At 69.7% G+C, this 57,671-nt stretch carries 43 protein-coding genes and 1 tRNA gene (2 of these 44 only partly in view); 33 read left to right on the top strand and 11 right to left on the bottom strand.

Annotated features, from left to right (window positions below):
• Positions 1-1,042 carry the 5' portion of a tRNA (N(6)-L-threonylcarbamoyladenosine(37)-C(2))-methylthiotransferase MtaB gene (gene mtaB / locus V5F66_RS15425; protein ID WP_394052678.1) on the bottom strand. It extends 272 nt beyond the left edge of the window, so the window shows 1,042 of its 1,314 coding nt (coding positions 1-1,042); the start codon lies at positions 1,040-1,042; its stop codon lies off the left edge, out of view.
• Positions 1,042-1,899: a diaminopimelate epimerase gene (gene dapF / locus V5F66_RS15420; protein ID WP_394052680.1), complete on the bottom strand. Its 858-nt coding sequence runs from the start codon at positions 1,897-1,899 to the stop codon at positions 1,042-1,044. Before dapF ends, mtaB begins: the two co-directional genes overlap by 1 nt.
• A gap of 338 nt (positions 1,900-2,237) precedes the next feature.
• Between dapF and V5F66_RS15415 the strand changes: the two genes are divergently transcribed.
• The 4 genes from V5F66_RS15415 to V5F66_RS15400 all read left to right on the top strand — a co-directional run bounded on the left by V5F66_RS15415 (position 2,238) and on the right by V5F66_RS15400 (position 5,676).
• Entirely contained in the window at positions 2,238-2,849 is a 612-nt protein-coding gene (locus V5F66_RS15415) for a GyrI-like domain-containing protein (RefSeq protein WP_394008400.1), read from the top strand.
• Positions 2,850-3,001: 152 nt separating this feature from the next.
• Entirely contained in the window at positions 3,002-4,495 is a 1,494-nt protein-coding gene (locus V5F66_RS15410) for a DUF3300 domain-containing protein (RefSeq protein ID WP_394094182.1), read from the top strand.
• 209 nt (positions 4,496-4,704) lie between these two features.
• A complete protein-coding gene (thpR, locus tag V5F66_RS15405) occupies positions 4,705-5,235 on the top strand; it encodes an RNA 2',3'-cyclic phosphodiesterase (RefSeq protein ID WP_011996066.1) in 531 nt (176 codons plus the stop codon).
• 45 nt (positions 5,236-5,280) lie between these two features.
• Positions 5,281-5,676, top strand: a complete 396-nt coding sequence (locus tag V5F66_RS15400; protein WP_394052684.1) for a YkvA family protein — start codon at positions 5,281-5,283, stop codon at positions 5,674-5,676.
• A gap of 34 nt (positions 5,677-5,710) precedes the next feature.
• Here the strand turns inward: V5F66_RS15400 and V5F66_RS15395 are convergent, their stop codons facing one another.
• Positions 5,711-6,691, bottom strand: coding sequence for an NADPH:quinone oxidoreductase family protein (locus V5F66_RS15395; protein WP_394094181.1), 981 nt, complete (start codon positions 6,689-6,691; stop codon positions 5,711-5,713).
• 477 nt (positions 6,692-7,168) lie between these two features.
• On the opposite strand from V5F66_RS15395, the gene V5F66_RS15390 reads away from it, so the two are divergent.
• The 4 genes from V5F66_RS15390 to V5F66_RS15375 all read left to right on the top strand — a co-directional run bounded on the left by V5F66_RS15390 (position 7,169) and on the right by V5F66_RS15375 (position 9,956).
• The gene (locus V5F66_RS15390) at positions 7,169-7,705 is read left to right on the top strand and encodes an invasion associated locus B family protein (protein WP_011996063.1); all 537 of its coding nucleotides are present in this window, start codon (positions 7,169-7,171) and stop codon (positions 7,703-7,705) included.
• 201 nt (positions 7,706-7,906) lie between these two features.
• Complete coding sequence (gene mnmA / locus V5F66_RS15385; protein ID WP_393999663.1) at positions 7,907-9,076, top strand: tRNA 2-thiouridine(34) synthase MnmA; 1,170 nt, start codon at positions 7,907-7,909, stop codon at positions 9,074-9,076.
• 43 nt (positions 9,077-9,119) lie between these two features.
• Positions 9,120-9,764, top strand: a complete 645-nt coding sequence (locus V5F66_RS15380; protein ID WP_011996061.1) for a class I SAM-dependent methyltransferase — start codon at positions 9,120-9,122, stop codon at positions 9,762-9,764.
• A gap of 115 nt (positions 9,765-9,879) precedes the next feature.
• Positions 9,880-9,956: transfer RNA gene (locus V5F66_RS15375), tRNA-Met, on the top strand.
• Between the two features lie 200 nt (positions 9,957-10,156).
• Here V5F66_RS15375 and V5F66_RS15370 read toward each other — a convergent pair.
• Positions 10,157-12,757: a CHASE domain-containing protein gene (locus tag V5F66_RS15370; RefSeq protein WP_394094180.1), complete on the bottom strand. Its 2,601-nt coding sequence runs from the start codon at positions 12,755-12,757 to the stop codon at positions 10,157-10,159.
• A 260-nt stretch (positions 12,758-13,017) separates the two neighbouring features.
• On the opposite strand from V5F66_RS15370, the gene V5F66_RS15365 reads away from it, so the two are divergent.
• The 12 genes from V5F66_RS15365 (at position 13,018) to V5F66_RS15310 (ending at position 27,141) form a co-directional block, all read left to right on the top strand.
• Positions 13,018-14,205 (top strand): pyridoxal phosphate-dependent aminotransferase, encoded by a 1,188-nt coding sequence (locus tag V5F66_RS15365; RefSeq protein ID WP_394094179.1) that lies wholly within the window; start codon positions 13,018-13,020, stop codon positions 14,203-14,205.
• A 216-nt stretch (positions 14,206-14,421) separates the two neighbouring features.
• A complete protein-coding gene (locus V5F66_RS15360; RefSeq protein ID WP_394094178.1) occupies positions 14,422-14,937 on the top strand; it encodes a lysozyme inhibitor LprI family protein in 516 nt (171 codons plus the stop codon).
• A gap of 140 nt (positions 14,938-15,077) precedes the next feature.
• Positions 15,078-16,010 (top strand): sugar kinase, encoded by a 933-nt coding sequence (locus V5F66_RS15355; protein ID WP_394094177.1) that lies wholly within the window; start codon positions 15,078-15,080, stop codon positions 16,008-16,010.
• Positions 16,011-16,124: 114 nt separating this feature from the next.
• Positions 16,125-17,369, top strand: coding sequence for a 23S rRNA (adenine(2503)-C(2))-methyltransferase RlmN (gene rlmN, locus V5F66_RS15350; RefSeq protein WP_393999667.1), 1,245 nt, complete (start codon positions 16,125-16,127; stop codon positions 17,367-17,369).
• Positions 17,370-17,446: 77 nt separating this feature from the next.
• Positions 17,447-17,824: a VOC family protein gene (locus V5F66_RS15345; RefSeq protein WP_011996055.1), complete on the top strand. Its 378-nt coding sequence runs from the start codon at positions 17,447-17,449 to the stop codon at positions 17,822-17,824.
• Positions 17,825-17,834: 10 nt separating this feature from the next.
• Positions 17,835-18,353, top strand: coding sequence for a hypothetical protein (locus V5F66_RS15340; RefSeq protein WP_011996054.1), 519 nt, complete (start codon positions 17,835-17,837; stop codon positions 18,351-18,353).
• A 93-nt stretch (positions 18,354-18,446) separates the two neighbouring features.
• A complete protein-coding gene (locus V5F66_RS15335; RefSeq protein WP_011996053.1) occupies positions 18,447-19,292 on the top strand; it encodes a chorismate mutase in 846 nt (281 codons plus the stop codon).
• A 159-nt stretch (positions 19,293-19,451) separates the two neighbouring features.
• Positions 19,452-20,630: a histidinol-phosphate transaminase gene (gene hisC / locus V5F66_RS15330; protein ID WP_394052704.1), complete on the top strand. Its 1,179-nt coding sequence runs from the start codon at positions 19,452-19,454 to the stop codon at positions 20,628-20,630.
• On the top strand, positions 20,627-21,568 hold the full coding sequence (locus V5F66_RS15325) for a prephenate/arogenate dehydrogenase family protein (protein WP_394094176.1): 942 nt from the start codon (positions 20,627-20,629) through the stop codon (positions 21,566-21,568). The genes hisC and V5F66_RS15325 overlap by 4 nt, the downstream gene beginning before the upstream one ends.
• A gap of 199 nt (positions 21,569-21,767) precedes the next feature.
• Positions 21,768-22,418 carry a DUF1007 family protein gene (locus V5F66_RS15320; RefSeq protein WP_394008385.1) on the top strand — a complete coding sequence of 217 codons (651 nt, stop codon included), beginning with the start codon at positions 21,768-21,770 and terminating at the stop codon, positions 22,416-22,418.
• A gap of 5 nt (positions 22,419-22,423) precedes the next feature.
• Positions 22,424-23,452: a nickel/cobalt transporter gene (locus tag V5F66_RS15315; RefSeq protein WP_011996049.1), complete on the top strand. Its 1,029-nt coding sequence runs from the start codon at positions 22,424-22,426 to the stop codon at positions 23,450-23,452.
• A 209-nt stretch (positions 23,453-23,661) separates the two neighbouring features.
• Complete coding sequence (locus V5F66_RS15310; protein ID WP_394094175.1) at positions 23,662-27,141, top strand: indolepyruvate ferredoxin oxidoreductase family protein; 3,480 nt, start codon at positions 23,662-23,664, stop codon at positions 27,139-27,141.
• 49 nt (positions 27,142-27,190) lie between these two features.
• Here V5F66_RS15310 and galU read toward each other — a convergent pair whose 3' ends face one another.
• Positions 27,191-28,090, bottom strand: coding sequence for a UTP--glucose-1-phosphate uridylyltransferase GalU (gene galU, locus V5F66_RS15305; RefSeq protein WP_011996047.1), 900 nt, complete (start codon positions 28,088-28,090; stop codon positions 27,191-27,193).
• A gap of 402 nt (positions 28,091-28,492) precedes the next feature.
• Here galU and V5F66_RS15300 point away from each other — a divergent pair, with 402 nt between their 5' ends.
• On the top strand, positions 28,493-29,824 hold the full coding sequence (locus tag V5F66_RS15300) for a lytic murein transglycosylase (protein WP_394094174.1): 1,332 nt from the start codon (positions 28,493-28,495) through the stop codon (positions 29,822-29,824).
• 77 nt (positions 29,825-29,901) lie between these two features.
• Here the strand turns inward: V5F66_RS15300 and V5F66_RS15295 are convergent, their stop codons facing one another.
• The 3 genes from V5F66_RS15295 to V5F66_RS15285 all read right to left on the bottom strand — a co-directional run bounded on the left by V5F66_RS15295 (position 29,902) and on the right by V5F66_RS15285 (position 34,240).
• On the bottom strand, positions 29,902-31,185 hold the full coding sequence (locus V5F66_RS15295; RefSeq protein ID WP_393999672.1) for a cytochrome P450: 1,284 nt from the start codon (positions 31,183-31,185) through the stop codon (positions 29,902-29,904).
• The gene (locus V5F66_RS15290; RefSeq protein WP_394094173.1) at positions 31,169-32,911 is read right to left on the bottom strand and encodes a di-heme-cytochrome C peroxidase; all 1,743 of its coding nucleotides are present in this window, start codon (positions 32,909-32,911) and stop codon (positions 31,169-31,171) included. Before V5F66_RS15290 ends, V5F66_RS15295 begins: the two co-directional genes overlap by 17 nt.
• Before the next feature lie 192 nt (positions 32,912-33,103).
• A complete protein-coding gene (locus tag V5F66_RS15285; protein WP_011996043.1) occupies positions 33,104-34,240 on the bottom strand; it encodes a helix-turn-helix transcriptional regulator in 1,137 nt (378 codons plus the stop codon).
• Between the two features lie 362 nt (positions 34,241-34,602).
• Between V5F66_RS15285 and V5F66_RS15280 the strand changes: the two genes are divergently transcribed.
• From V5F66_RS15280 to V5F66_RS15260, 5 genes are all read left to right on the top strand, one after another.
• Positions 34,603-36,108, top strand: a complete 1,506-nt coding sequence (locus V5F66_RS15280) for a peroxidase family protein (protein WP_394094172.1) — start codon at positions 34,603-34,605, stop codon at positions 36,106-36,108.
• Positions 36,109-36,481: 373 nt separating this feature from the next.
• Positions 36,482-45,718 carry an SDR family NAD(P)-dependent oxidoreductase gene (locus V5F66_RS15275; protein ID WP_394094171.1) on the top strand — a complete coding sequence of 3,079 codons (9,237 nt, stop codon included), beginning with the start codon at positions 36,482-36,484 and terminating at the stop codon, positions 45,716-45,718.
• 55 nt (positions 45,719-45,773) lie between these two features.
• Complete coding sequence (locus tag V5F66_RS15270) at positions 45,774-46,964, top strand: efflux RND transporter periplasmic adaptor subunit (RefSeq protein WP_394094170.1); 1,191 nt, start codon at positions 45,774-45,776, stop codon at positions 46,962-46,964.
• Between the two features lie 37 nt (positions 46,965-47,001).
• Positions 47,002-48,147: an ABC transporter permease gene (locus V5F66_RS15265; RefSeq protein WP_011996039.1), complete on the top strand. Its 1,146-nt coding sequence runs from the start codon at positions 47,002-47,004 to the stop codon at positions 48,145-48,147.
• Positions 48,144-48,884, top strand: coding sequence for an ABC transporter ATP-binding protein (locus V5F66_RS15260; RefSeq protein ID WP_011996038.1), 741 nt, complete (start codon positions 48,144-48,146; stop codon positions 48,882-48,884). The genes V5F66_RS15265 and V5F66_RS15260 overlap by 4 nt, the downstream gene beginning before the upstream one ends.
• Before the next feature lie 142 nt (positions 48,885-49,026).
• Here the strand turns inward: V5F66_RS15260 and V5F66_RS15255 are convergent, their stop codons facing one another.
• Positions 49,027-49,614 carry a MarR family winged helix-turn-helix transcriptional regulator gene (locus V5F66_RS15255; RefSeq protein ID WP_011996037.1) on the bottom strand — a complete coding sequence of 196 codons (588 nt, stop codon included), beginning with the start codon at positions 49,612-49,614 and terminating at the stop codon, positions 49,027-49,029.
• Positions 49,615-49,796: 182 nt separating this feature from the next.
• On the opposite strand from V5F66_RS15255, the gene V5F66_RS15250 reads away from it, so the two are divergent.
• The 4 genes from V5F66_RS15250 to V5F66_RS15235 are packed head-to-tail and all read left to right on the top strand — an operon-like array spanning position 49,797 to position 53,597.
• A complete protein-coding gene (locus tag V5F66_RS15250) occupies positions 49,797-50,303 on the top strand; it encodes a flavin reductase family protein (RefSeq protein ID WP_011996036.1) in 507 nt (168 codons plus the stop codon).
• A 23-nt stretch (positions 50,304-50,326) separates the two neighbouring features.
• Entirely contained in the window at positions 50,327-51,811 is a 1,485-nt protein-coding gene (locus V5F66_RS15245; RefSeq protein WP_394094169.1) for a 4-hydroxyphenylacetate 3-hydroxylase family protein, read from the top strand.
• A gap of 26 nt (positions 51,812-51,837) precedes the next feature.
• Entirely contained in the window at positions 51,838-52,218 is a 381-nt protein-coding gene (locus V5F66_RS15240; RefSeq protein ID WP_011996034.1) for a cupin domain-containing protein, read from the top strand.
• Between the two features lie 35 nt (positions 52,219-52,253).
• Complete coding sequence (locus V5F66_RS15235; RefSeq protein ID WP_394094168.1) at positions 52,254-53,597, top strand: amidase; 1,344 nt, start codon at positions 52,254-52,256, stop codon at positions 53,595-53,597.
• Here V5F66_RS15235 and V5F66_RS15230 read toward each other — a convergent pair.
• A complete protein-coding gene (locus V5F66_RS15230; RefSeq protein ID WP_394094167.1) occupies positions 53,546-54,946 on the bottom strand; it encodes a sensor histidine kinase in 1,401 nt (466 codons plus the stop codon). The two genes, V5F66_RS15235 and V5F66_RS15230, sit on opposite strands and share 52 nt — an antisense overlap.
• A gap of 34 nt (positions 54,947-54,980) precedes the next feature.
• A complete protein-coding gene (locus V5F66_RS15225) occupies positions 54,981-55,697 on the bottom strand; it encodes a response regulator (RefSeq protein ID WP_011996031.1) in 717 nt (238 codons plus the stop codon).
• 160 nt (positions 55,698-55,857) lie between these two features.
• Here V5F66_RS15225 and V5F66_RS15220 point away from each other — a divergent pair, with 160 nt between their 5' ends.
• The 3 genes from V5F66_RS15220 to V5F66_RS15210 form a co-directional block, all read left to right on the top strand.
• Positions 55,858-56,166, top strand: a complete 309-nt coding sequence (locus tag V5F66_RS15220; RefSeq protein WP_394052724.1) for a hypothetical protein — start codon at positions 55,858-55,860, stop codon at positions 56,164-56,166.
• Between the two features lie 170 nt (positions 56,167-56,336).
• Positions 56,337-57,176 (top strand): sterol desaturase family protein, encoded by an 840-nt coding sequence (locus V5F66_RS15215; protein WP_393999680.1) that lies wholly within the window; start codon positions 56,337-56,339, stop codon positions 57,174-57,176.
• Between the two features lie 151 nt (positions 57,177-57,327).
• Positions 57,328-57,671: the 5' portion of a hypothetical protein gene (locus tag V5F66_RS15210; RefSeq protein WP_011996028.1), read on the top strand. 31 nt of this gene lie beyond the right edge of the window; 344 of the gene's 375 nt are visible here — the first part of the coding sequence; the start codon lies at positions 57,328-57,330; its stop codon lies beyond the right edge, outside the window.

Genomic DNA, 57,671 nt, shown 5'->3' with positions numbered 1-57,671 from the left:
CCGAGAACGGGAAGACATGGACGAAGGCGAGGCCCGCCTCGTCGAGGAAGGCGCGGGTGGCGCGGGCCTGCTCGTCGGTCTCGGTGGGAAAGCCGGCGATGATGTCGGCGCCCAGCACCACATCCGGACGCGCCCGGCGCAGGGCGGAGATGAAGTCCAGCGCCTGCGCACGGGAATGCCGGCGCTTCATGCGCTTCAGGATGAGGTCGTCGCCGGCCTGCAGCGAGAGGTGGAGATGCGGCATCAGCCGCTCTTCCTCAGCCAGCGCCCGCATCAGCTCGTCGTCGGCCTCCACCGCGTCGATGGAGGAGAGGCGCAGGCGGGGAAGGTCCGGCACGCCGGTGAGCACCGCGCGCACCAGCCGGCCCAGGGTGGGCGCGCCGGGCAGGTCGGCACCGTAGGCGGTGAGGTCGACGCCGGTGAGCACCACCTCGCGGTGGCCGTTCGCCACCAGCCGCCGCACCTGATCCACCACCGCGCCCATGGCCACGGAACGAGAGGGGCCACGACCGAACGGGATGATGCAGAAGGTGCAGCGGTGGTCGCAGCCGTTCTGCACCTCCACGAAGGCGCGGGTGTGCCCCTCGAACCGGTCGGCGAGATGGGGGGTGGCCGCGCGCACCGCCGAGATATCCTGCACCTGCACCTTCTGCTCGGCGCCGATGCCGAAATCGAGGGCGGCACGGGTCGTGGCCCACGCGGCGGGAAGGGTCTTGTCGGCATTGCCCAGCACGAGGTCCACCTCGTCCATGCGGGCGAAGGCCTGCGGGTCGGTCTGGGCGGCGCAGCCGGTGACGATGACGCGCAGGTCGGGATCCTCCCGCCGCGCCCGGCGGATGGCCTGCCGCGCCTGCCGCACCGCCTCACCCGTGACGGCGCAGGTGTTGACCACGAGGGTGCGCTCCAGCCCCTGGGCGGTAGCTGCGCGGGCGATACCGTCGCCTTCCAGCGCATTGAGCCGGCAGCCGAAGGAGACGACACGCACGGCCGTGCCCGGCGCTGCGGGCGCCGAGGAAGCGGCCGGAACCGAAGAAGCCGCCATCAGGCGGCCTCCTCCAGCATGGCCGGGGAGAGAGTGCCGGAGAATTCGTGCTCCACCGGGCCGGTCATCAGCACGTGGCCGTCGGCTTCGCGCCAGGAAATCTCAAGGTCGCCGCCGGGCAGCGTCACGGTCACGGAACGCCCGGTCCGCCCGGTGCGGGCGGCGGAAACGCCGGTGGCGCAGGCGGCGGTGCCGCAGGCACGGGTCCGTCCGGCACCCCGCTCCCACACATGCAGCAGGATCCGGTCAGGCGCGGTGAGGCTGGCGAAGGAGATGTTGGCGCGCTCAGGAAACAGCGGATGATGCTCCAGCGCGGCGCCGAGCCTCTCCACATCCACCGAATTCGCGTCGGGCACGAAGAACACGGCGTGGGGATTGCCCATGCTGACAAGGCTCGCCGGCCCGAGCGCCTCGAAGCCCGGGACGATCACCTGCGCCGTCTCCCCCACGTCACGGGACAGCGGGATGTCGCGCCAGTCGAAGCGCGGCGCGCCCATGTCCACCTCCACCTGCCCGTCCGGGCGCACGTGGCAGTCCAGAAGGCCGGCCTCGCTCTCGAACAGGGCATGGGGGGCGCCGGTGCGCTCAGCCTCCAGCGCGGCGATGCAGCGGGTGCCATTGCCACAGGCGGCGGAAAAAGACCCATCGGAATTCAGGATGCGCACGAAGGCCGCCGTGCCCTCCCGCCGAGGCGGATAAAGCACCATCGCCTGGTCGAACGGCAGCACAGAGGGACGTGCCAGCGCGCGCGCCGCGGCGGCGGGCACCTCCACGGGATCGGCGCGCAGGTCCAGCACGAGGATCTCGTTGCCGAGGCCGTTCATCTTGACGAAGGGGCGGTTAGCGAGCGGGTTCACGGCGGGTCGAGCCACAAAGCATGGATCGAGCGGGTCACTCGATACAGAAGGTTAGCCAATCGTATCGGGTGACCCACTCGGGTTGAAACTGCCGTCCTATATGGCCCCGATCCGCTGGCGACACCACCCCTCGCGTGCCCCGGCTGCAGAAGCGTCGGTTGCAGGCCCCAGGGCCGCCGCAAAGCCGCCGAAGTGCGGCCTCGCCGCCGCCCGAGAACATGCTAGAAACGGTGCTCCACTGCTTCGGCGGGGCGGGAGAAAGATCAATGGCCGGATTGCGTTGGGTCAGCCTCGACAGGATGAGGAGGGCCGCGGCAGGCGCCCTCCTGAGCGCCGTTTTGAGCGCCCTCCCGGCGCTGGCTCCCCTGCCCGCCGCGGCGCAGAGCGCGGCCCCCGCCGCCCAGCCCGGCGCGGGCGGGGCATTGACGCCGCCGCCGGTGGTGGACCCCAAGAAGGTGGAGACCACTCCCGTCGCACCCGCCGGGCGCAGCTTCGCGCCGCAGGAGATCACCCTTTCCCCGGTGCCGGTGCTGACGCTCACGGGCTCGGCCACCTGGGAAGAGGCATTCGAGAAGCTGGTGGCCAGCGTGAAGCAGGCGGACGCCGAGCTGAAGCGCCTCGGGCTCACCCGCGCGGGCGACACCTTCGTCGTTTACACCTCGAGCGACGACCTGAGCTTCGAATATGAGATCCAGGTGCCATTCTCCGGCACCACCACCCAGAAGCCCGGCGACGGCATGAAGCTCGGCGGCTCCCACGCGGGCAAGGTGTTGAAATTCACCCATACCGGCTCCTTCGCCGACATGGACAATACCTACGAGCAAATCGCCAATTATCTCGACGAGAAGAACGTCGAGCAGACCGACATGTATATCGAGCAGTACCGGACCGACATCGTCAGCGGCTCCCCCGAAGCCCTGGAAATCGATATTCTGGTACCAGTTCCGTAACGTTTGTTTGATCGCAGCCGACCACCGTTTCGCGCTCCAAGTCCGTTACTACCCGAGCATGGAGCGGGCGCCGCGGCGTGTGCTGCCTGCAACTCGGAACACATCAAGGGCAAGAACGGCAGGGGCCAGAACCCCTGCGTGAGGAGTAGTGAATGCCACCATTATCCGTCAGAACGTGCGTGAAAGGCCGCGCCGGCAACTGGTCCCGTGTCGCCGTGGCGGCCGTGTTCGGCTGGTCGACGGCGGTCTATCCCGTCCTGGCCCAGACCCCGCCGGCTGACCCGCAGACCCAGCCCGTGCCGCAGTCCCAGCCGGTGCCCCCGGCTCCGCCGGCGCCCGAGGTGCAGGCCGCCCCGCCTCCACCTGCCGCGGCACAGGCGCCGCTTCCGACCGCGCCGACCCAGCCGGCCAATGCCGCGCCGATCTATTCGATCTCGGACCTCGAATATCTTCTCGGCCCGGTGGCGCTCTATCCCGACCCGCTGCTGGCGATCCTGTTCCCGGCCACCCTGTTCCCCGAGCAGATCGTGGACGCCTACAACTGGATCGAGGCCAATCCGCGCCGGGTGCAGGCCCGCAACTTCGCGGCCATCGATGCCAAGGACTGGGACAGCTCGGTCAAGGCGCTGATCCGCTTCCCCGATGTGATCCGCCAGCTCCACGACCATATGGAATGGACCGAATCCCTCGGCCTTGCCTTCTCCACCCAGCCCCAGGACGTGTCCAACACCATCCAGATGCTGCGGGCCAAGGCGCAGAGCGTCGGCAACCTGAAGACCACGCCCCAGCAGGTGGTCACCACCCGCGAGGACGGCGGCCAGCGCACCATCTATATCCAGCCGGCCAATCCCGAGCGGATCTACGTGCCGGTCTATGACAGCTCGGCCGCCTTCACCACCTTCGCCACCGGCGCCCTGCTGTTCGGCACCGGCGTGCTGGTGGGGTCGTCGTGGAACAATCGCTGGGGCTGGAACAACCGCGGCTGGAACACCGTGTGGGTGACCCCGCCCGGCTGGCACCAGCCGCCGCATTGGGGGCCGGGTTGGGGTGGTGGCGGACGCCCGCCGGCCTGGGGTCCGGGCCCGTGGCGTCCCGGCCGTCCGCCGGGCTGGCAGCCCGGCCAGCCCGACAGGCCGGTGGTCGGCCCCGGTCGGCCCGGCGGCCCCAACCGCCCCGGCTTTCCGGATCGACCCGGCGCGGGTCCCAACCGGCCCGGCGTCCCGGATCGGCCCGGCGCGGGTCCCAACCGCCCTGATCGTCCTGACCGTCCCGGCGCAGGTCCCAACCGGCCTGATCGCCCCGACCGTCCCGGTGCGGGTCCCAACCGGCCTGCTCGTCCTGACCGGCCCGGCGCAGGTCCCAACCGGCCCGATCGTCCCGGTGCGGGGCAGAACCGCCCGCAGCAGCGGCCGAACGCGCATCGGCCAAGCCAGAGGCCGAACGCGGGACAGAACCGTCCTCAGCAGAGCCGGCCGCAACACAATGCCCGGCCCCGGCCGCAGCACAATGCCCGCCCCCCGCAGCAGCGTGCCCGGCCCCAGCACAATGCCCGGCCGCAGCATAATGCGAGGCCGCAGCACAACGCCCGGCCGCCGCAGCAGCATCGGCCTCGCCCTCAGGGCGGTGGCGGCGAACGGCGGCGTTGAGGCGCGCAGTCTTCGGGACTGCGGAAAAAACAGGTGCATCGCGCACCCCACGACACAGCGGAGGCGGCCTCATGGGGCCGCCTCTCTTTTCTTCCCGGCGCGAATCTTCTTCACTTGGGGCATCGTCGCTCCACCGGGCGGTCCCGCCCCGGCGCCGGCGCTGTCTGAGCCGACCCGTGGCCACGGGCCGGCCGATCGCGGAGGGTTCCATGCCGCGACTGTTCACCGCCATCGAGATCCCCCCCGAGGTCGGGCTGGGCCTGTCGCTGCTGCGCGGCGGACTTTCCGGTGCCCGCTGGATCGATCCCGAGAACTACCACGTCACCCTGCGCTTCGTGGGCGACGTGGATGACGCCACCGCCCGCGACATCATGCTGATGCTGGGCCAGGTACGCCGGCCCGCCTTCGACCTGACGCTGGACGGCATCGACCAGTTCGGCGGCCACAAGCCCCGCGCTGTGTTCGCGGCGGTGAAGGCCAATGCCGCCCTCATGGAGTTGCAGGCCGAGCAGGAGCGCATCATGCAGCGCCTCGGCCTCGGCGCGGAACGCAATTTCAAGCCCCACGTCACCCTGGCCCGGCTGCGGGACGCCTCCTCGCGGCAGGTGGCTGATTATCTCGCCATGCGCGGCCCCTATCGCAGCCCGACGTTCCACGTGCCGCGCTTCGTGCTGTTCTCCTCGCGCGATTCGGTGGGCGGCGGCCCCTATCTGGTGGAGGCAGCCTACCCGCTGCTCTGACGCAGGGTCGCCTGGAGGCCTTGCGGGCGGGCGAAGCCTTCCCAAATGTTGGACATGACCAGCACCATTCTGGATGACGACGGCCTGTCCCCCGATGAACGGGAAAAGGCGGCGCGCGATGAAGAGCGCGTGCGCCGCGGCTTCTGGGCCAAGATCAAGGCCACCGCAGCCCGGATCCCCTTCGCGGAAGATGCCGTCGCGAGCTATTTTGCCGCCTTCGACCGCAACACGCCGCTCCGGGTGCGCGCGACGCTGATGGCGGCGCTGGCCTATTTCATCCTGCCGCTCGACGTGATGCCGGACATATTCCCCATCATAGGTTTCACCGACGATGCTGCGGTGCTGATGGCCGCGCTGAAGCTGCTGTCGGGCCATGTGACGCCCGAGCACTATACCGCCGCCCGTGACGCCCTGGGGCGCCTGAAAGACGAGACGGCCTGAACCGTCCCGGCGCCCGCATCCCGGCGTCGAGCCGTCAGCGGCCGGTGGTGAGCACCACCTTGCCCTTGACGCGACGCCCGGCGATCTCCGCCAGCGCATCGACGCAGCGCTCCAGCGGGAAGGTCTTGTCCACATGGGCGGAGATGCGGCCTGTGCGCGCATGCTCCATCAGTTCGGCCACCACGCCGGCAAGCCACGCCGGATCACTGCGCGCCACCGTGCCGAAGGCCACGCCGCGCGCGTCGCAATTCTTCAGCAGCAACAGGTTGAGCGGGATCTTCGGGATTTCGCCGGCGGCGAACCCCACCACCAGGAAACGGCCGAGGGAACCGAGCGCCCGCAGCGCCTGCTCGGCCATGTCGCCGCCCACCGGATCATAGACCATGTCGAGACCCTTGGGCCCGCCGAACGCCTTGAGCGCGCCCTTGAGGTCGCCCTGGGCATAGTCGAAGCCCTCGTCCGCCCCGTGGGCCTTGGCGAAGGCCACCTTCTCGGCGGACGAGGCGCAGGCGAGGATGCGCGCGCCCATGATGCGCCCGAGCTCCACCGCCGCCAGCCCGACCCCGCCCGAGGCGCCGAGGACGGCGAGGCTCTCGCCCGCCTTCAGGTTGCCGCGCTCGCGCAGGGCATAGAGCGAGGTGCCGTAGGTGACGATGAGGCCGGCGGCCTTCACCAGGTCGAGGTCGTCCGGCACCCGCGCCAGGAAGCGGGCCTCCACCACCACCTTCTCGCGCGCGGCGCCGTGGGTGACATAGCCGCACACCCGCTCGCCCACGGCAAAGCCGGTGACGCCCGCGCCCAGCGCCGCCACATGGCCGGCGAACTCGGCGCCCGGCGAGAACGGCAGGGCCGGCTTGACCTGGTAGAGATCGCGGATGATCAGCGTGTCGAAGAAATTGAGCCCGATCGCCGAGACCTCGACCACCACCTCCCCCGGCCCCGGCACGGGATCAGGCAGATCCTGGATTTCGAGGGCGTCGGGGGGACCATGGCGCACGCAGACGACCGCTTTCATGGGCTCACCTTCTGTCACGGTGGATCGGGCGACGGGTTACCAAAATTTAACCCCGAGGCGCAAAAGCTCCGGATACATATCCATTCCCCAGCGGCATACCCATGTCTTCCAGCACGGCCCCCGCTGCGGGATTGCCGGCGGGCTTTCGGCGCAAAGCCGCATGCCGCTTCGAATCATCGCGCGGCAGAACGGTCGCCTCAGGCGGAGCGGAGCCTCTGGTTTATGAAAACGCAAGACGTAGCTGCCATTTTTCGACCGCCACGTTTTTGACCGCCTGCGCCGCTACCCGATAGCGGCCACGCCTCGGGAGCCGGATGTGTCTGGACGGAAACGCCTTGCGCTTTCGCCTGAACACGCCATCCGTCTCTCTTCACAGAGTGAGAGGGCGATTTGCCGATGAGATGGAACCGTTTCGATCTCGCCGGATCGCGCTCTCGTCCGGCTCGCCTGAAGGGCCTTGGTGAAATAGGAGAAGCCATGACGCTTCCTCGTGTCCATCCGACTCCTGTCCATCCGACTCTCCTGGGCGTGTTCCTCGCCTGCGCGCTTGCGGCACCCGCCGCTGCGCAGGGGCAGCCCCAGTCCAAGTCCGTGGCGCAGTTCGGGGATTGGAGCGTCTACGTCTCCACCGTCAGCCCGAAGGTGTGCTACGCCATCTCCCAGCCCAAGACCCGCGCGCCGGAAGGCCTGAAGCGCGACCCGGCCTTCTTCTTCGTGTCCACCCGCCCGAGCGAGAACGTGAAGAACGAGGTGACCGTCACCATGGGCTTCCCGCTGAAGGAAGGCTCGGACGCGACGCTGACCATCGGCGCCATGAAGCTCCAGCTCTACACGAAGAACGAGGGCGCCTGGGTGCGCAACGTGGCCGACGAGGCCAAGCTCGTGGACGCTATGCGCCGCGGCAAGGACCTGACCGTCGTGTCCACGTCCCTGCGCGGCAACCCCACCACGGACAAATATTCCATGACCGGCCTCGGCCAGGCCCTCGACCGGGCCGCGCAGGAGTGCAAGTGACGCAGGGATAAGTGACGCTGCGACAAGTAACGCCGGTGCAAGGGTGTCACGGCAGCACATATGACGGGGCCGGACGCGATCGAACCGCGCCCGGCCCCGATTTCGCCTTGCTCCCGTGGCCTGAAGGATGCAAGCCATTTGCACCTTCATCCCGCGCAGCCTAACCTGCGGCAGCCGCAGCCGGGCGAGCATCACACGACCATGACCGACCTTCCCCTTCTCGACACCGACGGCGACCCCGCCTCCACCCGCGTGGTGGTGGCCATGTCGGGCGGGGTGGATTCGTCCGTGGTCGCCGGCCTCTATGCCCGCGCCGGCTATGACGTGGTGGGCGTCACCCTCCAGCTCTACGACCATGGCGAGGCCGCCCACCGGCGCGGCGCCTGCTGCGCGGGGCAGGACATCTACGACGCCAGCGAGGTCGCCCGCACGCTGGGCATTCCCCACTACGTGCTGGACTACGAAAGCCGCTTCAAGGAAGAGGTGATCGACCGCTTCGCCGCCAGCTACGCCTCGGGCGTCACCCCCATCCCGTGCGTGGACTGCAACCGCACGGTGAAGTTCCGCGACCTCCTCGCCACGGCCGAGGAGCTGGGCGCGCGCTATCTCGCCACCGGCCATTATGTGGCCAGCCGCGCGCTGCCGGACGGCCGGCGCGGCCTCTACCGCGCAGCGGAAGAGGCGCGCGACCAGTCCTATTTCCTCTATGCCACCACCGCCGCCCAATTGGAGCGCCTGCGTTTTCCCCTGGGCGAGATGCGGAAGGCGGACGTGCGGGCGCTGGCGGCCGAGTTCGGCCTGCCGGTGGCGGACAAGCCCGACAGCCAGGACATCTGCTTCGTGCCCGGCGGCGACTACGCCCAGGTGGTGCAGCGCCTGCGGCCCGAGGCCGCCGAGCCGGGCGACATCGTGCATCTGGACGGCCGCGTGCTCGGCCGCCATCGCGGCGTCATGCACTACACCATCGGTCAAAGGAAGGGCCTCGGCATCGCCACGCCGGAGCCGCTCTATGTCATCGCCATCGATGCGGCGCGGCAGCAGGTGCGGGTCGGCCCGCGCGCGGCGCTCAGCGTGAGCGCCATCACCATCGACGACGTGAACTGGCTGGGCGACATCCCCTTCACTGATGCGCTGGCGCGGCAGGCGGACGTGTATGTGAAGGTGCGCTCCACCCGTCCGCCGGTGCCGGCGCATCTTGCACGCGCGGCGGACGGCACGCCGGCAGTGCATCTGGCGGTAGGCGAAGAGGGCGTTGCGCCAGGGCAGGCCTGCGTGCTCTACGATGACGCCGGCGCCGCTGCGCGCCTTCTGGGCGGCGGCACCATCATGCGGGCGGAACGGGTGGCGAAGAGCGTCGCCGAAGTGGCCTGAGGCAAGCGCCGAAAGGCGGTCTTGAGGCCGGGAGAGACTGAGAATGGCGGTTCAGTACGATCTTGAGGGACAGAAGCGCGCCTACGCCAAGTGGGCGCCCATCTATGACAAGGTCTATGTGAAGCTGCTGGCGGACGCCCAGCGCAAGGCCGCCACCGCCGCCGCCGCCTGCGGCCCCCGCATCCTTGAGGTGGGCGTGGGCACCGGGCTGGTGCTGCCCTATTACCCAAAGGGCACGCAGGTGACCGGCATCGACCTGTCGTTCCACATGCTGCAGAAGGCGGTGGACAAGAAGGTGGAGCGGTCCCTGTCGCAGGTCGGCCTGCTGGCCGCCATGGACGCCTGCAACCTGGGCTTTGCCGACGAGAGCTTCAACGCCGTCACCGTGCCCTTCGTCATCACCCTGGTTCCGGACCCGGAAGGCGCCCTCGACGAGATGTACCGGGTACTGAAACCCGGCGGCGAGATCGTGATCGCCTCCAAGCTCGGGGCGGACGAGGGCGCCACCATGCATATCGAGGCGGCGCTGGCCCCGCTGGTGAAGAAGGTGGGCTGGAGCATCGCCTTCAAGGCGAGCCGTTTGCGCAACTGGGCGGCGCGCTATCCCGACATGGAAGTGATCGAGATTTCGCCGGTGTTCCCGGTAGGCTTCTTCAAGCTGGTGCGCATCAAGAAGCGGGCGCGCTGATAGAGCCCCGTCGCGCGCGGGCGAGCGGTGGAAATCGGGTGCGGAGCATCGTTCCGCGCCCTCGGCTTTCTTGACACCCGCGCCGCGCCGCCCCTATATGCGCGTCTCTCCGCGTGGCAGCGTAGCTCAGTTGGTGAGAGCGCCGGATTCATAACCCGGAGGTCGGCGGTTCAAATCCGCCCGCTGCTACCACATACCTCTATTTTCCCCTCACGATCCGCCTAGACCTGCGCTCGTGCGAGCGCCCGCGTGCCTGAGGCGCCCCCGTGCCTGAAGCGGCCGGGTGCGACGGCAGCGAAGACGGCAGTTGCGCGGGCGCCACACGTTTCAAGGCCCGATCCGGCGCGCATGCGATGCGCAGGGGTCAACGCCTTTACCCGTGACGGGATTCCTCACTCCGCCGAATGCAGGGGCGACAGGTCCGGCCGCCCCGCCGCATCGGGCGCGGCGGGGCTCCCCACCACCTGGTCGCGCCCCAGCGCCTTGGCGCGGTAGAGGGCTGCGTCGGCGGCGACGATCAGGTCGTCCGGCCGGCTGACGTGATCGGGGAAAGTCGCCACGCCGATGGACGCGGTGATGCCTTCCAGCACCCCGCCCGACCACAGCACCCGCAGGCTGCGGATCGCCTGGAGCAGGTGGTTCGCCACCGCCAGCGCCCCGTCCGGCGCGGTATTGGGCAGCAGCAGCAGGAACTCCTCGCCGCCGTAGCGGGCGATGATGTCGCCCTTGCGGATATTGGCACGCAACACGTCGCCGATGGCGCGCAACACTGCGTCCCCCGCCTCGTGGCTGTGGGTGTCGTTGACCTGCTTGAAATGGTCGAGGTCGAGGAGCGCCACCGACAGCGACCGCCCATCCCCCGTGACACCGGCGATCTGGAGCGCCAGCGCATCTTCCACAAAGCGCCGGTTGCCGAGGCCGGTGAGGGGGTCGCGCAGGGCCTGACCGCGCAATTGCTCGCGCAGGTCGATATTGGCGAGGGCGAGGGACACCTGCTCGGCCAGCATGGTGGCAAGCTGGAGGGCCGAGGCGCTGGCCCCCTCCACCGCCGGCTCGCGATAGAACAAGCCCAGCAGGCGGTTGCGCGCGATCAGCGGCTGGCACACATGGTCAGGCACGCCGGCATCGCCGACGGCGCCCGCCACATGATCGCAGACGAGACCCCGGCTCGCCTCGGAGACCGGGAAGGCCTGCCCTCGGCGCAGCGCCCAGCAGGCGTCCGGGGTGAAGGAGGCCACATCGGCCTTCGGCGCGCCCCAGCGGCCGCCGCGCACCACCTGCGCCCGCTTGCGATTGAGCACGTAGAGGGCGCCCGCCTCGCCCGGAAACAGCCGCGACGCATAGGCCTGGACCGAGGCGAAGACCTCGTCCGTGGACTGGCAGGATTGCAGGAGGGAGCTCAGCTCAGCGAGAAGGGTGATCTCGCGGGTGCGGGCCTCGGCGGCATCGACCAGCCGGGTGAGATCGGCATTGGCCTCGCGCAGCGCGCGCTCGTGGCTGCGCCGTTCGACCTCAACGGCGAGCGCGTCGGTCTTGTCCTGCATCACCCACAGCACGTTCCCGTCGCCCCGTCGCCCCTGGAGGAACAGGGGACGCCCGAAGGCATCCACCACCACGGGCGGGCGATCGGGACAATCGAGGTGCAGCTCGAGCGCCGCGGTTCCGCCGGCGGCGATGGCGGCCAGCGCCGCCTCGAAGGCGGCAACATCCTCCGGCCGCGCCGCGAGATCGGCGAGGTCGAGGCCGGCCAGGGCCTCCGGTGGGCGGCCGCACAGCTCCCCCATGCGGTGATTGCCGCGCAACACCGCGCGCCCGTGGGTGAACAGGATGCCGGCCAGTGGATTTTCCACCAGCGCCCGCTGCTCGGCATCGAGCGTGCCGAGGCTGCGGGACAGCCGGCCCGCGCGCATCAGCGACAAGGCCATGCCCGCCAGCAGCAGGCTGATGACCGAGCCGCTGGCCAGCACCACGGCGGGAATGGTCTGGTCGGCCTCGTAGCTCGACCCCGCCCGCGCGGCGAAATGGAGCAGCCACAGCCGGTCGCCCACCACCAGAGATCGCTCGGCGGCGATGCCGATGGGCACCTCCGCCACCGGCGTCACCACCTGGAGGTTCGGCTCGCGGCTGTCGAACAGCAGCACGGCGGCGGCCGCCGGGTCCGCCGGCACGGCGGTGACCGCCCCCTCCGCTGACACCCGGGCATAGCCGCGATCGAGCAGCCGCACGTTCATCTGCTGGAGGGTGCGGGCGTCGAGCACGCCTCGCATGAGGTCGTTGGCGCGATAGACGGCGGCGGCAAAGCCCAGCAGGGCAGCGCGGCGCTGCTCCACGGTGGCGGTCAGCTCCCCCGCCTTGTAGAGCGGCGCGCGCAGGATGAAGCCGAGCCCGCCACTTTCATCCTGGATCAGCTTGACCGGGGGCGTGGCGACGATGCGCCCTGTGTCGCCGCCGCGCACCAGGCTGTCGAGCTGCGCCGGGTTCGAGCCCACGTCGAAGCCCAACACCCGCTCGTTGCCCCGCATGGGCTCCACGAACTGGATTACGTTGTAGACCGGGCGCGGCCCGGCCGGATGGACGGTGAAATTGGGCTGGCCGCGCGGATCGACGCTGGTATCGGCGCGCACCTCTGCGAGGAAGGCGTCGAGGCCGTCCGGGGTCACATGGCGCAGCACCTGGAGCGCCTCGAAGCCCGGATAGCGCCGTACCAGATCTAGCACGTCCACGTAGCGCTGGAACTGGGCGCGATCGATGCGCCCCACCGAGGCATAGAGCCCCTGCATGCTCACCAGCACTTCGGCATGGGCGCGCACCCGCTCGCCCACTGCGGCGGCCATCTCGGCGGTATCGGCGGAAAACCGGCTCTGGGTGTTCGAGAAGATGATGTGCCGCGCCAGCGCCCCGGCCGCCCACGTCGCCGCAAGGCCCGCTGCGAAGATGGCGGCCGCCACCGCGCCCGCCCGCCAGTTCAGCAGCTTCCGGTCCAGAGGTCCCATGGCGCCCGCTTATCCCCCGGAATGGCGCGGCTGCGGCGCAAACGGAAGCCTGCATATAAACCAGAAGGCCGCACCGTGCACAATTACCGCTATCGCACCGCAGCATGAGGCCGGAATGCCCGCAGAGCGGGAGCCGGGGCGCCGGGGCCGGGCCGGTTATGCCACTCCCCTCCCCCTCCCATCTTTGCTATCCAGTGCCTCCCCCGCCGAGCGGCGCTCAAGACGCCGGACGTGGGGCGGTTATCCCAAGGAGCCCCGCCATGCTGATCACCACCGCCCCCTTCGACCGCATCGGCGAGGAGAACGCCTTCGCCGTGCTGGCGCGCGCCACGGCACTGGCCGGGCAAGGGCGGTCCATCCTCAACCTGGGCATCGGCCAGCCGGATTTCCGCACCCCGGACCATATCGTCGAGGCCGCGGTGAAAGCGCTGCGCGACGGCCAGCACGGCTACACCCCCTCGGTGGGCATCCTGCCGCTGCGCGAGGCGGTGGCCGCCGACCTCAACCGCCGCTACGGCGTGGAGGTGGACCCGGACCTGGTGATGATCATGCCCGGCGGCAAGGTCACCATGTATGCGGCCATCCGCCTGTTCGGCGAGCCGGGGGCGGAGATCCTCTATCCGGACCCCGGCTTCCCCATCTACCGCTCCATGATCGAGCACACCGGCGCCACCCCTGTCCCGGTGCCGATCCGCGAGGAGAACGGCTTCGCCTTCTCGGCGGAGGAGACGCTGGCGCTGATCACGCCGAAGACGCGCCTTCTCATCATCAACTCGCCGGCCAATCCCACCGGGGGCGTCACGCCGGCAGCCGAGATCGACAAGCTGGTGGAGGGCCTCGCCGCCCACCCCCATGTGGCGCTGATGTCGGATGAGATCTACGACCGCTTCCTGTTCGACGGCGAGGAACACCGCACCCTCCTGGCCTATCCGCAGATCCGTGACCGGCTGATCCTGCTCAACGGCTGGTCCAAGACCTATGCCATGACCGGCTGGCGCCTGGGCTATTCCATCTGGCCGAAGGACCTCTACGACAAGGTGCGCAAGCTGGCGGTGAATTGCTGGAGCTGCGTGAACGCTGCCACCCAATATGCCGGCATCGCTGCCCTGGAAGGCCCGCAGGATGCGGTGGACGCGATGACCGCCGAGTTCGACGCCCGCCGCCGCATCGTGGTGGACGGGCTGAACGCCCTGCCCGGCGTGCGCTGCGCCACCCCGAAGGGCGCCTTCTACGCCTTCCCCAACGTCTCCGGCACCGGCTGGAGCGAGGCCAAGAAGCTTGCCTCCGCCCTTCTGGAGGAGGCGGGCGTCGCGGTCATCGGCGGGCCGGATTTCGGCGTTTATGGCGAAGGCTATCTCCGGCTGTCCTACGCCACCTCGCGGGAGAATATCGCGGCGGCGCTGGCGCGCATGGGCGACTTCCTCGCCGCCAACCGCAAGGTGGCCTGAGGCGTGGCGGCGCGCACCGCGCGGGGGCGATGGCTTGGCTTGGCCGTCCTCGCGCTCGCGGTGAGTCCGCTGATCATGCTCGCCATCGCCCCACCGCCGGATCCCCCCGTCCCGCCCGGACTGTCGCAGCCGGCGCCGCTTGACGCGCCGGCCGAGGCCCCGCTCCCGACCTCTGAGTCAGGGCCTGAGGCGGACGACGCCGCGCATGAAGTCCCGGTGGCGCCCAAGGCGGCAGCGGATCCGGTGCGTGCTGCCGACCCGGTCCGGCGCGGGACCCCGACCGGCCCCGAGCGTTGGGCGGGAACCCCGGCCTGCCCCAAGGACAGGATTTCCGGCGGGCAATATAATCGCTGCCTGTTCGAGGCCACCCGCACCTCGGAGCAGGCGTTGGAAGTGGAGCTGTCCAACGCCTTCGCCGTCATCGAGGGGCGGACCGATCTGCAGGGCGTCCAGCGGGCGCGGTGGAAGACCATGCTGGACGAAGCCCAGTCCCGCTTCCTGCTCTACCGCAACTTCGACTGCCAGAGCGTCGCCCCGTTCGAAGGGCCGCGCGGCATCGGCAATTTCGAGCAGCGTGCCCTGTGCCTCATCGAGGCCAACACCCGCCGCGCCGGCGAGCTGCGCGCCCGCTACGTGGCGTCCGCGCCAGCGGCGCCCGGTCCCGCCCGCCCCGGCGGACCGGAGGATCGCCCGGGGACCTGGACCCACCCGGTTCCCCCCGCCGCCGACTGAGGCGTCATCGCGCTTTCCGCACCCGAAGGGACCGGCAGAAGGGCCGCCATCCGGTCTGAAAATACAATAAAAACCGATTGATCGCCGCTCAGGTGTTGCTACGGTCGCGCCAACAGGCGGGAGAGGAAGCGGAGGCGCTCGTGTCCAAGGTGGTGTGCGTGGGTGAGGTCATGGTGGAACTGGCCCGCGGTTCGGACGGCCGGTTCGGCCTCGCCTATGGCGGCGACACGTTCAACACGGCGGTCTACCTCGCCCGGGCCGGCATTGACGTGGCCTATGCCACCGCGCTGGGCGACGACGCCTTCTCCGACGACATCCTCGCCCTCGGTAGCGCGGAGGGGGTGGACATGAGCCTCGTGCCGCGCCTCAAGGGCCGGGCGCCGGGCCTCTATCTCATCAGCACCGATGCGAGCGGCGAGCGCAGCTTCAACTACTGGCGCGACACCTCCCCCGCCCGTACCCTTTTCGAGGCCGAAGGCTGGCAGGAGGTGGCGGCAGCGCTGGTGGAGGCGCGCGCCGTCTATTTCTCCGGCATCACCCTGTCGCTCTATTCCAACCAGGGCCTCGGCCGTTTCCTCGCGGCACTGGAGATGGCGGGAACGAGCGGGCAGGAGCGGACGCCCACCGTGTTCGACGGCAATTTCCGCCCGCGCAACTGGGGCGGCGACCTCAACCGGGCGCGCACCGTGTTCGCCGAGGCGCTGAAGCGCGCCTCCATGGCGCTGCCCACCTTCGAGGACGAGGTGGCCCTGTGGGGCGATGCCTCGCCCGCCGCCACCATCGAGCGCATGACCACCTTCGGCCTGACCGAGGTGGTGGTGAAGAACGGCGCGGCCGGCGCCCTCGTTCATGCGAACGGGCGCACGGTGGAGGTGCCGGTGGAGCGCGCGGTCTCGCCCCTCGACACCACCGGCGCCGGCGACAGCTTCAACGCCGGCTATCTCGCCGCCCGGCTTCAGGGCGCCGGGCCAGAGGACGCCGCCCGCGCCGGCCATCGTCTCGCAGCGGAGGTGATCATGCACCGGGGCGCCATCATTCCCCGCACCGCGCAGGAGGGCGTGCGGGCCCATTGAGGCCCTGCCCCCCGCCGGACAGCAGGCTCCCCGCTCGAATCCTTGACCAGCCCTGCAATCTCCAGATGGAACTCCAAGTGGAAAGCGCGGGCCGAAGGCATTATGTGTGACGCCATGATGTCCACACCCGAAACCGCGACCGAAGCCACCGCGCCCGAAGCTGCGCCCGCCCCGTCCCTTGGCGCGGACGCCCCCGCTCCCCTGCCGTCCCTCATCGGCCTCGACCGGGACAAGCTGGGCGCGGCGCTCGACGCCATCGGCGTGCGCGGCTCCGACCGGCGCATGCGGGTGAACCAGCTCTGGCACTGGATCTACCTGCGCGGCGCCACCGATTTCGCGGAGATGACCAACGTCTCCAAGCACCTGCGCGCCGACCTTGCCGCCGCCTATTCGCTGGCGCGGCCTGAGATCGTGATGGAGCAGGTGTCCCAGGACGGCACCCGCAAGTGGCTGCTGCGCTTCCCGGCCGACCATCCCGGCGAGCGGCCCCACGACATCGAGACCGTCTATATCCCCGAGAGCGACCGGGGCACGCTGTGCGTCTCCAGCCAGGTGGGCTGCACGCTCAACTGCTCGTTCTGCCACACCGGCACCCAGCGACTGGTCCGCAACCTCACCGCCGCCGAGATCGTGGCCCAGGTGATGGTGGCCCGCGACCGCCTCGGCGACTATCCCGGCCGCGAGCGCGCGACAGGTCCCGGCCTGCCCACCGAGGGCGACCGGCTTGTCACCAACATCGTCTTCATGGGCATGGGCGAGCCGCTCTATGCCTATGACAGCGTCAAGGAAGCCATCGAGACCCTCTCGGACGGCGATGGCCTCGGCCTCGGCAAGCGGCGGATCACTGTCTCCACCTCCGGCGTGGTGCCGGAGATCGAGCGGCTGGGCGCCGAAGTCGGCCCCATGCTCGCCATCTCGCTCCATGCGGTGCGGGACAAACTGCGCGACGAACTGGTGCCCATCAACAAGAAGTACCCCATCGCCGAACTGATGGAGGCGTGCCGCACCTATCCCGCCGCCTCCAACGCCAAGCGCATCACCTTCGAATACGTGATGCTGAAGGGCGTGAACGACAGCCCCGCCGACGCCAGGGCGCTGGTGAAGCTGCTGGAAGGGGTGCCGGCCAAGATCAACCTGATCCCCTTCAACCCCTGGCCGGGCACGCAGTACGAATGCTCCGACTGGGAGACCATCGAGCGCTTCTCGGACATCGTGTTCCGCGCCGGCTATGCGAGCCCGGTGCGCACGCCGCGCGGCCGCGACATCCTCGCCGCCTGCGGGCAATTGAAGAGCGAGAGCGAGAAGCTCTCCGCCCGCGAGCGCCTCGCCCTGCGCGCCATGATGGCGCAGGACGAGTAGGCCGGCCCGTCGGGACCCTGTCGTGCGACGCTGATAGGCTCGCACGCCGGCGGGGCAAACAGGCTGAGGAGGCCACCATGCTGGACCATATGGGCGTTTCCGTGCGCGATGTGGAGCGCTCGCGCGCCTTCTACCTCGCCGCCCTCGCGCCGCTCGGCTACGGCATCGTCATGGAGTCGAACCCGCCCGGCGGGCATCGCTACATCGGCTTCGGCGCCGGCAAGCCGGAATTCTGGATCGGCGACGCCCCCACCGCCACCGGGCATCTGCACGTGGCGTTTTCCGCCACCAGCCGGGCGGCGGTGGATGCCTTTTACGCGGCGGCGCTGGCCGCCGGCGGGCGCGACAATGGCGCGCCGGGGCTGCGGCCCCACTATCACCCGCATTATTACGGCGCCTTCGTCTTCGATCCCGACGGCCTCAACGTCGAAGCCGTCTGCCACCTTGCGGAATGACGGAACCTGAATGGACAATCTCGCCCGCCTGCTGCTGCGCTTCGTCCTGGTCCCCCTCGGCTATTTCGCCGCCGTGGTGGCGGCCGCCGCTGTCATCGTGGTGGGCGAATGGCGGATCGGAACCCTGTTCGACACGACCCAGCCGGGCGAGGCCGCCCTTGGCCTGGTCATCGCCGTCATCTCGTCCGTCGCCTTCCTGATGATGCTGCTCTCCCTCATGTGGCTGGTGGCGGCGGTGGGGATCCTGTTCTCCGAGGCGTTCGCGGTGCGCTCGTGGATCTTCCATGTAGCCAATGGCGTCGTCTCCGCCTGGATCGGCGCCCAGCTGTTCGCGCCGCCGCCGGACGCGAGCGTCGTCGCCGACCCGTTCTACATCGTGGCCGCCGGCCTTGCTGCGGGGCTTGCCTACTGGCTGGTGGCCGGCTCCACCGCCGGTTTCTTCAAGCCGATCCTGCGGTCGCCGGCCGAGCGCGCGGGACGGCTTCCGCCCCCGCCACCCCAGCCCGAACTGCCACCCCCGGCGGCATGAAGCGGCGCACCGGCGGGGCGGCCGGCCAACAATCCTTTGATTCCGCGCCCCGTTCCGGCTAAGGCTCCCCCTCCCAGCCGCGCGAACGCCAAGATGCAAACTCAGACCCCGCTTTCGCTCGCCGACCTGCGCTCCGAGATCGACCGCATCGACGAGGCCATGCACCGCCTCCTCATGGAGCGCAGCGCGATCATCGACCGCCTGGTGCAGGTGAAGCGCACCGCGGGCGCGGAAAGCGGCTCCGCCTTCCGCCCGGCCCGCGAGGCCGACATGATGCGCCGGCTGGTGGAGCGCCACGACGGCCTCCTGCCCCTCGACACGGTGGAGAGCATCTGGCGCGTCATCATCGCCACCTTCACCTATGTGCAGGCGCCTTATTCGGTCCATGCCGACCTTGCGGTGGGCGAGCCGGCCATGCGCGACAGCGCGCGCTTCCATTTCGGCTTCACCGTTCCGTTCGTGCCCCACATGGGCGCGCGGGGAGTGATCGATGCGGTGAAGGGCTCCAAGGGTGACCTCGGCCTCATCGCCGCCGTCGCCCCCGGCTCCGGCGACCCGTGGTGGACCGCGCTGGAGGCCGAGGGCGCTCCCAAGATCATCGCCCGCCTGCCGTTCGTGGAGCGGGCGGACCATCCCGCCGGGCTGCCGGTGTTCGTGGTCTCCCACCCCATCGACGATGCCGCCGTGCGCGAGGTCCGCGTCTATTCGCTGCGCGTCACGGGATGGAGCGCGGCGGCGGGCCGTGGCATACCCGCCTTCGCCGAGGTGGTGGTGGCGCCCGATGACGCCCTCGACGGCGCGGCACTCCTCGCCTCCCTGCCCCCCGGCCATGCGGTGGACGAGGTGATCGCAGCCCTCACCGAGGCCGGCGCCGGCGTCCGCGCGGTCGCCGAGGTGGGCAGCCATGCCGCCATCCACAAGGTGGGGGCGGAGACTTAGTGCCGTCGACCCCGGTCTTCGACCGGTGTCGGTTAAGCCCGCTCAGGCGCCGCGCGGGCTTAGTGGGCTCGCTCAGGTGCCGCGCGGGCTTAAGACCTAAGGGCTGAAAGCCAAGGGCCGCCGGGCGGCCCGATCCGTCAGGTTCTGGAGTATGTTGAGATGTCCGCCGTGCTGAAAGACCCGATCCCCGCTCCCGGCCGCCCCGAGTCCACGCGACCCGAGCCGCGGCCCGGTGTGCTCGCCATCGAGGCCTATGTGCCCGGCAAGAGCCACGCCCCCGGGGTGGAGAAGGTCTTCAAGCTCTCCTCCAACGAGACCCCGCTCGGCCCGAGCGAGAAGGCGGTGGCCGCCTTCGCCGAGGCCGGCCGCAAGCTGGAGGACTATCCCGACGGCTCCGCCACCGTGCTGCGGCAGGCCATCGCCACGGCCTATGGTCTCGATCCCGCGCGCATCATCTGCGGCGCCGGCTCGGACGAGATCCTGAACCTCGTGGCCCACACCTATGTGGGACCGGGCGACGAGGTGATCTTCAGCGAGCACGGCTTCCTCGTCTACAAGATCGCGACGCTGGCCTCCGGCGGCACCCCGGTGGTGGCCAGGGAACGCGACCTGACCGCCGACGTGGACGCCATCCTCGCGCTGGTGACGCCGCGGACACGGCTCGTCTTCCTTGCGAATCCGAATAATCCCACCGGCACCTACCTTCCGTTCGACGAGGTGCGCCGCCTGCATGCCGGCCTGCCCGCCAACGTGCTGCTGGTGCTGGACGCGGCCTATGCGGAATATGTCCGCCGCAACGATTACGAGACCGGGCTGGAACTGGCACTCACCGCCGACAATGTGCTGATGAGCCGGACCTTCTCCAAGATCCACGGCCTTGCCGCCCTGCGTATCGGCTGGGCGGTGGGCCCGGCCCATGTGATCGACGCCATGAACCGGGTGCGCGGCCCGTTCAACATGAACACCCCGGCCCTGCTCGCCGGCGCCGCCGCCATCGCGGATGCCGCCCATGTGGAAAAGGCGGTGGCGCACAACGCGCGCTGGCTGCCGTGGCTGACGGAGCAGATCGAGGGGCTCGGCCTCAAGGTCACGCCCTCGGTCGCCAACTTCCTGCTCATCCACTTCCCCGACACCCCCGGCCGCACGGCGAAGGAGGCGGATGCCTTCCTGATGAAGCGGGGCCTTGTGCTGCGGCAGGTGGCATCCTACGGCCTGCCGCAGGCCCTGCGCATGACGGTGGGCACGGAGGAAGCCAACCACCTGGTGGTGGCCGCCCTCGCGGACTTCATGTCGGGCAACAGCTCGGCGGGGCAGGAAGCCGGGGGCAAGGACAAGTGATCCGCCCGCTCGTTCCCCGCCTCGCCATCATCGGGGCGGGGCTCATCGGCTCGTCGCTGGCCCGCGCGGCACGGGAGAAGCATCTCGCCGGCACCATCGTGGTGGCCGACGCCGACGCCGCCGTCTGCGCCCGTGTGCGCGAGCTGGGCTTTGCCAACGAGGTGACCCAGAGCGCCGCCGAGGCCGCCAGGGACGCCGACATCGTCATCGCCTGCGTGCCCGTGGGCGCCTCCGGCGCGGTGGCGGCCGAGGTGGGGCCGCATCTGAAGCCCGGCGCCATCCTCTCGGACGTGGGCTCGGTGAAGGCTTCGGTGTTGGAGGCCATGGCCCCCTTCGTGCCGGCCCATGCCCATCTGGTGCCGGCCCATCCCGTGGCGGGCACGGAGTTTTCCGGCCCCGACGCCGGCTTTGCCACCCTGTTCGAGAACCGCTGGTGCATCGTCACCCCGCCGGAGGGGGCCGATCCCGCCGCGGTGGACCGCGTCGTCGCCCTGTGGCGGGCCGCGGGGGCGAACGTGGAGACCATGAGCGCCCAGCACCATGACCTGGTGCTCGCCATCACCAGCCATGTGCCGCACCTCATAGCCTACAACATCGTGGGCACGGCGGCCGAGCTGGAGGAGACACTCACCTCCGAGGTGATCAAGTTCTCGGCCGGCGGCTTCCGCGACTTCACCCGCATCGCCTCGTCCGACCCCACCATGTGGCGCGACGTGTTCCTCTCCAACCGCGAGGCGGTCCTGGAGATGCTCGGCCGCTTCACGGAGGATCTCACCGCCCTCCAGCGCGCCATCCGCTATGGCGACGGCGACGCTTTGTTCGAGCATTTCACCCGCACCAGGGCCATCCGCCGCTCCATCATCGAGCAGGGCCAGGAGACGGCCGCTCCCGATTTCGGCCGCCGCGCCGCGGAAAAGCCCAAGCACGAGCAGAGCTGACGCGGCAGAGGCCGGGCAAGGGGATAACCGCGCCACCGACGTTGCGGCAGCTGCCCCTGTCACGCCACCGGCAAGAAACTGTGCCACTGGGGCGTGCCACGCTTCCGCCGAAGTCCGGGGCAAGGTGAGACCCTGCCCGGATTCGGGACTGCCTTCGCAGCGGCCGCATCCACGGGCGGGTGAACGAGGACGATTGCCGATGACGCCGCGCACCGTGACGGTCGCCCTGAGCCTTGTGACCGCGCTCCTGTTCGCCACCCTGGCGCCGCGCCCGGCGCAGGCGCACCCCCATGTGTGGGTCACCATGAAGAGCGAGCTGGTCTATGATGCCAGCGGCCGCCTCACCGGGGTGAAGCAGATCTGGACCTTCGACGATGCCTTCTCTGCCTTTGCCCTGCAGGGCATGGAGAAGCAGAAGGACGGCAGCTATGGCGACGATGTGCTGAAGCCCCTCGCCGAGGTGAACGTCACGTCCCTGAAGGAATACAACTACTTCGTGGTGGGCAAGACGGCGACCACCAAGCTCGCCTTCAAGGACCCCGTCGACTATTTCCTCACCTATGAGAACGAGCTGCTCACCCTGCACTTCACCCTGCCGCTGGACAAGCCGGTAGCGGCGAAGGGGACCACCTCCCTCGAGATCTACGATCCCACCGCCTTCGTCTCCTTCTCCTTCAACGAGAAGGATCCGGTGAAGCTCATTTCCGCCCCGGGCGGCTGCACCCAGGAGGTGATCTCCCCGGAGCCGCCGGCGAGCGGGACGCTGAACGAAGCCTTCTTCTCGAACCTCACCTCGGCCAGCACCTATGGCGCCCAGTTCGCCGACAAGATCACGGTGAAATGCCCGTGAGCCAGATGACCGTGAAAGCGCCGGCCGGGGCCGGGCGGCCCCTGCGCTGGCTCGCCGTGCTGCTGCTGGGGCTGACCGCCGCCCTCGCCTTCGCCCTGCTGGCGGCGCTGGTGCTGTATCCGGACCTCGCCTTCGCGCAGGGCTTCGGCCCGGCCCCCAAGGCGACGCCCTTCGGTCTCGGCGGCGGGCCCCAGCCCACAGGCATCGCCGGCTTCGTCCTCGCCAAGCAGGCGGAATTCTACCGCGCGCTGGTGCAGGCGGTGCGCGCCAGCAAGCAGGACGGCAACGCCACCTTCCTCCTTGCCGGCCTCTCCTTTGCTTATGGGGTGTTCCATGCCGCCGGCCCCGGCCACGGCAAGGCGGTGATCTCTTCCTATCTTCTGGCCGATGGCGGCACGCTCCGGCGCGGCGCGGTGCTGGCGCTGGCCTCGGGCATGGTGCAGGCCATCGTGGCCATCGTCTTCGTGGGCATTCTGGCGCTGGCGCTGAACGCCACCGCCGTGTCCATGGCGCAGGCCATGAACTGGGTGGAGATCGTGGCCTATGGCGGCATCGGCGTGTTCGGCCTCTATCTCGCGATCGTGAAGGGCCGCGCGCTGGTTGCTGCGGCGCGGGGCGAGAGCGCCCATGTCCACGGCGCCGATTGCGACTGCGGCGATATCCACGCCCCCGATCCCGCCCTGCTGGAGGGCAAGGGTGGCTGGAAGCGGGCGGCGGTGGCTGTGGTCTCCGCCGGCGCACGGCCGTGCTCGGGGGCCATCCTCGTACTCACCTTCGCCCTCGCGCAGGGCGTATTCATGAGCGGCGTCGCCTCCGCCTTCGCCATGGGCCTCGGCACCGCGCTGATGGTGACGGCCATCGCCGCCATCGCGGTCTATGGCAAGCGCCTCGCAGTGCGGCTCGCGGGCCGCGACGACCGGCGGGCAGTGCTGCTGCGCCTCGGCGTGGAACTGGGGGCCGCCATCCTGGTGATGGCCTTCGGCTTCGCCCTGCTCACCGGCTATCTCCAGAGCGAGCGGCTGCTGCCGGGCTGAAGTCCCCATTCCAGCCTGAGACTCATGCTGCACTGCCGCTGCGCAGATGCCGCAATGCGCCAAAATGCGTCACGCCCAGCTTTTGAGCAATTTCGTTGCGCTTTGACTTAGAACAACGAAATTGCCGGGTGCGACACTCCATGCCAGCCTAAGGTTGAACGGCTGCGACGGTTTGACCCCGTCCGCGCCGCGCCCGCCTGGAGGCGCCCATGGCCCTGACGCCCGTCTCGCTCGACGACAAATACGACCTCACCCAGGACCGCGTCTTCGTCTCGGGGACGCAGGCGCTGGTGCGCCTCGCCCTGATGCAGAAGGAGCGCGACCGCCGCGCCGGCCTCAATACCGCCGGCTATGTCACCGGCTATCGCGGCTCGCCGCTCGGCGGGCTCGACCAGCAGTTCCTGCGTGCCGAAAAGATCCTCAAGGCCAACGACATCAAGTTCCAGTCCGGCCTCAACGAGGATCTAGCCGCCACCGCCCTGTGGGGCTCCCAGCAGGCCGAGCTGCGGGGCGAGGGCAGGTTCGATGGCGTGTTCGGCCTCTGGTACGGCAAGGGGCCGGGGGTCGACCGCTCCGGCGACGTGTTCCGCCATGCGAACAATGCGGGCACCTCCCGTCATGGCGGCGTGCTCGCCCTCATGGGCGACGACCACACCTGCGAAAGCTCCACCACCGCCCACCAGAGCGAATTCCATTTCGTCGACGTGATGATCCCGGTGCTCAACCCGGCCGGGGTGCAGGAGATCATCGACTACGGCCTCTACGGCTGGGCCCTGTCGCGCTTCTCCGGCGCCTGGGTGGGCCTGAAGGCGGTGAAGGACACGATTGAATCCACCGGGATCGTGGACGGGCGGCTGGAGCGGGTGCGCATCGAGCCGGCGCTGGGCTTCGCCATGCCCCCCGGCGGGCTCAACATCCGCCTCGGCGACACTCCGCTGGCGCAGGAGGAGCGGCTTCAGGAATTCAAGCGCGATGCGGTGCTGCACTTCCTGCGCGCCAACCGGCTCAATCGTTTCATCACCTCGGGCGGATCGCGCCCGCGCATCGGCATCGCCACCGTGGGCAAGTCCTACCTGGACGTGCGCCTCGCCCTGGACGAACTGGGCATCGACGAGGTCCGCGCCAACGATCTCGGCCTGCGCATCTGGAAGGTGGCCTGCCCCTGGCCACTGGAGACGGAGGGACTGAAGGAGTTCGCCCGCGGCCTCGACCTCATCATGGTGGTGGAGGAAAAGCGCTCCCTCATCGAGGTGCAGGTGCGCGAGGAGCTGTACGGCACCGCCAACCAGCCGGTCTGCATCGGCAAGAAAGATGAAGAGGGCCGCTGGCTGTTCCCGGTGAAGGGATCGCTGGACCCCAACGACATCGCCATCCAGCTCGGCCGCCGGCTGCTCGCCTATGGCAACATCCCGGACATCGCGGAGCGCGTCGCCGAGCTGGAGGAGGCCCAGCGGGTGCTGGCCGCCACCTCGGACGTGGCCACCCGCATCCCCTATTTCTGCTCGGGCTGCCCGCACAATTCCTCCACCAAGGTGCCGGAGGGCATGCGTGCCTATGCCGGCATCGGCTGCCACTACATGGTGCAGTGGATGGACCGGGAGACCACCGGCTTCACCCAGATGGGTGGCGAGGGCGCCAACTGGATCGGCGAATCCTCCTTCTCCAAGCGCCCCCACGTGTTCCAGAATCTCGGCGACGGCACCTACAACCATTCGGGTTATCTCGCCCTGCGCGCCGCCTGCGCCGCCAAGGTGAACGTCACCTACAAGATCCTGTTCAACGACGCGGTGGCCATGACCGGCGGCCAGAAGCACGACGGCGACCTCACCGTGCCGGTCATCGCCCGGCAGGTGGCGGCGGAGGGCGTCGAGCGGGTGGTGGTCGTCACCGACGAGCCGGACAAATATCCGCCCAATACCCACTGGCCCACCGGCCTCACCATCCACCACCGGGACGAGCTGGAGAGCGTGCAGCGGGAGCTGGCGGAGATCCCCGGCGTCACCGTGCTGATCTACGACCAGACCTGCGCCTCCGAGAAGCGCCGCCGCAGGAAGCGCGGCCAGTATCCGGACCCGGACAAGCGGGTGCTCATCAATGAACGGGTGTGCGAGGGCTGCGGCGATTGCGGCGTGAAGTCCAACTGCGTCTCGGTGCAGCCGCTGGAGACCGAATGGGGCCGCAAGCGGGAGATCGACCAGTCGTCCTGCAACAAGGACTTCTCCTGCGTGAACGGCTTCTGCCCGTCCTTCGTCACCGTGAAGGGCGCCAAGCCCAAGAAGGTGGCGGGCGCCGCAGGCGCGGAAGGCGACTGGCCGGCGCTGCCGGAACCGGCCCATCCTGAGATCCATGGCACCTACGGCATCATCGCCACCGGCGTCGGCGGCACCGGCGTGGTCACCATCGGCGCCATCCTCGGCATGGCGGCGCATCTGGAAGGCAAGGCCTGCGGCATGATCGACATGGCCGGCCTCGCGCAGAAGGGTGGCGCGGTCTACAGCCACATCCGCCTTGCCAACGACCCGGCCGACATCACCGCCATCCGCGTGCCGGCGCGCGGGGCGGACGTGGTGCTGGGCGGCGACCTGGTGGTGGCGGGCACCAAGAAGGTGCTGGCGGCGGTGAAGCCCGGCAAGACCATCGTGGTGGTGAACACCCATGAGGTGCTGCCCGGCGATTTCACCCGGAACGCCGATTATTCGCTCCCCACCGAGCGCATCAAGCGCACCATCCGCGATCTCGCCGGCAGCGAGATGACCCATTTCATCGAAGCCAGCCGCCTGGCCCAGGCCCTGTTCGGCAATGCCTTGGCGCAGAACATCTTCATGGTGGGCTACGCCTACCAGTTCGGCGCCCTGCCCCTGTCGGCGGAGGCCATTGAGCGGGCCATCGAGCTGAACGGCGAGGCGGTGGTCATGAACAAGACCGCCTTCCTGTGGGGCCGCCGCGCCGCCCATGATCCGGCGGCGGTGGAAAAGGTGGCGACCCCGAAGGGCGAGATCGCCAGCGACGCCCGCCGCCTCTCGGCAAGCCTCGACGAGGTGATCGCCCGCCGCGTCGCCGAGCTGACGGCCTATCAGGACGCCGCCTACGGGCAGCGCTATGCCCGGCTGGTGGAGAAGGTGCGGGCCGCCGAGGCGCAGAAGGCCCCGGGGCGGGGCGGACTGACCGAGGCGGTGGCAAAAAGCCTGTTCAAGCTCATGGCCTACAAGGACGAATACGAGGTCTCCCGGCTCTATGCCGACGGCGCCTTCCGCGCCCAGGCGGCGGCCGCCTTCGACGGGGACCTCACCTTCGAATTCCACCTCGCGCCGCCGCTGCTGGCCCGGCACGACCCCATCACCGGCGAGCCGCGCAAGATGACGCTGGGCCCCTGGATGATGCGGGCGTTCGGCCTGCTGGCGAAGCTGAAGGGGCTGCGCGGCACGGTGTTCGACCCGTTCGGCTACACCGCCGAGCGGCGCACCGAGCGCGCGCTCATCGGCGCCTATGAGAAGACGGTGGAGGAACTGATCGCCGGCCTCGATGGCGCGAGCCATGCCGTTGCGGTGGCCATCGCGGCGCTGCCGGAGAAGATCCGAGGCTTCGGTCATGTGAAGGCGCGGCATCTGGCGGCGGTGCAGGCGGAGGAAGCCGAGCTTCTCGCCCGCTTCCGCGCCCCGCCGCAAGCGCCCGCCGTGGCGGCGGAATAGGCAAGGCGTTTCAGGGGCCGGACGCCGCCGGCCCCTGAAGTATCAGGGCTCAGTTGCCCGCAAGCATCGCGTTCAGCTCGGCGCGGAACTCGCCCTCGATGTCCGGGCGGGACAGGGCATAGGCAACGTTGGCCATAAGGAAGCCGATCTTCGAGCCGCAATCATAGATGCTGCCGTCGAAGCGCACCGCGAAAAACGGGTCGGTCTCCTTCAGCTTCAGCATGGAATCGGTGAGCTGGATCTCGTTGCCGGCGCCGCGCTCCTGCTTGGCCAGCAGGTCGAAAATGGCCGGCTGGAGGATATAGCGGCCGGAAATGGCAAGGTTGCTCGGAGCGGTGCCGGCCTTGGGCTTCTCCACCATCTGGGTGATGGCCTTGGCGCCCTTGGCCTTCTCCTCGCCCACGCCGACGATGCCGTACTGGTGGGTCTGGTCGTCCGGAACCTCGTAGACCGCGACCAGGTTGCCGCCGGTCTCGTTATAGGCTTCCACCATGGAGGCAAGGCAGCCCTGGCCGTTGCCATTACCTGCCTTGGGCATGTGCAGCATGTCGGGCAGCAGCAGCGCGAAGGGCTCATCGCCGATGATCTCGCGCGCGCACCACACCGCATGGCCGAGGCCCAGCGGCAGCTGCTGGCGGGTGAAGGAGGTGGTGCCGGGCTTCGGCGTGTCGCGGTCGAGCTGCGCCAGTTCCTTGGTCTTGCCGCGCTCCTCGAGGGTGCGCTCCAGCTCGAACTGCCGGTCGAAATGATCCTCGATCACCGCCTTGTTGCGGCCGGTGACGAACACGATGTGCTCGATGCCGGCGGCACGCGCCTCGTCCACCACGTGCTGGACCACCGGGCGGTCCACGACGGTGAGCATTTCCTTCGGCACCGCCTTGGTGGCCGGTAGGAAGCGGGTGCCGAGACCCGCGACAGGAAGGATCGCCTTACGAATGGGTTGACGCATCAATTCTGCCCCTTCTTTGCCAGGCCGTCGGGTATTGCAGAGCCGGTTCCGATCAGGTGGGCCCCACCGACCGGATCGGAGCCGCCTCTCCCCCAGAATAGAGAACGCGGGTGAGCCGGCTTGCGATGCATGCCGGACAGCGTTTGCTCTAGCACACCGTCACAGGCTGCGCTGCATTGCAACTCGACCACGCTGCGCTGCATCAAATATATTCGGCCATGGTAACCCGGCCGCAACAATGGCGCAGCAGCGCCGGCCCCGGTCGCGGCGTACCGCCCGGCGGCGTCCACGGGAAACTTGCCATCCATTAACCGCGACGCAACCATATTGCCGCCCAGTAGAGGCCTATCGGTGAGGCGAGGCGGCGGCAGAAGGACGCGCGCCGGGGAGGACAGCTTGGCAATGGCTCAAACGACCTGCATGCGTGCCCTCAAGGGCACCTTCGTCGCCGGGCTCGCGCTCGCGGCGGCGGGGCTGATCACGCCGGCACGGGCGCAGGCCCAGACCACGGGCTCCATCTTCGGCTTCCCGCCGCTGGGCCAGCCCCAGGCGGCGCAGGCGAACGGCGGCCACCCGCTGATGACGCCCCAGGCGCTGGCGGAGGCCCAGGCCAACTTCCCCGCCTGCATCGCCAATCTGTGGCCGCTGGCCCAGTCCAAGGGCGTGTCGCGGCGCACCTTCGAGCGCTACACGGCCAACCTCGAACCCCAGATGAAAATCATGGAGTTCATGGACAGCCAGCCGGAATTCTCCAAGCCCATCGGCGCCTATGTGAACATGCTCGTCACCGAGACGCGCGTGAAGAAGGGCCGGGAAATCCTGGAGCGCTACAAGCCCATCTTCGACAGGATGGAAAAGGCCTATGGCGTGGACCGCTATGCGGTGACGGCCATCTGGGGCATCGAATCCACCTATGGCGACCCCGACGGCATCGGCCGGCGCAACGTGCTGGAATCCACCGCGACGCTCGCCTGTATCGGCCGGCGGCAGGACTATTTCCGCGACGAATTCATCGCCACCCTCCAGATCCTGGAGAAGGGCGACGTGCCCTATGACCACATGAAGGGCTCGTGGGCCGGCGCGTTCGGCCCCACCCAGTTCATGCCCACCTCGTTCCAGCGCTTCGCCGTGGACTTCGACGGCGACGGCAAGCGCAACGTGGTGGATTCCATCCCGGACATCATCGCCTCCACCGCCAACAACCTGAAGCTGGACGGCTGGGAGTTCGGCAAGGCCTGGGGCTATGAGGTGGTGCTGCCGCAGGGCTTCGACTACCGCAACGCCAACCGCACCATCAAGCGCACGCTGGGCGAGTGGAACAGCATGGGCCTGCGCCGGCCCAGCGGTGTCGCCTTCCCCCGCGCCTCCGACACCGCCTACCTGCTGCTGCCCGCCGGGGCCAATGGCCCGGCGTTCCTGATGATGAAGAATTTCGACGCCATCCTGAAGTACAACCCCGCCGACGCCTACGCCCTCGCCATCGGGCACCTGGCGGACCGGCTGCGGGGCGGCGGCACCTTCGTCCAGTCCTGGCCGAAGGAAGAGCGCGGCCTCTCCAAGGCCGAGCGGCAGGAGATCCAGTCCCGCCTCGCGCAGATGGGCTACGACATCGGCAACGTGGACGGCATCCTCGGCCAGAAGACCCGCGTCGCCATCCAGGACTACCAGGTGCGCTCGGGCGCTCTGCCCGACGGCTATCCCGACCTGCAACTGCTCCAGCAGATGCGGCGCTGACCGGCTCCCGCTCCCCTAAAGAAAAACCCGCCGGTGCGAGCCGGCGGGTTTTTCTTCAGGTCACGTGCAGACCGCCCTCACTCCAACCCGATGCGGTAGCTCTGGGGGAACGGGGTGCCGGCCATGTCCACCGGCGCCAGCGGGCGGGCAGCGGGGCGCTTCAGCACCCGTTTGACGATCTCCGGGATCATCACGCCGCCCACATAGCGGCCGAGGCACTCGTGGTGGCCGTAGCCGAAGTGCAGGTAGGTGTGGAACGGCCGGTCGGGCCGGAACGCCTCCGGGTCCGGCACGAAATCCGGATCGAACATGGCGGACAGGCTCAGCGGCAGCACCACCGTGCCGGTGCCGATCACCTTCTCCCGGTCGGTGCCCTGGGCGATGGTGATGGTGGAGGCCGCCTCCCGGAACATGAAGGCGACGATGGGCGAGAAGCGGAGCGCCTCCCACACATAGCCATCGAAGGCGGCGTCATCCCCCGCCTCCGCCGCCGCCCGCGCGCCGGCCAGCGCCTCAGGCCGGGCGAACAGCTCAGCGAGGGCGTTGATGACCGCTTCCGCCGTGGTCTCGATGGCGCCGATGAGCAGGCCGCCGACATTGATCACCACCCGGTCCATGCCGAAATGGTCGGCCGCCGGCAGGTTCAGGCTCAGGATGCGGGTCAGGCTGTCGTCGGGGGCGGTGCCGGCCTTGATCTCGGCGATGCGCGCCGGGATCAACTGGGCGAACAGATTGCGCAGCTTCACCCGCGAGTCTTCCGCCGCCTGGTGGATGGCGTCGGCGTCGGGGCGATCGTCGTAGGGCAGATTGTTGAACTGGTCCATCTGGTTGGCATAGGACCAATCCAAGAGGTCCTGGTCCGGCCCGTGGATGCCGAAGCAGCGCTGCACGATGCGCATGGGCACGTGGCGGGCGAGCTGCTGCACCGCCTCGATCTCACAGCCGGCCGCATCCAGCGCCGCGTCGGCCACCTCGGCCGCGACGGCGCGGATCTTGGGCAGGTCATCCCAGGCGAGGATGGCGCGCATCACCGACTTGTCGCGGTAATTCACGATGGTCTCGTCCATGGCCAGCATGAAGTCGCCCATCTTGGGCTTGTAGAGATCCACCGTGAACACCTTGGGGAGCGAGAGCACCTCGATCACGTCGGCGCGCTTGGCGATGAGCGTCACCTCGCTGGTCTCATAGATAGGGGCGTAGGCGCGCAGCTCGGCGAAGAAGGCGCGCGCCTCATTGGCGATGAAGTCGCGGGCGAGCGGCCAGCGCTCGGCCGGCCGCAGCGCTGCGAGGCGGTCGAGCAGGGGCGTCGGCGAGGCCGTCCCGTTGCAGCCCGTGGCGGGCCCCTCAGTGGCGGCGGACATCCGGCCCCTCCAGGATCTTGAGATATTCGATGATGGCGTAGCGATCGTCCGGCGAGAGCTTCGCCACCGAGGGGTCGGGGAAGGCGTGGCCCCGGTTGGAATTGCCGGCGAGGGTGGTGTCGAACAGGAACAGCCCCTCGCGCTCCTTCTCGGGCAGGGAATCGGGCGAGGAGACGAAGCCGAGCTTTTCCGTGTCGAGCTGCCGCGAGCCCACGTAGAAGCGGGCGGGCCGCTCGTCCTCGGGCGAGAGCAGGTCGTAGACGGTAGGCACCGAGCCGTTGTGCAGGAATGGCCCCGTCGCCCACACCCCGGCCAGCGGGCCGGCCTTGTAGCTCGCCGGCGCCAGCCAGCCGGACTGGGGGGTGGTGCTGCCGGGGGCGAAGCGCCAGCCGTACCATTGCTTGCGCGCATCGCCGGTGATGCCCTGGGCGCGCAGGCTGTTCTCGGTGATGACGGTCACCGCCGCCAGCAGCACGGCGCCGGCCGGCACCTGGCCGTCGGACATGTGCGGCGCGTTGGCCACGAGCGGGCCGAGCACGCCGGGCTTGGCGAAGCGACCGGTGAAATTGTTGAGCATCTTCGGATCGGTCTTCACCTTGGCGATGTCCACCATGGAGACCGCCAGCCACTGCCGCCCGCCCTCGTTCTCGGAAGCGGGGGTGAGGCGATACTCGGGGCCGCCGTGGCAGCCGGCGCAATGGGCCTTGAACAGCTCTGCGCCGCGCTTCGCCTTGGCCGCGTCCACCTTGCCCAGCTCCTTTTCCGGCCACGGCGGCGGCTTCAGGTCCGCCACCCAGGCTTCCAGCGCCACCAGATTGTCGGGCAGCGCGGTGGAGGCGAAGGCGCCGGGATTGCCGTTGGCGAAGCTGGTGTGGCCGAACACGCCCAGCACTTCGCCCAGATTGCGCCCGAGCGGATTGCCGGCCACACCGTTCCACTGCACGTAGCGCTGGGCCGGAGTGGTCCACAGGAAGGGATAGCTCACCGGCGCGTCCGGCATGCGAAAGTTGGCGGGCTCGCCCAAAGCGTCGGCGGCCACCGCGTTGAGGATGTGGCCGAACGCGTCGAGCCGGCCGCGCCCGTAGGGCACCGGGGTCCAGGAGGCGGCCTCCAGCCGGCGGATTTCGGCGGCGGTGGCCTCCAGGGCCGGGCGGATCTGCTTGGGATCGGCGGCCACGAGGCGCGCGGCGAAGCGCTGGTATTTGGCGGGATCGGCCAAGGTGTTGTCGAGGGCGCGGCTGAGCCGCTTCATGAACAGCTGGTAGTCGGCCAGGGCGGCGCCGCCGTCGATGCGGATGCGCACGCCGTTGGCCTCGATATCGGAGGTATGGCAGGCGGCGCAGGTCATGCCCACGCTGGGGCCCATGGTGCTGTTGCCGGGCCGCGGGTCCTTTACGAAGCCGATGGGCAGGCCGTCCGGATTAAGCTGCGAGGGCCCGTCCGCCGGCAGGAAGCCCATCTCGGCGATGTGCGCCGGGTCCAGGAAGGGCTTGTCGGAGAGCGGCTGCTCCAGCGCCCGCAGGAATGCATAGGGCAACAACTGCGAGCCCTGCGAGGTATAGTAGAACTGCTCGCGCAGGCTGTCCGACCAGCCCTGGTCGAGCACCTTCGGCGGCCCGGCCTGCTCCACCGCCTGCCGCCGCGACATAATCGCGTCGGTGGCCGCCGCAAGGCCCAGAAAGCCCGCGACGCCCGCGAGCACGAAGAGACCCTTTCGCCCCAGCATTTTCCCCCCCAAAGCCTGGTACGGGTCGCAACGCGCCCGCACGTGCGCCGGCCCGAAGCAGGTGCTTCACCCCCGTGAAGCTTCGGCCCGGCCGGCGCAGGATGTCCGCAATCGAGACCGGCGTCAGCAGCCGATCTCCAAAACCTCGCGCGCCCTTATGTCAGGCGCGCGACAGCTCACACCTGCCCCGGCTCACACCAGCGACAGGTCGAGGCTCTCGCGCAGGCGGGCCACCAGCTCGCCCTGGCGGTTGGTGTCGGTCTTCTCGTAGAGCGCCTTCAGCTGGCTGCGGACCGTGGACATGGCCACGCTGCGCTGCTGGGCGAAGTCGGCGAGCGAGGCGCCCACCGCCAGCGCCGCGCCGAGCGCGGCCTCCGACGGGGTGAGGCGGAAGGTGGTCTGCAGCCGGCGCGCCACGTCGGTGCCGCTGCGGCCCGGCGCCCGCACCACCACCGCGATCTGCGAGCGGGTGGCGAGCTTCACGCTCCCGTCGCCCGCCGGCAGCGGGTGCAGCGACACCCGGTAGGGGCCGCTGTCGGAATTGGGGCGCGGCACCTCCATGTGCTCGGCATGGGTGAGGCTGGCCTCGCCCCGGGCCGCGGCCAGCGCCAGCGCCACCGCCGCCGCCACCTGCCGCGAGGCGCGGTCGTCGCGGAAGGCGAGCTTGCCGCCGCGCAGGGCGATGTCGCCCTCCTTCACCATGGCGTCGCCCGCCACGTTGACGTGGGCGACGCGCATGTCGGCATCCACCAGGAAGATGCCGGCATCGACGATATCGAGGGCGGCGGCGATGTCGCCCACCTTGGCCTTCGCCTCGTCGAGCAGGGCATAGAGCTCAAAGGCCCGGCGCAGATGCGGCACCACCAGGCCCAGCTTCTGCTTCTCGGGGGCGCCGAACGCCCCCTGCCCCCGCCCGCGCATGGCGCACACGGTGGCCATCACGTCCGCCTCCTGCGCGAAGTAGGAGACCAGCGAATGCTCGAGATCCATGGGCTCCACCACCTCGCGGAACATGGCGGAGGCGCGGAACTGGTCCGGGTCCACCCCGTCCTCGCCGCAGATGATGCGGCCGGGATTGGAGAGGATGTACGACAGGCGGGGGTCTTCCGTCGCGTGGCGGTAGAGGAAGGTCTTGTAGTCCTGCGGGTCGTGGCCCCACACGCGCCAGGTGGGCTTGCGCTGCTGCTTGAGGCTGAACACCGCCAGTTGGCCGACGCGGCCATCCACGAAGCGTGTCACGCCCTCCAGAAGGATGCCCCACTGCTGGGGGTCGCCGCTGAGTTCGTACACGTCGCCGATGAGGCGGGAATATTGATCGAGATCGCCCATGTCCGTCCCATTTCCGCGCATCGCCGCGGCCGGCCGGGCCGGTGGGACGACACGCTCAGATCCGATGGACCGCCGTGGCTCATCCCCGCGAGAGCCGTGGCGCGCTGGCACCCTCGATCCTGCCGACCGGCAAGGAAGAGGGCGAACGGTGGCATCCAAGACGCCACCCGATGCCGCAGTCGCCGGAGCGGTCACGCTCCTTGATCGCAGCATTGCACAACCGTCTCAGGCTGCAAGACGGCCGATGGGTGGGTCATCCCCCATTCGCGGGATGCTGCCCCTTGCGGCTTCATGCTGCCCTAAGCGGGAAGGGCAAGGGCAACAAGAACAGCGTGAAGAACCGAATGACATTTGGAAGGTCCATGGAAATGTGTGCGGGGGGACAGGATCCGCGCCCGGCGCGCCACGAGGCGATCGGCGAGCGCGTGCGCGCCCTGGCGCTGGAATCGGGCGCCCGCCCCGCTGATCACGGCTTTGGCTTCATGTTTCCCGCCCTGTGCGGGCCGGCCCATCGCCTGACGCCGGAGCCGCGCACCCTGAAGGACCTGGCGCGCCTCGCCGCGGTCATGGCCGAGCCGCAGGATAAGCTCCAGGATACGCTTCAGGACAGCCCGCCGCCGCCGCGCGTCCGGTCGGCCGGCGATGGCGACCTGCCCGCCGCCTATACCTATCTGGTCGAGTTCCTGCGCAACGATCTGGTCTGGGAGCGGCGGACGCCGGACGCGCCGGGCCTCGGCCCGGACGTCTTCGCGCCGCTGCCCTCCCTCGCCGGCCTGCTCAACCGGCGCTCGGGCGGGCTCGACCTCGACAGCATCTATGATGCCCCGCGCGACCCGCAGGCGGTGCGGCGCATGCTGGTCGGCGCCGTATCGCCCAAGCCGAACGGCTGCCCCCATGGCCGCCCGCCGCGCACCGGCACGGCCAACGACCTGCCCCGCCATCCGCGCAGTTCCGAGCCCGGCCGCGACCGCGCCCCGCGCATGAGCGATGCCCGCAACGACGAGCACCTCATCCTGGGCCAGCTGCACGTGGCCTTTCTCAAGGCCCACAACGCCCTCATCGGCTCCGGCCTGTCGTTCGAGGCGGCGCGGCGCGCGCTGCGTCGCCGCTTCCAGTGGATGGTGCTGTTCGACCTGCTGCCCAAGCTCTGCGCACCGGACGTTCTCGAAAACGTGATGGCGCAGGGCCCTCGCCTGTGGCGGGTGGAGCGCCCCGCCGCCCTGTTCATGCCGGTGGAATTGTCCGCCGCAGCTCTGGTGCTGGCCCCCTCCATGCGGCGCGCGAGCTACGACTACAACCTCAATTTCCGCAACGTGGAGCACAGCGCGCTCGTGACGCGCAACGTGCTGGGCGGTGGCCGGGACCGGCCTGAGACCCTGCCCGAACACCATGTGATCTCCTGGGAGGGCTTCCTGCCGTTCGCCGCCGAGGCGCCGCAGCGGGCGCGGCGGCTCGACACTGTCATCTCCGGCGCGCCGGAGAGTGCGCAGGCCGTCGCCACCCACCACCTGCTGCGCGGCTTCCGTCTCGGCCTGCCGACCGGCCAGGCGCTGGCGCGGCACCTGGGCCTCAAGCCGCTGAAGGACGACACCCTGCTCGCGGCCCTGCCGGACCACCAGCGCGTCGCGGCCCTGCCGTTCTGCGAGGCGACGCCCTTGTGGTTCTACATCCTGGCGGAGGCCGGCAACCCCGAAGGACCGGCCGGCCGGCATCTCGGCCCGGTGGGCAGCCGGATCGTGGCCGAGGCCCTGTGGACCCTCGCGCTCCATTCGGACGCGTCGATCCTCTCACAAGGCAGCCTACCGGACTTCGCGCGCTTCTCCCTGAGCGACCTGATCCTGCTCGCCGCGGAAGAAGACGGCCGCTAAGCACGTAGCGTCGCATCGCGCGTCTCTCCCTCATGTCCGGAGCCGGATCCCATCGGATCCGGCTTTTTCTCGCGCGCCAGAACCAGCCTTTCAGCCAGCAGCATGAAGCCAGCAGCATGAAGCCAGCAGCCGCCGGCCTACTCCAAGTTGCAATGCATCATAAGGGCGGCGCGCAGAAGGCGTCCCGGCCCTAACGGAGTGTGGCGGAAATTCTGAAAAAACGCAAGCAAAACTCGGTAGTATGGTGCCTCAACCTACTTAACCTATGGGCGTCTACTTGGATTTTCGGAAAACGCAAAAGAAAAAACGTGACAGCCCCGCGTGGTTTTGAATAGGTTGCGTTGCGGCAATTCTGCGGAAGAGGGCGCTTCCCATGGATAGCTTAGATCTTCTCGATGGTCAGGCGCGGGTGGTCGGAAACGGCCTTGGTCAAGAACCCGAAGCTGTTGCGGTCATCGGAATCGGCTGTCGTTTCCCAGGTGGCATCACGAGCGCGGAAGGTTACTGGTCCTTCCTGCTGGGCAAACGATGCGGTATTCGCGAAATACCGGCGGATCGCTGGAACGTCCGCAACTATTATGATCCCGACCCCGAGAGCGCCGGGCGCTCCTATTCCAAGTGGGGCGGCTTCCTCTCCGGCGATGTCTTCAACTTCGATCCCGCCTTCTTCGACATGGCCCCGCGCGAGGTCATGTCCATGGATCCCCAGCAGCGCCTGCTGCTGCAGGTGGCCTATGAATCCATCGAGGATTCGGGCGTGCCGCTGCGCACCCTGCAGCGCCAGCGCGCCGGTGTCTTCGTCGGCATCTCCACCTCGGACTTCAGCTACAGCCAGCGCTACCGGCGCGTCGCCACCGACATCTTTGCCGGCACAGGTTCGGCCTATTCCATCGCGGCCAACCGCATCTCCCACCGGCTCGACCTGAAGGGGCCGAGCATCGCGCTCGACACCGCCTGTTCCTCGGCGCTGGTGGCGGTGGACCAGGCCATGCGCCACCTCGCCATGGGCACCTGTGACGTGGCACTCGCCGGCGGCGTCAACCTGATGCTGGACCCCGGCCCGTTCGTGGCCTTCGCCAGCGCCAACATGCTGTCGGCCACCGGCAGGATCTATACGTTTGACGCCCGCGCCGACGGCTTCGTCCGTGGCGAGGGCTGCGGCATCGTGGTGCTGAAGCCGCTGGCCCGCGCCGTCGCCGACGGCGACCGCATCTATGCGGTGATCCGCGGCTCGGCGGTGAACCAGGACGGCCGCACCCCCACCCTCACCGCCCCCAGCGACGTGGCCCAGACCGCCATGCTGGAAAGCCTGGTGGGCCATGCCAACATCGACCCGGAGGACGTGGGCTACGTGGAGGCCCACGGCACCGGCACCCCGGTGGGCGACCCCATCGAGGCGAGCGCCATCGGTCGCGTGTTCGGCGCCGGCCGGGTGGATCGTCCGGTACTGGTGGGCTCGTTCAAGCCCAATCTCGGCCATCTGGAATCCGCCTCAGGCGTCGCCGGGCTGATCAAGATCGTGCTGTCCACCCATCACGGCATCGTGCCGCCCAACCTCAATTTCGAGACCCCCAACCCGACCATCCCGTTCGATGCGCTGGGCCTGTCGGTCCCGGTGGAGCCAACCCCCTATTCGAGCGAGCACGACGTGCGGCTCGCGGTGGTGAATTCCTTCGGCTTCGGCGGCACCAATGCCTCGGTGGCGGTGGAAAGCTTCCACGGCGGCAAGCGGCCCCGCACCGATCTTCGTGCCGACCTGCGCGCCCGGCCGGCGCCCGCCGAAGGCCCGGTGTTCATTCCGCTCTCGGCCAACGGCAAGGCCGCCCTTGGCCTGTGGGCGGAAGAACTCGCCGACGCGGTGGATGAAGGCGGCGCCCTCGCCGACGTTCCCTACGAGACCCTGGCGAACGCCCTCAAGACCAGCCGCGACCACCTGACCGAGCGGGCGGCGATCCTCGCCGATCCTCAGGCGCAGGATCTGCCACTGAAGCTGCGCACCCTCGCGCTGGGCGCCGACGCGCCGGCCAACGAGGCCATCGCGCCCTATATCATCACCGGCCGCGCCAAGCCCCGGCGGCTCGCCTTCACCTTCTCGGGCCAGGGCGGCCAGTGGTGGGCCATGGCCCGCAAGCTGCTCACCGAGGACAAGACCTACCGCGCCTTCGTCGAGACCTTCGACGAGGTGCTGAAGCCTTATACCGGCTGGTCCGTGATCGAGGAGATCACCCGCGACGAGGCCACCACCCGCATCAACGATGCGGACGTGACCCAGGCCGCCATCTTCTCCAACCAGGTGGGCCTCTACCGCATGTGGCGGGAGCGCGGGCTCACGCCGGAACTGCTGGTGGGCCACAGCTTCGGCGAGGTGGCGGCAACCCACATCGCCGGCTGCATCGATCTCGATACCTGCGCCAAGATCATCTATCACCGCGGCCTCATCCCCCACGGCAGCACCCGGCGCGGCGCCATGGCGACGCTGGGCGTCACCTACGACCAGCTCGCCCCCCTGCTGCCGGACGACGGGTCCGTGGTTGTCGCCGCCTTCAACGGCCCCACCGCCCAGACCATCTCCGGCATGGAAGCGCCCGTGGTGGCGCTGCTGGAGGAGGTGAAGCGGCTTTATCCGGATGTCACCGCCCGCCGCCTCACCATGGATTTCGGCTGGCACTCGCCCCACCTCGACGATTGCGAGGCGAAGTTCCGCGAAGGCCTCGGCGAGATTTCCTGGAAGCCGCCGTCCTTCCCCATCGTCTCCACCGTCACCGGCATGCTGGAGACCTGCTTCGACAGCGAATACTGGTGGCAGAACCTGCGCCAGGCCGTGAGCTACAAGAAGGCCATCGACTTCTGCCTGGATCTGGGCATCGACGCGTTCCTGGAACTGGGTCCGCACCGCACCGTCACGCCGCTGATCCACGGCATCGCCCAAGAGCACAACGCCTCCGTGGTGGCCGTGTCCTCGCTGGAGCGGCAGGGCGACGACCGCCTCGTGATGGCCCGCTCGCTGGCCAGCCTCTATGTGAACGGCGCGTCCTTCGACTGGAGCGAGAGCGACACTGGTGCGGAAGAGCACCTGCCCCTGCCGCGTCGGCCCTGGGTCAACGAGCGGCTGGTGCAACTGCCGCTGGAAGCGCGCCAATTCCTGTTCGACGGCGACCGCCACCCGCTGCTCGGCTGGCGCGAGATCGGGCCGGACCCGGCCTGGACCAACGAGATCACCCTCAAGAGCGCCAAATATCTCGCCGACCACCGCCCCGGCGGGGACTGCCTGTTCCCCACCGTCGGCTATGTGGAGATGATGGCGGGCGCCCTGCGCGCGCTGTTCGGCGAGGCCCCGGTGGAGCTGCGCGACTTCCGCATCTACGAGGCCCTGTCCATCGGCGGCGACGACGTGGTGCTGCTGCGCACCACTTATGATCCCACCACCAGCCGGCTGCGCATCTCTTCCATGAAGCGCGACACCGAGGAGGACTGGCGGCTGCGCGTGGAGGCCTATGGCTGGCAGCATGCCTTCGCCGTGCCCCCCGCCAGCTTCGACCCGGCCATCCTTGAGACCCGGCCGGCCATCGAGCGCGAGGACTTCTACCGCCTCACTGCCCGCCACGGCCTCGACTACGGCCCGACCTTCCAGGCGGTGGACGCCCTGTGGCTCGCCGGGCCGCGCCATGCGGTGGCGCGCATCTCCAGCGCCGATGCCGCCAAGCGCGACGGCTTCATCGCCTTCCCCGGCCTGTTCGACAGCGTGCTCCAGTCCGGCCTCGTGCTGGAGGACGTGGACCTCGGCCTGTGGATCCCCGGCGAACCGCTGCCCGACGAGGAGAGCGTCGCCGGCAAGTACAAGCTGATGCTGCCGGTGGGCATCCGCAAGGTGATGGTGGCGGGTCCCCTGCCGCCGGAAGTCATCTGCGAATTCTTCACCGATCCCGTCGACGACACCGGCATCTACCGCGTCTATGGGCTGGACGGCACGCCGCTGCTGGCGGTGGAGAACCTCAAGGTCAAAACCCTCGGCGCCCTGAAGACGAACGCCAATGACGGCGGCACCGTGGTGATCGAGGAGACCTTCGAGACCGTGGCGCCCAAGGCCGACACCCCGGTGCGGCTCGGCCGCTGGCTGGTGCTGTCGGGTGATCCGGCCACCACCGAGCCGCTGGCCTCCGCCCTCGTGGCATCGGGCGCGGCGGTGGAAACCCTGGCGCCGGACCTCTTCACCGCCATGAAGGCGGAGGACGCCACCCGCCTGATCGAACAGCGGCTCGCCGCGCCCGAGGGCCTCACCGGCATCGTCTATGCGGCGACGGCGGGGGTCGAGCTGGGGCCGGAGGCGGAGCTGTCCACCGCGCGCCTCGTCGACGCGGTGGAAGCGGCCTCCTTCGGCCTCGTCACGGTGGGCCAGGTGCTGGACCGCCTGCGCACAGCCCCGAGCCGCCCGGCTTTGGTGGTGATCGGCCGCGCCAGCCGCCTGATCCCAGGTGACGGGCCGATGGCGACGGAAGGCCTCGCCGATTCCGCACTGCTCGGCCTGTCGCGGACCCTCGCCAACGAATGCCCGGAATTCGCCATCCGCCATGTGGACGCGGACGCCGCCGCCTTCAGCGAGGGCATGGCTCTCGCCCAGGCGGTGCTGGAAGAGAGCGACGAGGCGGAAATCATCCTGCGCGGCACCGAACGCACCGTGCCGCGCCTGCGGCAGGGCCCGCTCAACGGCCTCGCGCCGCGCCGGCGCACCATCGCAAAGGGCTCCGACCCCGCCAATTTCACCGTGACGATGACCAGCCCCGGCCTCATCGACAATGTGGTGGTGCGCGAGTGCCCCTACCCCACGCCCAAGGCGGGCGAGGTGGTGGTGGAAGTGGCCGCCGTGGGCCTCAACTTCCGCGACATCATGGCCGCCACGGGCATCCTGCCCGATGAGGCGGAGGGCGAAGGCGCCTGGTGGCGTAATCTCGGCCTGGAATTCGCCGGCACGGTGCGCTCCACCGGCGAAGGCATCACCGGCTTCAAGGTCGGCGACCGGGTGATGGGCATGGGCAAGGGCTTCCTGCGCCGGTTCGCCGCCGCCGACGCCCGCTTCCTCATGCATGTGCCCGATGACGTGGCTCTGGAAGACGCGGCCACCCTGCCCGCCGCCTTCATGACCGCCCATTATTCGCTGGTGGACATCGGCCGCCTCGAACCCGACGAGAAGGTGCTGGTGCATCTGGCCACCGGCGGCGTGGGCCTTGCCGCCATCCAGGTGGCGCGCGACATCGGCGCCGAGATCCTGGCCTCCGCCGGCTCCGACACCAAGCGCAACTTCCTGCGCCAGCTCGGCATCGAGCACGTGATGAACTCGCGCAGCCTCGAATTCTCCGAGGCCGTGCGGGCGGCCACCGGCGGGCGCGGCGTGGACGTGGTGCTGAACGCCCTGTCGGGCGCCGGCATCGACAAGGGGCTGGAGTGCCTTGCGCCCTTCGGCCGCTTCGTGGAGATCGGCAAGCGCGACCTCGCCCAGGACAAGCCCATCGGGCTCAAGTCCCTCTATTACAACAACTCCTATTCGGTCATCGACCTCTCCACCATCGCCGACGAGCGCCCCGCGCGCCTGTCGTCCCTGCTGCGGGCGGTGGAGGCCAAGGTGGCGCAGGGGCTTTACCGACCGCTGGTGGCCACCCGCTTCCCGGTGTCCCGGGCGGCGGAGGCCATGCGCCTGTTCTCCAAGGCGCAGCATCTGGGCAAGGTGGTGCTCACCTTCGACGAGCCCGCCATCGAGGTGGAAGTCGACCTCAACCAGCCCATGCGCTTCTCGGGCGAGGCGAGCTATCTCGTCACCGGCGGCCTGCGCGGCTTCGGCGTGGCGGTGGCGGATTTCCTCAGCCGGCAGGGCGCCGGGCGGCTGCTGCTGTGCGGCCGCAACGGCACCCCCGACGCGGACTCCGAGCCGGTCCTCGCCGCCATCGCGGCACGAGGGACCGAGGTGGTTCCCATCGCCCTCGATGTGACCGACGCCGAGGCCGTGGACGCGCTGGTCGCCGCCCACGCCAGGTCGGACAAACCGCTCAAGGGCATCGTCCACGGCGCGGCGGTGATCCAGGACGGCTTCGTCAGCCAGCTCGACGAAGGCCAGATCTCCCGCGTCATCCGCCCGAAGGCGGGCGGCGCCTGGAGCCTGCACCGCGCGGTGACCCGGCACGGGGCGGACCTCGACTTCTTCGTCAGCTTCTCGTCGCTGGCGCAGGTCATCGGCAGCCCCGGCCAGGCCAATTACACGGCGGCCAATTCGGTGCTCAACGGCATGGGCTCGTTCCGCAAGAGCCGGGGCCTTGCCGGCTCGGCGGCGGCCTGGGGCTCCATCGCCGGCTCGGGCTTCGTCGCCCGCTCGGAGGCGCTGGGCAATTATCTGGAAAGCATCGGCATGAAGCCGGTGCCGGACACGGAGGCCGCCGCCTCCCTCGGCACGCTGCTGCGCGCCGAGGACGAGAACCTCGGCTTTGCCCGCGCCGACTGGGCTGCCATCTCGCGGGCTTTGGCGCGCACCGCCGGAACAGCGCGCGTGAAGCCGCTGCTCGCCCAGCGCACCGGCGGGCGCTCGCGCATCCAGGCCGAGTTGCTCGCCGCCCCGCGCGAGGCGTGGGACGGCCTTCTGGCCGACCTCATCCGGGGCGAGGTGGCGAAGGTGCTGAAGGTGTCGCCCAACGACATCCCCTCCGACCGCCGCCTGTCCGAGCTCGGACTCGACTCCTTGTCGTCGTTCGAGCTGAAGAACCGCATCGAGGCCCATGTGGATGTGAACATCCCGGTGGCCAAGTTCCTCCAGACCCCCACCGTCACCGGCCTGTCCGGCGTGGTGGCCGCCACCTTCGAGGCCACCCAGAAGGCCCGGGCAGCCACCGCCGCGGCGCTTGCCGACGGCAGCAGCGGGGCCGGCGGCACGGGCGCCGGCGCGGTGTTCCGTCCGCTGGTGCGGCAGGAGGCGGTGATCGCCCTCTCCGGCCGGCCCATGACCTCCCCGGTCACCCGGGCGGCGCTGGAAGTCGCGGCCTCCCGCGCGGTCGATCCCGCGGTCGATTTCGAGAGGCTGGCGCAGGCGCTCGCCGCCCTCGCCTTGGCCGAGGACGCCCTCAAGCTCACCGGCACGGCCACCGGCGAGATCGTCGCCGGCGAAGCCCCCGACCTCGAGTGGATCACCGACGCCTCCGGCCTTGCGCCGGTCACCCAGCCGGGACCGCTGTGGCGGTTCGGCCTCTCCAAGGCGGCGGACGGCGCCCTCACGCTCCATGCGCGGGCCCATCGCGCGGCGGCGGATGCCCTGTCCCCCCATCTCGCGCTCGCCGCCCTCGTCGCGGCGGCTGAGGCGACGCCCGCGCCGGGCACGCCCTTTGCCGCCTTCGCCGCCACCGAGCGGCCGGCGGATGGCTCCATGGCCCTCGCCGGGCACATGGCCTTCTGGAAGGAAATGCTGCGCACGCCGCCCAAGGCCCTGCCGAGCCTCGGCCGCACCCTGGCGTCGGCGCCCGCGGGCTTCGGCCTCAATCGCGGCGCAGTGGGCCATTTCGACGCCACCCTGAGCGTTCCGGGTTTCGACGCGCTCGCCGCGCCGGACCAGGAAGCGCTCCTCGTCGCCGCGCTGGGCCGCGCACTGGCTGCTGGCTTCGGCATCGAGCGGGCGCTGGTGGAATGCCATGACCCGGTCCGGCGGGAAGTCCCCGCCGCCCTGATCGGCCCCGTGGGAACCGGCGCGCCGTTGCTGCTGGACCGCCTGGACGCCCCCGCCGACTGGCTGATCCGGCGGGCGCGCCAACGCCTCGCCGCAGCGCGAAGCCACCGGGCGCTGGATACGGCGGCGGTGGAAGCCTTGCTGGCGGACCGCCTCAACACCGCCGGCGCGGCGCTGCGGCAGGTGGGCTTCGCCTTCATCGACGCCGACGGTGCGGCCCGGGCCAAGGCCCTCGGCATCACCGAGCCACTAGTGGTGCTCACCGATCCGTTCAACGAGCTGCGGCTCGACGTGGTGGCGGAAGGCGCGGGCCTCAGGCTGCGGCTCGCCCTCGACACCGCCGCTTTCCCGGCCGAGACCGGGCGCGCCCTCCTCGATGGCATCGCCACCGCCGTGTCGGAACTCAGCGGCATCCCGGCAGCGGTCATCGAGGCGGCCTGGCACGCGCCGCAAGCCAAGGCCCGTCCCATCGTCGTGCCCGCCGCCCCGCCGGCGGCGGCGCCCACGCCCCCGCCGGTGCAGAGCAACGGCGAGCGCGAGGTTCCGGTCTCCCTCAAGCAGGGCATGCTGCTGCGCGCCCTCATGAAGAGCGAGACCAACCACGCCTATCGGGTGTCCTGGACCATCGGCCGCGCCTTCCGCATCTCGCCGCGCGCCGACATCGACCGCATGCGCCGCGCGCTCATGCTGGTGGAGGAGCGCCAGGAAGCCCTGCGCACCCGCTTCGTGGTGGGAGACGACGGCGTTCCGCGCGCCTTCATCCTGCCGCCCGGCGAGCCGTCCATGGCGGTGGAGGACATGCCCGGCGCCGACGCCGCCGAGGTGGATGCCCGCATCGCCGCGCTGCTGGAGGACGAGTTCGACCCGTTCACCAACCCGCCCTATCGCATCACCGTACTGCGCGGCGCGGCTGATGGCGATGTGGTCATGGCCCACGGCTACCACACGGTGTTCGACGGCTGGTCGCTCGGCGTGTTCGTGGAAGAGCTGTTCCAGGCCTTCCTGGGCATTCCGCTGCCGCCCGCCGAAATGGGCGTCGAGCAATATGTGCGCGAGTTCGAGCGGGCGCTGGACCCGGCCTTCATGGCCGAGCGCGACGCCTACCTGCGCAACCTCTACGGGGACAGCCCGCCCCAGCTGCCGAACTTCGGCCGCAAGGCGAAGGGGCTCGTCCCCAACCTCGACCTCACCCACGGCGGGCCGGGCGCGGAGATGTTCGCCTTCCTCAGCCCCGCCGGCCAGGACCGGGTGCAGACAAGGGCCCGCGCCGCCGGCGTGACCGAGACCGCGCTCCTGATCGCCGCCTACACCCAGACCCTCGCCGCCCGGGGCGGCCAGGACGATGTGATCGCCGGCGTGGCGGCCGCCATGCGCACCGACCGGCGGCTCACCAGCCTCATCAGCTGGGTGGCCGGCACCACCCTGCTCAGGGCGCCGACGCGCGCCATGCCGAAGCTGGAGACGCTGGCGGCCCACCTGTCCGAACAGCTCAACCAGACGCTGCCCTACGTGCCGTTCGAATATGCCTGCGCGGACGGCCCGCTCCACGACGAGCTGGTAGCGAAGGGCTCCTATTTCTCGCTCTACTACACCGGCATGCAGACGCCGGACCGCTTCGCCCGGGGGGCCACCACCTCCGCGCTGCAGCGGCAGGGCAAGGCGGAGGAGCTGGATCTCGGCCTCATCAAGGTGGCGCCGCTCTCGGCGAAGCTCTCGCGCTATGCCATCAACGAGATCGACCTGCGCTCCTTCCAGAGCGCCGACGGTCTCGCCTACCGCATCGGCTTCGACCTCACCGCCTTGACGCGGTCCGAGGGCCGGGGCTTCCTTGAGGAGGTGATCGACCGCATGGGCGTCGGCCCCGATGGGGTGGCCTCCATCGTGGATACCGACGCGGAGGAGGAGACCGCGTGAGCAAGGCAGCCATCGCCCGCAGGGGCGGACGCCTTCCGCCTGCGGAGGGGACACGGTGAAGCCGCAGCCCCTTCCCCCCGCTCTGGTCGAGACGGACTATTCCGCGGGCTGGCGCCGCCTCACCATCGCGCTCGCCGTCGCCGTGGTGGCGGGACTGCTGCTCGGCTACTGGTATGTGGTGCCGCGCACCGCCGCCTGGCACCAGGTGCAGCCCCGCCCCATGAGCCTTGAAATCAACGGGCCGGGCCTGCTCGACGCCATCAACCGCGTGGTGGTGACGAGCCGTATCCAGGGCTTCCTCAAGTCCATCGAGGTGGACAAGAACGATGTGGTGAAGAAGGGCGAGGTGCTGGCGCGGCTGGAATCGGTGGACCTCCAGAACCAGCTCGCCGCCGCCCAGGCGCAGGCCAGCGCCGCCGCCCTCGGCATCACCGGGAGCGAGAGCGAACGCGCCCGCGCCAAGGCCGGCTTTGACCGGGCCAAGATCGAGTTCGAACGGCGCACCACCCTCGCCCGCACCAATGTCATCTCCCCCGCCGAGCTGACCACCGCCGAATCCAACTTCCTGCAGGCCCAGGCGGAGATGGCCCGCGCCGACGCCGCCATCGAGCGCTCGAAGGCGGAGCTGCTCGCCCAGGAGGCGAACGTGAAGGTGCTGGAGGCCCGCCTTGCCGATGCCACCATCACCTCACCGCTCGACGGCGTGGTGATCTCGCGCGAGCGCAATCCCGGCGACCTGCTGTTGCCCGGCGCCAACCTGATGCAGGTGGTGGAGCTGTCCACAATCATCATCTCCGCGCGCTTCGACGAATCCGCCCGCTCCTCCATCAGGCCGGGGCAGGCGGCGCGCATCCGCTTCGCCTCCGATCCCACGCGGGTGTGGACCGGGCAGGTGCTGCGCCTGTCGCGGCAGGTGGACCAGGAGACCCGCGAGTTCACCATCGACATCAACCTTGATGCCCTCCCCGAAAGCTGGGCCATCGGGCAGCGCGCCAATGTGGCGGTGGAAGCGCAATCCCCGGCGATGGCCATCGGCGTGCCGGAAACCTTCGTGACCCGCCGCGACGGGCGCGCCGGCGTCTGGCTGGCGCGGTCGGGCCGGGCCACCTGGACCCCGGTGGCGCTCGGCTACACCAGCGGCACCAACATCGAGGTCTCGCGCGGCCTGAAGGCCGGCGACGTGGTGCTGTCGCCGGTCGGCCGTTACTCTTTCGAGCCGGTCGACCTCGGGGAAGAGGTGCCCTGACGCCAATGGGCGCAACTGGCGGCGGAGGCGCAGGCCCATGAACATCGCCCTCAAGGACATGCGGTTCTCGATGCTGCGCTTCGCCCTCACGGCGGTAGGCATCGGCCTCCTGCTGGGGGCGACCATGGGCATGATCGGGCTCTATCGCGGCATCGTCCACGAGGCGCTGCTCATCATCAACGACGTGGGCGCCGACCTGTGGGTGGTGGAGGGCGGCCGCTCCGGCCCGTTCGCCGAGACCTCCGCCGTGCCCTCCAGCCTCGACCGCCGGGTGGAGGGGGTGCCGGGGGTGGCCGCCACCCGCCGCTTCATCCAGTACAACCAGCAATACGACATCAACGGCAAGAGTGTGCGCCTCGCCGTCACCGGCATCGACTACCCCAAGGATTCCGGCAGCTGGATCCCGCTCATCGACGGCAGGCTGTTCCGCTCCACCCGCTACGAGGCCATCGCCGACCAGACCACCGGCCTGCTGGTGGGCGACGTGATCCGCCTCGGCCATGACGACTACACCGTGGTGGGCCTCACCAAGGGCCAGGTCGACATGGGCGGCGACGGCATGTTCTTCGTCACCATCGCGGATTCCCAGGCCATCAACCGGGTGCTGCCCTCCGAGGCCATCCTGCTGAACCGGGTGGCCAAGGGGCGCTCGCGCATGGGCCTCGGCGACGGCGGCGCGCTGGCGGCGGTGATGGTGGAGCTGAAGCCCAACGCCGACCCGCTGGTGGTGAAGGCCCAGATCAAGAACTGGGGCGACGTGGAAGTCCTCACGAAAGAAGAAGAGCGCTCCATGCTGCTCGACGGCCGGCTGTGGCGGCTTCGGGTGCAGATCCTCGCCTTCACCGCCATGACGCTGCTGGTGGCGGGCTCCATCATCGCGCTGACGATCTACATGCTGACGCTGGAGAAGATCAACCAGATCGCCCTCTTGAAGCTCATCGGCGCGCGGGACCGGGTCATCATCGGCCTCATCGTGCAACAGGCCCTGTGGATCGCCCTGCTCGGCTTCTCGGTGGCGCTGGCGATCTCCTTCACGCTCTATCCCAACTTCCCGCGCACCGTGCTGCTGTTGCCCGACGACCTCGCGGCCATCGGCGGATCGCTGCTCGTCATTAGCCTCGGCGCGAGCTGGTTCGCGATCCGGCGGGCCATGAAGGTGCGGGCGCAGGAGGTGCTGGCGTGACCGCTCAATTCTGGCCCAGCCATGTGGTGATGGAGGTGCGCAACGCCTCGAAGACCTATCTCTCCGGCGCCAACGAGGTGCGCGCCCTCACCGACATGACGCTGGCGCTGAAATCCGGCGAGCTGACCGGCATCGTCGGTCCGTCCGGCTCGGGCAAGACCACCTTCCTGATGATCGCCGGACTGCTGGAGCCGCCCACCAGCGGCACCGTGCACTTCCGCGACCAGCCCATCGCCAATGCCACGACCCGCCTCAACAATCTGCGCGACTTCCGCCGCACCCATGTGGGCTTCATCTTCCAGAAGGCGAACCTGATCCCCTTCCTCACCGCGGTGGAGAATGTGCAGATCGCCCTCGAGATCAACGATGTGCGGCCCAAGCAGGCGAAGGCGCGCGCGCGGGAACTCTTGGCCCAGTTCGGCCTCGACCACCGCGAGAACAATTATCCCTCCCAATTGTCCGGCGGCGAGCAGCAGCGCGTGTCCATCGCCCGGGCGCTGGCCAACGATCCGGTCATGCTGCTGGCGGACGAGCCCACGGCGGCGCTGGACGGCTCGCGCGGGCGGCAGGTGATGGAGGTGTTCCGCACGCTGGCCGACGTGCACCGGGTGGCGGTGTGCGTGGTCACCCACGATCCGCGCTGGTCCGACATCTTCGACCGCATCGTGGAGATGAGCGACGGCCGCGTGGTGGAAGTCCGTCCCGGCGGCGCCATGAAGGCGCGACTGCAGGTGTGAGACCATTGCCCCGTGAGCTTTGCTCAAGGGGCAATGGCAAAGCCCGCGCGGCGTTTGGGCGTACCCACTTGGCATCGGTCGAACACCGAGGCCGATGGTATGAGATGCTTCCGGCCGGATCCGGCTTTCGGATCGCAGCCCCTCACACAGCCGGCGGCAGGTGGTCGGCGACATCGTCCAGCGTGCCGGTGGGCGCCATATATTCGATCAGCCGCAGGGTGCGCTCGCCGGTGCCGGCGAGCCGGCCGATGATGGCGCGCAGCGCCTTGAAGTCGGCTGCCGAGAGCGGCTCGAACAGGGCGTCGTTGGCCGGCACCTGAACCCGTGTCAGCTCGGCGAGGCGGCGCTCGGCCTCCTCGGTCACCGCCAGCACCACGCGGCGGCGGTCGTCCGGGTTCGGCACCTTGGTGACGAGGCCGGCCTGCACCAGCTTGTTGACCTCGATGGTCACGAACGCCCCCGACAGGTGCAGGTGCTCCGCCAGCGCGTTGACGCCCAGTTCCGGCGTGCCCCGGCTGAGCCGGGCGATGGAATTGAGGATGGTGTACTGGGTGCCCGACAGCCCGATGAGGCCGCCGAGCCGGTTGCGCACCTCCTGCAGGGCGGCGGCGAACGCCAGCATATTGTGCACCATCTCACGGAATTCGAGATCCGACCCGTTCACCAGCAGGGCGCCGCGGGAGGCGGTCAGGGGCAGTCGCCGGCGGGTGGTGGACGTGGATTGCGGCATGCGGGCGCTCCCTGGTCGTGCCGCCGGCGGGCGCGGTGCCGACAGCGGGACGTGACCCGGACCCGCCTTGCCCCCGACGCGGACATATCCTGATCGCGCTTCATAGGCGCACAAGGGGCTTGACGTCTATCGCCTCTTCATAATAGCTTTGTTACAAAGCTAATTGAAGCGGACATTGCCCCATGTCGGCCAACCCAGCAGACGCCTTCGACACCCGCGCCTTCCGGTGCACCCTCGGCGCCTTCGCCACCGGCGTCGCCATCGTGGCCGCCGAGGGCGAGGACGGCACCCTCGTCGGCATGACCATGAGCTCGTTCAACGCGGTGTCCCTCGATCCGCCGCTGGTGCTGTTCTCGGTGGCGCGGTCGGCTTTGTCCTTGCCCGCGCTCAGGACCGCGCGCGCCTACGGCATCTCCGTGCTGGCCCACCACCAGCAGGATCTCTCCGGCCGCTTCGCCTGCGCGCAGGGAGAGAAATGGGCCGGGGTGGCGCATCTGCGCGGGGCCGGCGGCGCCCCGCTGATCGCCGAGGCGGCGGCGCATCTGGAATGCGTGCCCCACGCCATCCATGACGGCGGCGACCACGAGATCTTCATCGCCCGCGTCCTCGCCCATCGCTGCGCGCCGGGGGCTGATCCCCTCGTCTTCCATGCCGGACGCTACCGCAGCCTTGCGGCCGCCGCGTCCTGACCCCCATTTCCGGAGCACCCGCCATGATCAAGACCGGCAGCGCCCACATCGCCAGCCTCAGGGACGGCCGCGAGATCTTCCTCGACGGCCAGAAGATTTCCGACGCCACCACCCACCCCGCCTTCCGCCGCGCGGTGGCCTCGGTGGGGCGCATGTTCGACTTCCACAGCGCGCCGGACAACCGCGCGCTGATGACCTTCGAGACCGACACCGGCACGCTCGCCAACCGCATCTGGCAGTTGCCCACCAGCTATGACGAGCTGAAGACGCGCCGCCGGGGCCTTGAGGCCTGGACCGAGCTGCACGCCGGCTTCCTCGGCCGCGCGCCGGACCATGTTGCGTCCTGCATCTCCGGCATGTACATGGGCCTCGACCAGTTCGAGCTGTACGATCCGGCCCGTGCCCGGGCGCTTGGCGATTACTATCGCCATGCGCGCGACAACGATCTGTATCTCACCTACGTCATCATCAACCCGCAGGCCGACCGCTCCAAGAACGCGGCCGAGCAGGCCGACCCGTTCCTCTCCGCCGCCATCGTGGACGAGGACACCTCCGGCATCACCGTGCGCGGGGCAAAGATGCTCGCCACCGGCGGCATCATGGCCAATGAGGTGTTCGTCACCTGCATCCAGCCGCTGCAGAAGGGCGAGGAGGCCTACGCCCTCTCCTTCGCCATTCCCATGAACACGAAGGGCCTGAAGATCCTGTCGCGCAAGTCCTATGAGGCAGGCGCCCCGTCGGTGTTCGACAATCCCCTGTCGAGCCGCTTCGACGAGAATGACGCGGTGCTGTATTTCGACGACGTGAAGGTGCCGTGGGACCGGGTCTTCATCGCCGGCGACATCGCCATGACCGGCCGGCAGTTCCATGCCACCCCGGCCCATGTCTACCAGAACTACCAGGCCCAGATCCGCCTGTCGGTGAAGCTGAAATTCCTGCTCGCCATCGCCCGGCGCACGGCCGAGGTGAACGGCACCACCGGTTTCCCGCAGGTGCGCGAGACCTTGGGCCAGCTCGCCGCCGAGGCCGCCATGGTGGATGCCTTCGTCGCCGCCATGGAGGCCAAGGGCAGCTTCTACGGCCCCTATTTCGTGCCCGACCGCCACACCCTCTACGCCGCGCAGACCCTGACCCAGCAGCTCTACGGCAAGTTCATCACCACCCTGCGGGAATTGGCCGGCGGCGGCATGATCATGCTGCCCTCCTCGGTGCATGACTATCAGAACCCGGAGCTGGCCGCCCTCATCGCCAAGACCCAACAGTCGCCGGCCGCCAGCGCCGAAGAAAAGGTGAAGTTCTACAAGCTCGCCTGGGACGCGGTGGGCTCGGAATTCGCCTCCCGCCACGCCCAGTACGAGATGTTCTACGCGGGGGCCGGCTTCGTGGTGAAGAACCACTCCTTCCGCACCTATGACTGGGCCGGCGCCGAGCGCCTGCTCGACATGATGCTTTCCTCCTATTCCCTCGCCGACGAGGTGGCCCCGACCGCCGCCCGCGCCGCCGAGTGATCCCCTTTCACCGCAGGACTGCCCCGATGCCCATCACCAAGATCCACGACGAGTTCCACACCCTCGACCTTGCCACCGGCTGGGAAGTGCCGCCGGGCTATCCGGAAGGCATCAAGCAGAAGATCCTCTCCGGCGCGCTGGACGAGGAGAACAAGAGCGGCTCGCGCACGCGCCTGCTGAAGTTCGACGCCGGCGTGTTCACGACGAAGCCCTTCGTGCATGAATATTGGGAAGAGGTGTTCCTCGTCACCGGCGACCTCACCGTGGGCAATGACGAAAACGGCGAGGGCGGCGAGAGCTTTTCGCCCTTCACCTATGCGGTGCGCCCCCCGGGCGCGTTCCACGGGCCGTTCAAATCGGATAAGGGCTGCATGCTGCTCGAAATCCACTATTTCGACCCGGCCTGATCCCGCCCGCCCCTTCTGCTGACCCGGACTTCGCCATGCCCCAGCCGACCCTTGCCGCCCTCGCCGAAGACCTCGCCTCCGGGCGCACCACGGCGCGGGCGCTGGCGGAAGCCTGCCTCGATCGCATTGCCGACCCCGCCGGCGAAGGCGCCCGCGCCTTCGTCAGCGTGAACCGGGAGGGGGCGCTGAAGGCGGCGCAGGCGCAGGACGAACTGCGGCAGGCGGGGGCGGCGCCCTCGCCCTTCGCCGGCATCCCCATTTCGGTGAAGGACCTGTTCGACGTGGCCGGCGAGGTCACCGCCGCCGGCTCCAAGGTGCTGAAGGACAATGCCCCGGCGACGGCGGACGCCCCGGCGGTGGCGCGCCTGCGCCGGGCGGGGTTCGTGCTCCTCGGCCGCAACACCATGACCGAGTTCGCCTATTCCGGCCTTGGCATGAACCCGCATTATGGCCACCCGCGCGCCCCGTTCGAGCGCGCGGAAGGCGGCCGCGTCTCCGGCGGCTCCAGCTCCGGCGGGGCGGTGGCGGTGGCGGACGGCATGGCCCACGCCGCGCTCGGCACCGACACCGGTGGCTCCTGCCGCATCCCGGCCGCCTTCTGCGGCATCACCGGCTACAAGCCCACCGCCAGCCGGGTGCCGCGCGAGGGCGCCTTCCCTCTCTCCACGACGCTGGATTCCATCGGCCCCATCGCCCGGTCGGTGGACTGCTGCGCGGCGCTGGACGCCATCCTCTCAGGCAGCGAGCCGGCGCCGCTGGCGCCACGCCCGGTCAAGGGGCTGCGCCTGCTTGTACCCACCACCGTGGCACTGGATGGGCTCGACCCCGAGGTGGCCAAGGCCTTCGAGGCGGCGGTGGAGGCGCTGGCCCAGGCCGGCGCGCATATCGTTTCCGCGCCCTTCCCGGAGTTCGGCGAAGTGGCGACCATCAATTCCAAGGGTGGCTTCTCGGCCGCCGAGAGCTATGCGGTGCACCGCCGCCTGCTGGCGGAGAAGGCCGACGCCTACGACCCGCGTGTCGCCGGCCGCATCAAGCGCGGGGCGGAGCAGTCCGCCGCCGATTATGTGGAGCTGGTGGCCGCCCGCCGGGCGCTGGTTCAGCGGGCTGCCGCCCGTCTCGCCGGCTTCGACGCACTGGTGATGCCCACCGTGGCCATCCTGCCGCCGAGGATCGCGGATCTCGCCACCGACGACGACGCCTATGGCCGCGCCAACCTGCTGGCCCTGCGCAACCCCACCCTCATCAACATGATCGACGGCTGCGCCATCTCGCTGCCGCTCCCCGGCGCGCCCGTGGGGCTGATGCTGGCCGGCGCGCCGGGCACCGATCAGTCCCTCTTCGCCGTCGCGGCGGGGGTGGAGGCGGCGCTCTCCGCCTGATCGGCCGAGCCCGCCTTCGGCAGCAGCACCCGCAGGCGCGCGCCACCGCCCGGACGATCGTCGATGACGACCTCGCCGCCGTGCCCCTCCACGATCTGCCGCACGATGGTGAGGCCGAGCCCGGCCCCGCCGCTGTCCCGGTTGCGCGAGGGCTCGACCCGGTAGAAGGGCTCGAACACGCTCGCCCGCTCGGCCACCGGAATGCCGGGGCCGCGATCGTCCACGCGCAGCTCCACCTCATCGCCGAGGTCGATGAGCGCGATGTCGGCGCACGTTCCATAAGTGAGGGCGTTGCCCACGAGATTGGCCAGCACCCGCGCCAGCGCCCCGCGCGCGCCATTCACCAGCAGCGGCGCGTCGGCCCCGGACAGGCTCACCGCGCCCCCCTCGCCGAGGCGCGCCTCGACTTCGGCGCGGGCAAGGGCGCAAAGGTCCACCCGCTCGCCCTGGGTCGGGGCGAAGGTGGCGCGGGCGAAGGCGAGGGCGTCGTCCACCAGCGCCTGCATGCCGGAAAGGTCGGCCTGCGCCTTCTCCACCTGCGGCCCCGGCGGCAGCAATTCCAACCGTAGCCGCAGCCGGGTGAGATAGGTCCGCAGATCGTGGCTGATGGCACCGAGCACCAGCGTGCGCATGCGCACCAGTTCGGCGATGCGCGCCTGCATGGCATTCACCGCGCGGATGACGAGGCGCACGTCCGGCGCCCCGCGCTCGGGCACCTCCAGCGGCTCCAGCCGCGCGCCGAAGCGCTCCACCACCTCGGCGAGATCGGAGAGCGGTCGGGTCTCCCGCCGCACGGCGAACAAGGCGGCCAGCGCCACCAGGAAGCCGAGGATGCCGGCGATCAGCCCCACCGGCAGGCCCAGGAGGCGAACGGTCAGGTCGCCGCCCGCGAGCACGTCGAGATAGCCCCCGCTTTCGAGCCCCACCACGAGCCTCAGCCGCGCCCCCCGAAGGTCGCGCAGGCGCTCCACCCGGCCGAGCCCCACGGTCTCGCCACCGATGAGGGCCAGCGCCACGAAGCGATCAGGCGGTCCGCCCATGAGCTGGCGAATGCGTGCCGCGGCGAAGCCGAGATAGGCCGGCGTCTCCACCTGCGGGCGCTCGGTGACGTAGACCGGTGCAAATCCGGAAACGGTGGTGGCGCGCAGGGCCAGCTCGCGCTGGGTCGGCCCCACCTCCTCCAGCAGCTGGGCCAGTGCCGCCACCCGCTGCAGCATGGGCACGAACGGGCCGAGGGGGGCGGCGCCGCGGCGCTCGGTGATGTAGGCCACCAGCATCAGCACCTGCACCACCACCAGCGCCCCGACGACAATGATCGCGATGCGCGCGGCGATACCGAAACGGGGCAAGGCGCGGTCCCTGGAGCGGGTGCCGGGGGGCTTTTCAGAGGGTGCGGACATCGGCGGCGAAAAGGTAGCCGCCGTTGCGGACGGTCTTGATGAGCAGGGCCGCCTCGGGCGCGGCGGCGACGAGCTTGCGCCTCAACCGGCTCACCGAGACATCGATGGTGCGGTCGAAGGGATCGGCGCTGCGCCCGCGGGTCCAGTCCAGGAGCTGGTCGCGGGAGAGCACCCGCTTGGGCCGCTCCAGGAAGCAGGCGAGCAGCTCGAACTCGGCGGAGGTGAGATCCAGCGCCTCGCCCTCGGCGCATCCCACGCTGCGGGCGTCGAGGTCCGCCACGAAGCCCGCGAAGGCCACGCGCCGCGACTGGAACTGCGGCTGCGGCATGGCCCCGTCCGCACGCCGCAGCACGGCGCGGATGCGGGCGAGCAGCTCGCGCGGGTTGAACGGCTTCACCAGATAGTCGTCCGCTCCCATTTCGAGCCCGACGATGCGGTCCACGTCGTCAGCCTTGGCGGTGAGCATGAGGATGGGCAGGCCGCTGCGCGCCCGCAGCCGCCGGCAGATGGAGAGCCCGTCCTCCCCCGGCAGCATCAGGTCCAGCACCACCAGGTCGGGCCGCGTGGTGGCGAGCAGCCGGTCCATGGCCGCGCCGTCTTCCGCCGCCAGCACGCCATAGCCCTCCCGCCCCAGGAAATCGGCGAGGAGGGAGCGGATTTCGCGGTCGTCCTCGACCAGGAGAAGGGTGCGCTGAGCCATGGGGGAAGTGTCGCCAAGCCGGGAGCTGCCAGCAATACGCGCCGCGGCGGTGGTTACAAAACGTTACAGCAGCTCACCCCGGCGCAAACCGGACGCAAAGGCGGGAGCGGAAGGTGGCGCCATCGCAACGGGCCTAGCGGCCCCTCCTTCGGAGCCAGTCATGAACCGCACGGTGCTCGCACTTTCCCTCACCGCCGTCCTCTCCGTTGCCGCCGTCACCGAGGCCGCCGCCTGGACGCGGAGCGGCTCGACCTCCACGCCCCGTGGCACCTACACCTCCAGCGCGTCGGGCGGCTGCGCCGGCGGCACCTGCAGCCGCAGCGCCACGACCACCGGCCCCTACGGCGGGACGGTGGCGCGTTCCGGCAGTGTCACGCAGACCGCGCCGGGCACCTACAACTACAACCACACCTCCACCGGCCCGAACGGCAACAGCGTGAACCGCTCCGGCACGGTGTCGCGCTACTGAGCCACCCCTTCCAGGCTTCACCGCCTGGGAGTGCCGGGCCGCGGCGAGCCGCCCCAAAGCCGCGGCCCGGCCACCGACCTCCACGGCGTCGGCACCGCTGCACCCGCGACACACGACCAGACCTGAAACCCGGGGTGCGGGGGCGCTCTCGACAGTCAAGAGGTAAAGCCATGCCCGGCTTCTTCACCGGCGGCGCCATTGCGTCCCAGTCCGGGGGCTTCGCACTGATCGCCCTCACCCTGATGGCGGCGGAATACCTGTTCCACAAGGTGAACCATCTGGACAGCCACGACGCTGGGGAGAGCGGCGCCTCCCTTGCCATCGCGGCCGGCAACAAGGTCATCGGCGCGCTCACCGCCTCGCTCGCCGCCGTGCCGGTGTTCTTTGTCTACCGGCACCGCCTGTTCGACATTCCCATGCAGGGCGTCGCGCCCTGGGTCCTGCTCTTCCTGGCGGTGGAGTTCTGCTACTTCCTCCACCACCTCGCCATGCACAAGGTGCGCTGGCTGTGGGCGACCCATGCCGTGCACCACTCGGCGACCCGGCTCAACCTGTCGGCCGCGGTGCGGCTCGGCTGGGGCGGCCAGCTCACCGGCGGGCTCGTGTTCTACCTGCCGCTGGTGGCGCTGGGCTTTCCGCCGCTGGCGGTGTTCGGCATGCTGGGAGCCGGTCTCGTCTACCAGTTCTTCCTGCACCTCGCCCGGCCGCCTCATCTCGGCCCGCTGGAATGGGTGCTGAACACCCCGCGCCACCATGCGGTGCACCACGCCGCCAACCCAAGCGTCATCGACCGCAATTTCGGCGGCGTCCTCATCGTGTTCGACCGCCTGTTCGGCACCTTTGCCGAGGCCCCGCGAGGCGAGTCCCTGAGATTCGGCGTCGCCGGCGCCACCCCGAGCCGCAATCCACTGGTCATCGTGTTTTCCGAGTGGATCTCCATGCTCCGTGACGCATGGCGGACGCCCGGCCTCGGCGGCAAGCTGCGCGTCCTGTTCGGACCTCCCGGGTAAAATTGGTATCAGAGTGAAGCTTGCTCTGAATGGAATGCATTTCTGTATTGCGGAAAATGCGGATTGTGCATCGCAACAATCACGGTATGTTCATCGCAGATAAGCGCACCGAAACCTAGGCCGTCGGCCGCACGCGTGCGCAGAGGCTGACATGAACAACATCCTCAAGATCGTCGGCGCGGCCGGCCTCCTTGCCACGGCGGCCGTGACCGTGGCCGCCACCACCTTCGCCGGCGAGCCGCTTCCCGCGGAGCGTCAGGCCATCGTGACCCACCTGGGCGGCAAGGCATCCGCCGTGACCTACTGGGTCAAGGACAGCAAGGGCTACGAGGTGATCACCACCGTCGATGCCGCCGCCGAGCCCGACGCCACTCCGGCCGTGATCCGCGTGTCCACGCTGCTCCAGCCCGGCCAGCAGCAGGTGATCTCCCTGCCCGGCCCGGTGGGCCGCAGCGGCACCACCCTGAAGATCAGCCGCGTGGCCGACCACGTGGA

Origin of the sequence: Xanthobacter versatilis, assembly GCF_043193975.1 — a bacterium.
In the GTDB taxonomy this organism is placed as follows: Bacteria; Pseudomonadota; Alphaproteobacteria; order Rhizobiales; family Xanthobacteraceae; genus Xanthobacter; species Xanthobacter autotrophicus_E.
This window is presented reverse-complemented; position numbering and strand designations above follow the sequence as displayed.

Excerpts from the sequence above, each read along its gene's own strand:
- V5F66_RS15410 (WP_394094182.1), top strand. The coding sequence starts at position 3,002 with ATGCCACCATTATCCGTCAGAACGTGCGTGAAAGGCCGCGCCGGCAAC.
- thpR (WP_011996066.1), top strand. The coding sequence starts at position 4,705 with ATGCCGCGACTGTTCACCGCCATCGAGATCCCCCCCGAGGTCGGGCTG.
- V5F66_RS15400 (WP_394052684.1), top strand. The coding sequence starts at position 5,281 with ATGTTGGACATGACCAGCACCATTCTGGATGACGACGGCCTGTCCCCC.
- V5F66_RS15395 (WP_394094181.1), bottom strand. The coding sequence starts at position 6,691 with ATGAAAGCGGTCGTCTGCGTGCGCCATGGTCCCCCCGACGCCCTCGAA.
- V5F66_RS15390 (WP_011996063.1), top strand. The coding sequence starts at position 7,169 with ATGACGCTTCCTCGTGTCCATCCGACTCCTGTCCATCCGACTCTCCTG.
- mnmA (WP_393999663.1), top strand. The coding sequence starts at position 7,907 with ATGACCGACCTTCCCCTTCTCGACACCGACGGCGACCCCGCCTCCACC.
- V5F66_RS15380 (WP_011996061.1), top strand. The coding sequence starts at position 9,120 with ATGGCGGTTCAGTACGATCTTGAGGGACAGAAGCGCGCCTACGCCAAG.
- V5F66_RS15370 (WP_394094180.1), bottom strand. The coding sequence starts at position 12,757 with ATGGGACCTCTGGACCGGAAGCTGCTGAACTGGCGGGCGGGCGCGGTG.
- V5F66_RS15365 (WP_394094179.1), top strand. The coding sequence starts at position 13,018 with ATGCTGATCACCACCGCCCCCTTCGACCGCATCGGCGAGGAGAACGCC.
- rlmN (WP_393999667.1), top strand. The coding sequence starts at position 16,125 with ATGATGTCCACACCCGAAACCGCGACCGAAGCCACCGCGCCCGAAGCT.
- V5F66_RS15345 (WP_011996055.1), top strand. The coding sequence starts at position 17,447 with ATGCTGGACCATATGGGCGTTTCCGTGCGCGATGTGGAGCGCTCGCGC.
- V5F66_RS15340 (WP_011996054.1), top strand. The coding sequence starts at position 17,835 with ATGGACAATCTCGCCCGCCTGCTGCTGCGCTTCGTCCTGGTCCCCCTC.
- V5F66_RS15335 (WP_011996053.1), top strand. The coding sequence starts at position 18,447 with ATGCAAACTCAGACCCCGCTTTCGCTCGCCGACCTGCGCTCCGAGATC.
- hisC (WP_394052704.1), top strand. The coding sequence starts at position 19,452 with ATGTCCGCCGTGCTGAAAGACCCGATCCCCGCTCCCGGCCGCCCCGAG.
- V5F66_RS15320 (WP_394008385.1), top strand. The coding sequence starts at position 21,768 with ATGACGCCGCGCACCGTGACGGTCGCCCTGAGCCTTGTGACCGCGCTC.
- V5F66_RS15315 (WP_011996049.1), top strand. The coding sequence starts at position 22,424 with ATGACCGTGAAAGCGCCGGCCGGGGCCGGGCGGCCCCTGCGCTGGCTC.
- V5F66_RS15310 (WP_394094175.1), top strand. The coding sequence starts at position 23,662 with ATGGCCCTGACGCCCGTCTCGCTCGACGACAAATACGACCTCACCCAG.
- galU (WP_011996047.1), bottom strand. The coding sequence starts at position 28,090 with ATGCGTCAACCCATTCGTAAGGCGATCCTTCCTGTCGCGGGTCTCGGC.
- V5F66_RS15300 (WP_394094174.1), top strand. The coding sequence starts at position 28,493 with ATGGCTCAAACGACCTGCATGCGTGCCCTCAAGGGCACCTTCGTCGCC.
- V5F66_RS15295 (WP_393999672.1), bottom strand. The coding sequence starts at position 31,185 with ATGTCCGCCGCCACTGAGGGGCCCGCCACGGGCTGCAACGGGACGGCC.
- V5F66_RS15290 (WP_394094173.1), bottom strand. The coding sequence starts at position 32,911 with ATGCTGGGGCGAAAGGGTCTCTTCGTGCTCGCGGGCGTCGCGGGCTTT.
- V5F66_RS15285 (WP_011996043.1), bottom strand. The coding sequence starts at position 34,240 with ATGGGCGATCTCGATCAATATTCCCGCCTCATCGGCGACGTGTACGAA.
- V5F66_RS15280 (WP_394094172.1), top strand. The coding sequence starts at position 34,603 with ATGGAAATGTGTGCGGGGGGACAGGATCCGCGCCCGGCGCGCCACGAG.
- V5F66_RS15275 (WP_394094171.1), top strand. The coding sequence starts at position 36,482 with ATGGATAGCTTAGATCTTCTCGATGGTCAGGCGCGGGTGGTCGGAAAC.
- V5F66_RS15265 (WP_011996039.1), top strand. The coding sequence starts at position 47,002 with ATGAACATCGCCCTCAAGGACATGCGGTTCTCGATGCTGCGCTTCGCC.
- V5F66_RS15255 (WP_011996037.1), bottom strand. The coding sequence starts at position 49,614 with ATGCCGCAATCCACGTCCACCACCCGCCGGCGACTGCCCCTGACCGCC.
- V5F66_RS15250 (WP_011996036.1), top strand. The coding sequence starts at position 49,797 with ATGTCGGCCAACCCAGCAGACGCCTTCGACACCCGCGCCTTCCGGTGC.
- V5F66_RS15245 (WP_394094169.1), top strand. The coding sequence starts at position 50,327 with ATGATCAAGACCGGCAGCGCCCACATCGCCAGCCTCAGGGACGGCCGC.
- V5F66_RS15240 (WP_011996034.1), top strand. The coding sequence starts at position 51,838 with ATGCCCATCACCAAGATCCACGACGAGTTCCACACCCTCGACCTTGCC.
- V5F66_RS15235 (WP_394094168.1), top strand. The coding sequence starts at position 52,254 with ATGCCCCAGCCGACCCTTGCCGCCCTCGCCGAAGACCTCGCCTCCGGG.
- V5F66_RS15225 (WP_011996031.1), bottom strand. The coding sequence starts at position 55,697 with ATGGCTCAGCGCACCCTTCTCCTGGTCGAGGACGACCGCGAAATCCGC.
- V5F66_RS15220 (WP_394052724.1), top strand. The coding sequence starts at position 55,858 with ATGAACCGCACGGTGCTCGCACTTTCCCTCACCGCCGTCCTCTCCGTT.
- V5F66_RS15215 (WP_393999680.1), top strand. The coding sequence starts at position 56,337 with ATGCCCGGCTTCTTCACCGGCGGCGCCATTGCGTCCCAGTCCGGGGGC.